This is a genomic window from Mucilaginibacter tolerans (assembly GCF_030519375.1).
Lineage (GTDB): Bacteria > Bacteroidota > Bacteroidia > Sphingobacteriales > Sphingobacteriaceae > Mucilaginibacter.
Genome location: NZ_JAUMKB010000008.1, coordinates 173,015 through 230,685, shown reverse-complemented (window position 1 = coordinate 230,685; position 57,671 = coordinate 173,015). Strand labels below are relative to the sequence as shown.

The window sequence follows — 57,671 nt, the reverse complement described above, 5'->3', positions numbered from 1 at the left end:
TGACGAGAAGGACAACAGCATTATGGCGCTAAGGCACAAACAGTATGATGTTCGTGGCGTTCAATTTCACCCGGAATCGGTGCTGACAGAGTATGGCAGGCAAATGATGCAGAACTGGCTGGCGCCTCAGTTTGCAGAGATTGGATAAACTTATTTTTAATTTAATTAAGGCACAATAGGTGCCGGTACTATATGACTATTCTTGATAAAATTGTTGCACATAAAAAGAAGGAAGTAGAACAAGCAAAGGCAATTACATCCTACAAAACACTGGAGTCGGCGGAGTTTTTTAACAGGCAGCCGCTTTCCTTTAAGGATTTCTTGCTGGATGCCAACCGGACGGGGATTATTGCTGAGTTCAAGCGTAAATCGCCCTCAAAAGGGATCATCAACGATAAAGTTTCTGTGGAAGAAGTGACCACCGCCTACAACGCAGCAGGTGCGTCGGCGCTCTCGGTTCTGACCGATACAGAGTTCTTTATGGGTCAAAAAGCAGACTTGATAAAGGCACGTGGAGTTAATCAGATACCTATCCTTCGGAAAGATTTCATGATCGACGAGTACCAGTTACTGGAAGCAAAAGCCTGGGGAGCAGATATTATCCTGCTGATTGCCGCTATACTCACGCCTGAACAAATTGATCTGCTGGCAAAGAGGGCAAAAAGTTTAGGGCTGAAGGTACTGCTCGAAGTACACAACCTGGAAGAATTACAACGCAGCATCAACCCAAATCTGGACGCTATCGGCGTAAACAACCGCAACCTGGCAGATTTTACCGTGTCGGTGGAAACTTCATATCAACTGGCAGAGCATATCCCGGCGGAGTTTTTGAAGATATCCGAAAGTGCCATCAGCAACCCGGAAACAATAAAGCAATTGAAAAAAGCAGGCTTTAACGGCTTCCTAATCGGCGAAAACTTTATGAAGCAGGCAGACCCGGGAGTAGCGATAAGGGAGTTTGTGAAGGAACTTTGAATAAATTAATTACCTCAATTCAACAATATCAATCTCATGTGATAAGTAGTTTCATTCTTGACAATTAAGTCAGATACCCCAATGTTTGGGGAAAATGGATTTGCGACTCAGCAAATCAAGATGAGTGTAATGCGTTAAAGCAATTTTTTTGTTTGTTGCTTATCTTCTAAAGTTGAAATTGTTTTACTTACTGTCATTTTAACCGCATTGACGCATTATGGTTAACTTGGCATATGGATTGATAAATCATTATTTGAATGAGACAAAAATTTTATGATACTGCTGTGAAGCAGGAGAAAGTAGTGCTGGTGGGTATCATTACACCCAATGAAACCGAAGCACAAGAAAAAGAATACCTGGAGGAACTGGAGTTTTTAGTGGAGACGGCGGGCGGACTTACGGTAAAAACCTTTACCCAAAAAATGCTGCGTCCCGAAAGAGCTACCTTTGTCGGTACAGGTAAGCTGGAAGAGATAAAGGAATACGTACAGGCTGAAGAGATCGACATCGTAGTTTTTGACGATGAGCTTTCGCCTTCGCAATTGCGTAATATTGAGAATGAACTGCAGGTTAAGATACTCGACCGTAGTAACCTGATACTGGACATATTTGCCAATCGCGCACAGACGGCACAGGCCAAAGCCCAGGTTGAATTGGCGCAATTGCAATATTTGCTGCCACGACTGACCCGTTTATGGACGCACTTAGAGCGACAGAAGGGTGGTATCGGTATGCGTGGACCGGGTGAGTCGCAGATCGAGACCGACCGCCGTTTGATCCTGAACAAGATTTCCTTGTTAAAGGAAAAGCTAAAGCTGATCGACCGTCAGAACGAAACACAACGCAAGAACCGTCACCAATTGGTGCGAGTAGCATTGGTGGGATATACCAATGTGGGCAAATCCACTATCATGAACATGATCTCCAAATCGGAGGTGTTTGCTGAGAACAAGTTGTTTGCTACACTGGATACTACAGTCAGAAAAGTGGTGATCGAGAATTTACCGTTCCTGTTATCAGATACAGTTGGGTTTATCCGAAAACTGCCTCACCATTTGGTGGAGTGCTTTAAATCGACCCTGGATGAAGTACGTGAAGCTGATGTATTGGTTCATGTGGTGGATGTTTCGCATCCAAATTTCGAGGACCAGATCAGAACAGTGAATGAAACGCTGAAAGACCTGGGCGCTATTGATAAGCAGATGATCACAGTTTTCAATAAGATTGACGCTTATGAACCGAAGCATCATCATCCCGGTGAAGAAGCGCACCAGATGACCTTAGAGGATTTTAAACAAAGCTGGATGGCTAAGAATAATAGTCCGGCGATATTTATCTCAGCTCTTAAAAAGGAAAACGTCGATGAGTTCAGGGCAATGCTTTACGACCATGTAAAAGCGATACATACGGCAAGGTATCCGTACGATAAATTGTTGTACTGACCTGTTAGTAGTAGAGACGCGACGCATCGTGTCTCTACTCTCCCTCACAAAAAATAAAAGCCGCCTGTTATTACAGGCAGCTTTCACATTATAAATAATAGCAATTATTTCAGACTAAATGTAGTTGTTCCCATTTTACCGCCATCAGCATAAAGCAATACCTGGTAGGTACCTTTTACAAATGGTGGAGCAGGGTTAACCCAATCGATGGTATAGCCGCTTCCGTCATCTTTAAAGTCAATAGACGTTTTATAAGTGTATTGCAGATCCTGTCCTTCAGACTGGAATGTTCCTGCGTCTTTCGGATCGGTGATCAGGTTGCCTGTTGGATCCAATATACGTACATAAATATCGTGCATGCGTTTTTCAGCAATGCTGTTTTCTGCTACAGTAAAGTTGATCTTGATCTTCTTAGCCGGGCTTGCACGGGTTACGTCTACCTCTTTACCGCTGCCCTTTATCTTATAGGCTACCACATTGGCCTGGGCCAGCTTTAAGACGGATGCGACCTTGACCTTGGTGTCCAGATCCTGGTTTTGCTTTTCCAGGTCGGTTGCCTTAGCGCTGGTTGCGGCAAGATTAGTCTTCAGCGTATCCCGCTCACTTGCCAGGCTGGTATTCTGTTTCTTCAGCTCTTCAATGTCGGCGGTATATTTAGTAACAAAATACCTTAGTTGTTTTACATCTTCCTGTGCTTTAGCAAGTTCAGCTTTGGTCAATTTCCCTTTAGCCAGTTGAACGCGTAATACCTTAATCTTGGATTCAAGCGAATCATTTTTGGCTTTCATTGCGGCAGTCATTTTTGCCTTACCGGTATTTACCTGTTCTATTTGTGCTTCCAGACTGTCTAATTCGATCTTCAGGCGGTTTCGCTCATCATCCTGATATATAATTTTTGTATCCGATTTATTTTTCTGCAGATACAAGTATACATCTGTCCCCAGCAAAGCCAAAACCACAACAATCAGAAAATAGATTACGTTAGAATTCTTTTTGGGAGTTTGTCCAGATTGATTTTCCATGGCGGTCTTTAGTGTTTAGTTTTAAATTAATTAGGGCTGTTAAATAACGTGGGTGCTACAGCCAACAAGCATTTAAATTGTGTTTTTTGACATTTAGCGTTAAATATTCTTTGTGGCAACAAACTTGTTACAAGATTGTTTTACTTTAACTTAAAAATTATTGAACGAAAAAATGATAAAATTATGACATTGATTTTCCTGTTGGCTTAGATTCATAGCTAAATCTGCTTTAAATGTAAACACAAAAAAACTAAAAACACAATACTTGAGTACAAATTGGTTTAATAATAAAGCAATAGATTTTTGAGTTTCATATCTTTGTATCTTTTAATAATGCCCTTCTGATGCGTATTTACAAATATTTCATATACTTTATATTGCTTATTCTTTTCTTTCTAAAAGTTCATGCGCAACAGGTTGATTCGCTGCCCAAGATAAAGATCGATACGAATAGCAAGGTAAAAATGGCTCCAAAACGCGAGTTCAGGGGAGTGTGGGTAGCCACGGTAGCAAATATCGACTGGCCTGTACAGGGGCATATATCTGTAGACCAGCAAAAACAGGATCTTATTAATATATTAGACGAAGACCAACGCATTGGCATCAATGCAGTGATCTTCCAGGTGCGGCCAGCAGCTGATGCTTTTTATGCAAAAAGTCTCGAACCATGGTCGAAATGGTTAATGGGCCAACAGGGAGTGGCTCCTGCCCCGGGTTTCGATCCTCTTGAGTTTGCAATAGATGAATGTCATAAACGTGGTATGGAAATGCACGCCTGGTTTAATCCGTACCGGGCAACGTTTGACGGCAATTTCAGAGCGCTTAGTCCGACACATATTACCAATATACAGCCAAGCTGGTTCTTTACCTATGGGGGCATCAAACTGTTCAATCCGGGGATACCACAGGTACGCGATTATATTGTAAAAGTGATCCTGAATGTAGTTGACAATTATGATATCGACGGCGTACACATGGATGATTATTTCTATCCCTACAAAATAGACGGCCAACAGATACACGATGCCCAAACCTTTAAAACTTACGGTGGCGATTTTACTGATATTAACGATTGGCGGCGCAATAATGTCGATCAACTGATAAAAATGTTGGGCGATAGCGTGCACGATCACAAATACTACGTCAAGTTTGGCATTAGTCCGTTTGGGATATGGGCCAATAAAGGCCATAACCCTGCAGGTTCAGATTCTCACGGGCTCGAAACTTATTATGAATTATATGCTGATGCACGTAAGTGGATGAAGGAGGGCTGGATAGATTATGTGGTACCGCAACTTTACCGTCCTACAAATGATCGTTTGATGGATTATAATAAGTTGGTAGAATGGTGGAGCGATAATACTTATGGCCGGCATTTATACATCGGCCACGCTGCTTACCGCGCTTTGGAGCCTAAATCCAGGGCGTTTTTGAACCCGTATGAGTTGCCAAATCAGATCAAATATCTGCGGAATAATAACCGTGTAGAAGGCAGTGTGTTTTTCAGCAATAACTCCCTGATGCATAATGCCTACGGTTTTATCGATACGCTCAAGAATAACTTCTATAAATATCTCGCATTGCCGCCGGTAATGCTTTGGCTGGACTCTGTACCACCAAGTCCGCCTAAAAACCCTACCGCAAAATTTACGGGCAACAGTGTTCGTTTAGCATGGGCAATGCCAGACACAGCCAAAGATGGTGACCCCGCTTATGGCTACGTCGTATACCGGTTTGAAGGTACGGAGAAGGTGAACCTGAATGATCCAAAATACATCCTGCACATCCAATATAACACCGACCAGGTTTATGAGGATAAGACTGCACAGCGGGGTAAAACTTATTTATATGTGATCACGGCTCTCGATCGCATGAAAAATGAAAGTGATCCAACGCCGACAATTGCAGTAACGACCAGCTACCCCACCACCCAATAACGGTTCATGCCGGCATTGTAATGAGTTGCTTATTGGCAAGAGACTGCAGATATATGTCGATCTCAAGGTCGCCCATGCCATATATTTTTTCAGTTTTCCAAAAAAGTTCGTAAATGGCGGATTTGTTTTTTATGCCGCTATTATAGATATCAAGCAGTGTTTGTTCAATATTGTTCAGACCTGCTCCATTTATTCTTACTCGCTTTAAATGTGCTTGCAATGCTGGTTTCAGCAGGTGAAGGCTTCCCCAAAAAGTGGTTTCGTTTATCCATTTTTCAAGGGCAATGTCATCACCGCTTACATACAATTTCCAGGCTTGCGAAGCTAATGTGAAATCCCAATCGTTAAGACGGAAACGATCATCATATAAAAGAGCCAGTTGCTTCCCGTTAAGCTGTCCCATTCCCCGGAAGTCTTCAACACCCGGATATTCATTCGGGCATACTAAATAGACTTTAGGTATCGAGAGATCGGTATGTTTCAGCATCATCTCCATCACACCAAGCATATTGATCTGGCAATGCAAATCAAACTCAAACCAAAGCGTAATCTCATCATAAATATTGCTCAGCTTCCCCAGGGGCTCAATTACCTTCTTTCGGTAATTTTCAGGGGCCTCATTAAAACCCTTAGAAATCCAATCGGAGCGTTTTTCCCAAAATACAGCCGAGGAAATATCTTCCAGCAAGGGCCCTTGCGAAAGTACCTCACGCCAAACCAATATATCGCCGTCAAGCCCGGTATCTTTAAAGCTGTACGCGGTAGAATCGCCATTGAGGATATGTAGGATGCTGCTCATAAGATAAATATCGGATGATCGGTATGGAATATCAAATTTGAAAGTATAATGTGACAATACAACTTTTAATCGTTACTAAATTTGAAATTGGATATTCCATATTCGATATTCTGATTACTTTTGGTCACATGTCGACCCGCAATAAACTCTACTTTGCCTCTGATATTCATTTAGGTGCTATTAGCCATGCCACCAGCCGCGAACGGGAAGACCGTCTGATTCGCTGGCTGGATATGGTTGGAGAAGATGCAACAGAAATATTTTTGATGGGCGATGTGTTTGACTTCTGGTTTGAATATAAGACGGTAGTGCCCAAAGGCTATATTCGTTTTTTGGGCAAGCTTGCTCAATTAGCTGATTCCGGCGTCAAAATCTATATGTTCAAAGGAAACCACGATATGTGGATGTTCGATTATTTCCCAAAAGAATTTGGTGCTGCAATTATCAGCAACGAATTGGAAATTGAACGCAATGGTAAGAAGTTTTATTTGCACCACGGCGATGGCCTCGGACCGGGAGATACTAAGTACAAAATCTTAAAAAAGTTTTTCCGCAGTCCATTTTGCCAATGGTTATTTGCGCGCATTCATCCAAACCTGGGAGTTGGAGTGGCCAATTACTGGTCGAGCCATAGCCGCATTGCGGGCGAGAAGAATGGAGGCCTTAAACCTGGCCAGAATGAATGGCTGATAACTTTCTGTAATGATTTGCTAAGGACCCAATATTTTGACTATCTGATATTCGGCCACCGCCATAAAACCATGGATGTGATACTGAATGAAAAAAGCCGATATGTGAATCTGGGCGAATGGGTTAACACCTTCTCCTACGCTGAATTTGACGGACAAGAGCTTCATCTTAAACATTTTGAAAGGCCGATTGTAGCTAAGTAAAGCTATAATCATATGTTAGGCAATAACAGAACAGACTCTGCGTCTAGGGTAATCAAGGCATCTCCCGAAACTATTTACAAAGCATTTTTAGACCGGGAAGCTGTTGCTATTTGGCGGCCACCTAAGGGAATGCAATGCTATGTTTTTGAATTTGACCCGCAGCAGGGTGGAAAATTCAGGATGTCGTTCAGCTACATTAGTCAACAGCACGAGGTTGAAGGAAAAACAACACCTCATGAGGATATTTTTCATGGTGTTTTTAAAGAGCTTATTCCCAACAGGCTAATTACAGAAGTTGTGTGGTTTGAATCGGATGATCCGGCATATGCGGAAGAAATGACCATCACTACGACTTTGGAACCAGTTGGTGAAGATACCAAAGTAACCTTCACCTGTAGTAATGTACCATACGGTATAAAACCGGAAGATCATCAAAAAGGGATCAATTCAACTTTGGATAACCTGGCGGCATACGCTGAACCCATCGCCCACATAAGCCATTAATATGGCATTTGCGTCGCTGCGCAATAATAAAAATGTCCCTAAAATTTCGTATTTTTGTGCGATTTTTTGCTGAGGTTCAATACCCTCGCAGAGAGGTATAAAACTATGTTAGAAAAGTTAGAAGCGATCCACCAGCGTTGGAAAGATGTAGAAGCCGAGTTGAGCAGTCCCGATGTAATGTCGGACATGAAGCGTTATGCACAGCTGAACAAGGAATATAAGGACCTTACAAAAATTGTGGACGAATATTATATCTACCGCAACATCATCAGCAATATCGAAACGAACAAGGAGATATTAGCTACCGAAAAGGATGAGGAATTCCGCGAAATGGCTAAAGGCGAGCTTGATGAATTACTGGTAAAACAGGATGAAAAGGAAGAAGAGATCCGCCTGATGCTGATCCCTAAGGAGCCGGAAGACGCCAAACATGCTATTGTGGAGATCCGCGGTGGTACAGGAGGCGATGAAGCAGCCCTTTTTGCAGGCGACCTTTATCGCATGTATATGCGTTACTGCGAGAAACGCGGCTGGAAAACCGAGTTGGTTGACTACACAGAAGGTACGGCGGGTGGTTATAAGGAAATTGTCTTTAACGTATTGGCAGAAGATGCTTACGGTACATTGAAATACGAATCAGGCGTTCACCGCGTGCAGCGTGTGCCCGATACCGAAACCCAGGGTCGCGTACACACCTCTGCAGCCAGCGTAGTGGTATTGCCCGAGGCTGATGAATTTGATATAGAACTGAACCCAAGCGATATCCGCAAAGACCTTTTCTGTGCTTCAGGACCGGGTGGCCAATCAGTAAACACCACTTATTCAGCCGTGCGACTAACCCACATACCAACCGGTATAATTGCACAATGCCAGGATCAGAAATCCCAATTAAAAAATTACGATAAAGCCTTACAGGTATTACGTTCCAGGATATATGAAATGGAATTACAAAAGCACCTGGAAGATATCTCCAAAAAGCGTAAGACAATGGTTTCAACAGGCGACCGTTCAGCTAAAGTACGCACCTACAATTATCCGCAGGGACGTGTTACAGAGCACCGTATCAGCCTCACAATGTATAACTTACCCGGCGTAATGAATGGCGACATACAGGAAATTCTGGAAGCGCTTCAGTTTGCCGAAAACGCTGAGAAATTAAAAGAAGGCACAATCGCTTAAATCGTCGTTTTTAAGTCAGATTTTCTTAAAAGTTTAACGTATTATTAAGCATAGCTGCTTTTTCATTTGATTTTCATGTTTAGCTTTTACTTTCGGGCAAAATGCATATTGCATTAATTGTGCTTTTACGGTACAATTTGACTGGAATTTATTAAGCGCCCATGTTAGCTGTTAAAACCTATAATAACGACCAGAACATATTCAGACGTGAAATGCGTTTGATGGGAAACCGTTTCGAAATCAGTGTGGTTGGAAACGACTCAGTTTGGGCAGATAATTGCGTCGATGCTGCGGTCGCCGAAATCAACCGTGTTGAAAAGCTCCTCAGCACTTTTAGCGATGATAGCCGGATCAACGAGATCAATCGTAACGCGGGTGTTAAACCGGTAAAAGTTAACGCAGAGATCTTCAGGCTGGTAGAACGGGCTCTTAAAATTTCCGAGCTTACCTTTGGCACTTTCGATATCACTTATAATGCCATTGACAGGAATGTTGAGCCTTCAAAGATCGAACGGAAGTCGGTAAAATTCACCAATTACAAAAATGTACATATCGACGAGGCAAAAACCACTGTATTCCTGACGGAAAAAGGTATGCGTATTGGTTTTGGCGGTTTAAGCAAGGGTTATGCTGCCGACAGAGCAAAATACATATTACAATTAATGGGTGTCAGCAGCGGTGTTATCAACGCTGGTGGTGACCTGCTTACCTGGGGCTTACAGCCAGACCATACGCCATGGACCATTGCTTCAGCTGATCCTGACCGCGAATCTCAGCCTTTCTCAAATATCAATATCAGCAACATGGCTGTAGCCACATCGGGCAACTTCGAAAAAAATGTGACCATCAGCAACAAAAAATATATGCACAATGTGGACGCCAAAAAAGGTTTCCCAATTAGCGTGCTAAAAAGTGTAAGCATAGTTAGTCCTACTGCCGAACTTTCGGATGCAATGGCTACCCCTGTGATGACGATGGGAGTAAACGCCGGTTTGTATCTCATCAACCAGTTACAGCAGCTTGCCTGTGTGATCATTGACGACCACGACAGGGTTTACACTTCAAAAGAAGTTAATTATCTGTCTTAATTTGGAATATTGTCATACCCCCAAAAAGGGTATGCTTACCTAAGTAGGATTTGCCCGACGCTGATAAAAAATTGCTTAACATATAGAATTATAGACCAGCTCAGTCATCCTTTAACGGGCGACCGTCAGCCAATGAGCAAATTATATCGTTAAAAATTTCCATTTTTGACTTATAAACAATATCGTTACATATATCCTGGCGGGGCAACCAGGGATGCGGTTTAACTTTGAAGGGATTCCGTTTGAAAAAACTTTTAAGCTTTTCTACTCCAAATGATTAAGTGGTTTGTGTATATTGTCCTGCTATTGATACTCATACCATGTTTATCTTCCGCGAAACTTAATGATGGTGTTTATCATCATAAATCTGTCGCCTTTCATACCGAATCGAAACTCCTAAAAGCTCTTTATAGTGATACCACCAATAAAAAGAAGCAACAGGAAGCCGATGATAAGAAAAAAATAAAAGAAGTTGCCAAGGCGAAGCGTTTACCCAAACCGGAAAAGGTTGATGAAAATGGTAGCGCAAATTCACAAAACAACGTAAAACCGAAAAGGCAACGGCGCCCGGCGGGATTGGAGCGACCTCCTGAAATACCGAGGAGGAATGGTAATTAATTGTATCAATGGACATTATATTGCGTATTTATTAAGATGAAATACATCTGTGCCCTGCTTCTTTTGACAATTTATATGGCTGTGAACGCCACGCCGACAAATCGTATTTTAATTGATCGTCCGGCCCGGATAGTTGCTGATTCAGATACGCTCGTAAAGAAAAGATCTGTTTCGGCGGGTGTAAGCTACGGGAGCGACGCCAGCTTCTTCGGTCGTACGGGACCGGTTAAGTATCCATTTCTAAATGCAGATGTTATTTACAATACCAAAAATGGCTGGTTCGTTTATGGATCGGCTTATAAAGTATTAGGGTCTACACCTACAATTGATGAAATTGACCTGGGTGGCGGATATGTTTACCATATCACTCCAAAATTCTCTGGTAATATAAGCTACACCCGGTTTATTTTTGACCGGAACGCATTGATCATCAAGTCGGCCTCTTCCAATGATATCAACTTCAATAATAGCTACGACTGGAAGATATTAAAATCAGGAGTAGTGCTGGATTATTTATTTGGCGAATCGCACGACTTTTTCATCACCATAACTAACTCCAAATACATCGAGACTAACTGGAGTATTTTTGATGACAAAGACTACCTATCATTTAACCCGGGGGTGAACATAATTTTAGGAACACAGAATTTCGTGCAAAAATATAATACAAATCACCCAGGCAGAGTGGGGCTGGGCTACGATGATGACCTGCTAATGCCACCGCTAATTGCTCAAAAATATGCGGGGCATAATAGTGAACTGGACATGCTGAATTATAGTTTCAAAATCCCTATAGCCTATAATAGACCACACTATACCTTTGAGTTTGCTTACAAATATTCTATACCCGTAAATGTCGAGGGTATATTAAGAAACCATAAAGAATCGTTCTTTAACCTGACTTTTTATTATGTTTTTTATTGAGCCCGCATGAATGTTCTGATTGTCGAAGACGAAAAAGCCCTGACCAATGAGCTGGAAATATTTCTATCCAACTCAAATTATATCTGTGATGTTTGTTTTAATGGTGCTTCTGCATCAGAAAAAATAGCAACCAATTTATACGATTTTATTCTGATCGATCTTGGCCTGCCTGATTACGATGGGCTTGATCTGTTAAAAGAGGCAAAAAAATATAACCCGGAGGCCGCTTGCATTATATTAACGGCCCGTGCTGAGGTTAATGACCGCATAAAAGGTTTGGATTTAGGTGCCGATGACTACTTACCAAAGCCATTTTCTCTGCTCGAATTGCAAAGCCGGATGCAGGCGATTATGCGCAGAAAGTTTGGGTTGAAACATTCTGTAGTAATGCTTGGCAACTTTGTTATCGATCTGACCAACCGGACCATATCTTATAATAATACCCCTATCGGAACAATTACTAAAAAGGAATTCGATCTGGTGGCATACATGCTGTTGCACAAAAACAGAACCTTGACACGGTCGCAGTTAAGTGAACATATATGGGGAAGCGTCGTCAATGACGATTATGATTCCAATTATATTGATGCCCATATTAAAAATATTCGAAAAAAATTAAACGTGTATAGCTCACCAGACTGGCTCGAAACTGTGCGGGGGCTGGGTTATCGTATAAACATTAACCATTAAAGTATCTTGAAACTCGGAACCAAACTGACACTTTTTAATACCATTTCGAAAGTGGTAATAGTAGTGTTGTTTGTTTTGTTACTGCCTACACTGATCAGAGATATTAATCAAAGTTATACCGACAACTGGCTCAGACACCAAAAGGATAAAGTATTAAAAATTGTTAGCGGCCCGGGCATAAATAATTATATCCAAAATGGCGAGGGCTATGGCAGCTATAACGCTTTACTTAAAGAAGAATACGTGAGCCTGGATGTTGATTCGCTTAATGAGAATATAGATACTATCATCAATGAGAACCGATTGGTTGAGGGCGACACTATACAATACCGTATTTTGAGCCACAATTTTAAGGTTGGAAAGCAGAATTACATACTGGAAATAGGCAAAAGCATTGATACCATTAACGAGACCACTACCCCTTTACAAAATATAGCACTGGAAATACTATTAGGGATGATCCTTCTGACTATCCTTGCCGACCAGGTTTATTCTACTTATGTGTTACGGCCTTTGGGGCTTATTATTAAAACCAAGCTTATCGGGCATAAATTCCCTAATCATACTCCGTATAAAAAGGTGAAAACTTCAACTACCGATTTTGAATACCTGGACATCAGTATCCATAAAATGATTCAGACGATAGAGAACACTTTTCAGAAAGAGCGTGAATTTATATCAAATGCATCGCATGAGCTGATGACTCCAATATCTATCCTTCAATCGAAGATCGAGAACATGTTTGAAGAGGAAGACATGCCAGACGAAACCAAGGTGAGGCTGATTGAAATGCAGAAGATATTGAACAGGTTGAAAAGTATCACCAAAACCTTACTACTGATATCACAGATAGAAAATGAGCAGTTTTTGAAAGAAGACAGCATATCGTTATCCGAACTGATACACGAGGTATATGAAGAAATCTCTATCCGCCTGCAGGAGAAGGAAATTAATTGTGAAATCGATATCCCCGCAGAATGGCGACTAAATCATGTAAATAAATTCCTGTTATTCAATTTGTTCTTCAACCTGATAAATAATGCTATCAAGTACAACAAGGAACACGGTGAAATAAAAATAACCGGCCATACTGATAATAAATTCTTTCTTGTTGCAATAGCCGATACCGGTATAGGTATAAGTGCTGAACGGGTTCCTCATATTTTTAATCGCTTTAAGAAATTCACCCAATCGCTCCAGCAAGATAGTTTTGGTTTGGGTTTACCGATAGTAAAATCAATTGCTGATTTCCATCACATTAGGATAGAAGTTACTTCAGAACCAGGCTCGGGCACCACATTTAAGCTCATATTTCCTGCTGATCTCATAACAGCTCAATTTTAATATTCTATTAACTAACAACTTACGAGATATTTACTATTTTATACTACTATTTCTATAGATTTAATCGCTTATTTATAAGATATTCCTATATTTGTCCGGTGATGCTTAACACCAGGTTTTGCTCACAAATAATGCAGAGCGCTGGTTTGGCGGCAAACAGATGGTTCGAACCCATCCTCTGCGTCCTCTCTTCTCTCTTAGGTTTTATAATTGGTTGAAAGAGTTCCTGCCCATCAGGAACTCTTCTTTTTGTCTCAAATCGCTGCTGAGATTGTCAATATTTAAATTGTCAAGAAAACACTTATTTCCCAATAATTAATTTTATAACCTTTAATTTAATTTTACGTATATATGTAACATATTTTTTATACCCAAACCAAGCAATGAAAACAAAGCAACATCATTTCCTGAACAATACGTGGAAAGAATACCCATCTGAACTGGATGCAGAGAAATGTCAGCTGGTTTTAGTATTCGGGGCATCCACCTGTATTATAAAACCCGAGGTTTATGAGCATTTAAGACTGATTTATCCTACTGCTGATATTGTATTTTCATCAACATCGGGTGAAATTCTTAATGACTCAGTATTTGACGAAAGTGCGGTTGCCACAGCCATCGAGTTTGAAAAAACCCGGATACGTTGTGTTAAAACAAACATTAACCGCCATAACAACAGTTTTGAAACCGGCAGCTTTTTAATGAAAGAATTATTGGCCGATGATTTAAACTCAGTTTTTGTGATTTCTGACGGAACATTTATCAATGGTAGCGAACTGGTTGATGGTTTCAATAGCAGTAAACACCCAGTACCCGTTTCAGGTGGCCTGGCAGGAGATGCTGCCCGGTTTGAAAAAACTTTTACGGGTATAAATGAAGTGCCCTCACAAGGGAATGTAATAGCTATTGGTTTTTATGGTAACGATATAGTGATTGGTCATGGTTCTTTAGGCGGCTGGGATGAATTCGGGCATGAACGTACAATTACCAGATCAGATAAAAATGTGTTGTTTGAAATTGACCATAAAAATGCGCTTAACCTTTATAAAGAATATTTAGGCGATTATGTGAATGAACTGCCAGGATCGGCATTACTTTTCCCGCTGTCAATAAAATTAAATAATTCAGAAAAAAACCTGGTTCGTACTATTTTAAGTATTAATGAGGAAGACAAATCAATGGTCTTCGCGGGTAATCTTCCCGAAGGTAGCAAGGTGAGGCTGATGAAAGCCAATTTTGATAAACTTATTGAAGCCTCCTCTTCAGCCGCAAGCAATTCATTTAAAGGGATTAACAGTCAGGAGCCCGATTTGGCCATACTCATTAGTTGTGTTGGACGCAAATTGATATTACAGCAAAGAACTGATGAAGAGGTTGAAGCTGCTAAGGAAATTTTAGGCAACAATACCGCCATTACTGGTTTCTACAGCTATGGCGAGATATCTCCTTTTAATTCCAATGTGCAGTGCGAATTGCATAATCAAACTATGACCATTACTACATTTACAGAACTTTAGTAACAGAGGAAGCGAGAACAGTGGGTATGGCGTATCACAATGTACTAAACAAGCAAATCAGAAAACTACTTCCCGAATCTTACTTAAAAGATGAGGCTATGCTCGGTTTTCTTGAGAGTGTAAGTAATTACTATCATTCCATTGAAAAAGCTCAAAAGCTATCAGAACACGCCTTTACAATAAGTGAACGGGAGTACCAGGAGGTAAATAGCAATTTACTTAACGAGAACAATATAAAGCAGAAGTCAATTTCTGAAATAAAGAAGGCCATAACCGCTCTGGCTCCTGATTCAATTACGGAATTTGGAGCGTCAGATGATGACCTGATTACGATCATAAAATTTCTGCAGCAAGAAATCGGGAAAGCTAAAGAACTGGAGCAACAGCTCATACTATCAAAAGATGTGGCAGAAAAGGCGGCGTTGTCTAAATCGCAGTTCTTATCAACAATGAGCCACGAGATCAGGACGCCGATGAATGCGGTGATCGGATTCACACATCTGCTTTTGCAAATGAACCCTCGTGAAGACCAGATGGAATATCTGAAAATGTTGAAGTTTTCGGCAGAAAATCTCCTGGTATTAATCAACGACATATTGGATTTCAGCAAAATAGAGGCCGGTAAGATTGAATTTGAAGAAGCTGATTTTAGCATAAAGCAGTTAATCAGCAATATCAGGCTGGCGTCACTGCAAAAAGCCACTGAAAAAGATATTCAGCTTAAATTATTGATCGATCAGGAATTGCCCGATGTAGTTATGGGCGATCCGGTGCGGCTTGGGCAAATATTGACAAATCTTATCAGTAACGCAGTAAAATTTACTAAGGAGGGCAAGGTTACCCTGGTAGCCTCGCTCAATGAAAAAAATAAAGACTTTACAACAGTTGATTTTGAAGTTACTGATACCGGTATTGGTATTGCTGCGGATAAACTGGAAAATATATTTGAAAGCTTTACTCAGGCGAGTTCTGATACAACACGCAAATTTGGTGGAACCGGTTTGGGCTTAACCATAACCAAGCGTTTATTAGAGTTGATGGGCAGCGAAATTAAGGTGAAGTCTGAATTAGGTAAAGGTTCTGTATTTTACTTCAGCCTTAAATTGAAAAACAGCTCGAAAAAGTTTATACAAGGCATAAAAGAAGAAAGCCATTTTGAAACCAAAAGCTTAAAAGGCGTTAAAATATTAATTGCGGAAGATAACCAGATCAATGTCATACTAGCCAAACAGTATATGAAATTATGGGATGTTGATTGTGATGTTGCCGAAAACGGGGAAATTGCCTATACGTTGGTACAAACCAATGATTACGACATGGTTTTAATGGACCTGCAAATGCCCGAGATGGATGGCTACCAAACAACTGTCGCCATAAGACAACTGCCCAACGAAAAATTCAAGACCCTGCCCATTATTGCATTAACAGCTTCGGCCATGCTTGATATTAAGGATCAGGCTTTTGTTGTAGGAATGAATGATTATATCAGCAAACCCTTTAACCCGGATGAATTACACCGAAAAATAGCCCTGTACGCCAAAGTTGGGGTAAACACTTTACAATAATATCTCTTCTTCTCAAAATTTTAGCGGCTGATTGTATAAATCAGCCGCTTTTTACTAAATCTGCTTTTTTATTTTATAGATAAGATCTGCACCGGGCCAAGCAATCCGGATGGTGATAATGGTGAATTTGCCTGGTAAAAAGGCATAGTAGTATAAGTATATTTCTGGGTTACACCCTGCTGCTGATCGCCAATGAGCCTGTTTACCCATAGGTTGGTAACCTTAATTTCGATTTTGTTTTCACCAACCTTTAAAGCATTCGTCACATCAACCCGGAAAGGGCTTTTCCACACGATACCCAGTGATTTCCCATTCACAACAACTTCCGCCAGGTTTTTCACACTGCCCAGATCGAGGCAAAGCATATCGCCCTTTTTAAACCAATCGGCTGTAGCTTTAACCGTTTTCGTGTAACGCGCTGTTCCAGAGAAATATTTTATGCCTGTATCTTGATTATCTGTCCAAGATTTTAACTCGCTGACCTTTGCCGAAGCAGGTGCACCCAAATTTTTAGCGAAACCGATAGTCCAGTCGCCGCTAAGTGTAGTCAAAGACTTCTCAATTTTGGCGGGAACAGAAACAGTTGCATTCATTGCATTGCCCTCGAACACGACAAAAATGGCATCCTGCGGCTGTAGGTTAAGGCCGACTTTGGTAACACCGTTCGCAATTGTATAGGATACAGCTTCGGTTTTACCAGTCTCAGCATGCCAGATCTTCGGTATTTTTCCGGTGACCCTGAAAGTAGCAGTGACATTTTCCAAAGCATTCTGACGATTATTCACCCAATAAATATCACCATTGCTTGTTTTGCGGTGTACATACAAAAGCTTGGCGTTAGCATCCGGCTTGGTGTAAGTAAAATCAGGAGCTATACTCATTTTATTTAACACATCGTTCAATGATTTTCCTTCGCTAACATTGACATTTGATGAAGACCATATCTCATTAACCAATCTGTCAAACTCGCTCTTATCATCGCTTAAGCTTGGTGTACCTATTGGCTTTATACCGGCTACCGTTGCGCCCGCTTTCACCAGTTCACCTATTTTGCGCAACACAGGCAACGACATTTTAACTGCATTGCTATCCAACACCAAAACTCTATAAACCATGCCGCTTGGTGTAACCAGTTTCCCATCTTTTACTGATAGCAAGTTAATAAGAGCATCGGCATTGATGAAATCGTAATTATACCCTTCCGGAATATTCGGCAGTTTTTTGTGGAACAGCGAAGTAATGTTATTGTCCTCACCATAATAATAAACTATATCGGCAACAAATTTCCCCTGTTGTAGCAAATAACTGCTTCTTGACAGGTAAGAGGTCCATGCGGTTGCCTGCTCAGCCCAGGTATCATGACGGTTAAACCATTGTCCGAATGGGCCCAGGCCTAATCCCGGTATCTTATCGTCTGTGGGCTGATGCACTGAGCAATGAATTACAAACCTGTTTAATCCACTAGCAAGTTCCAGGTCAGCAGTTGGCTTTAATGCTTCCGGCGAATAAGACCAGGCTGCGGCAGGAATGCCTAAGGCCGTCAATGATTCCGCTGCCACAAAATTTTGGCCGTAGATATGCGCCACGGAAGCTGATTCTCGGATATCAGCCTGGTAATTGGTTTGATCATTACCGTTTATAAACGGATTAGGTGTCCACATTGCCGACATCGGAATAGCGGCTTTGCGTTTTACATCCATCCCATCAGCAATCAAGGCGCGATCACTTTCATGCGATTCGGAATAACGTTTCATCCCGTATTGTGCAAGAATACCGGTCAATGCGTCATAATGATATTCAGCCAGCATCTCGCTCAGCGTTTTTCTAAAATCAAACAGGAACTGTTCACTTGCTTCTGAGCTCTTTACAATCTCACCTGTTAAGACCGGCAGCCATGCTATCAAGCTGTAGCCTCGACGTTTTTGAAATTCAGCCGGAAGATTAGCCGTCCAGTTTTGTGCGCCGGCTTCCCAACTGTCAGTCACCATAAATTGCAGGCCACCTTTAGTACCCATCAGACCGCCTGTAGCATCTTTATATTGATCAAGGTAATTAGTAAAGTATGTCTTTACTGCAACGGGATCAAGTTTATCTACTTCGGGGCCAGTTGCTTCAGGTGATGCTGGGTGGTTTGTTATACCTAATAAGGAATACCCAAAGCGAACGATCTTCCAGTTACCATCAGGAACGGTCCAGCTCAATGTCCCGTCAGCACTCATCTTGCCAGTCAAATCAATAATATCGTTGGTTGCTATCACATCGTTCGTAGATGCGGTCATCTTTTTGCTCAAATCATTTACCGGGGCGAATGCCGCTTTTTCTTCAAAACGACTGATCACATCAGCCGGATGTAAATATATTTCAGCTATCTCAGTACCTGGGGGTGTAACCGGCTTGGTGATAATACCCACCATTGCCGCCATCGAATTTATTTGCGGGGGTGGATTTTTAACTGTCACTCTAAAATATTTTGCTGTAGTGACGGGGACAGGAATAGTTTGTTGCAAAATCGCTCCGGGGGGTATATTGCAAATGAATTTGAAATTTACGCCGTCATCACTGGCTTCCAGTTTACGACTATCAACGGGCGCGGCACCCATACCGAACATACCCGGTTCTCCGCCACCCACCATCGTGATCGCTTTAATGCTTTGTGCCTGCGGGAATGCAAATTGTATCCATGCAAAACCGGCGACAGAATCACGCGGCAACAGGTTAGAAGATCCTAAATCACCGTCTGTTAATTGCTGCAAGGTAAAATTTCCTCCACTGGATGTTACAACGGCGCCAAGGTCGCTTAATGATCTATCGGCAGCCGGTAGTTTAAATGCTACAACGGCAACATCTTTATAAAACTTTGACTGTTTAGAAGGATCCACCGTTTCTCCGAATCCGGGTTGAAGCGAAATATTTTGAAAAGGGCCGGTAACACCGGATGGCTGTTCAATTTTCAGGTTGCTTGCTCCGCCTTTCACGCGCATTTCTGACCAAACAACTTTTTTCATCCCATCTGCAGGTTTTACCCAGGGACCGCCGCTTTCGCTCCAGCCCGGAGAACCGGCAATTGCCATTTCTAGATGCAAAGAGTCAGCTAGTTTGGTCGTAAATCGAAATGCATCCTTCCACTCTGGTGTCATGAAAGTCAACCGTTTTTGAACTATTTGCGGGGTGAGCAGCGAGGCGTCAAAGTTCTGGAAGCCTCCAACGCCCGCCCGTTTCATCCATAAAAGATCCAGCTTTATTCCTTCCTTGGTAATATTGCCGTTCATCCAGTGCCACCACACACGTGGCTTAGCCGAATTGGGCGGCGATACGAATTTCTCATACAAGGTATCACCCTTCCTGGCTTGCGCCTGGATACCATCTGCACTGCACAACAGCAATCCAACTGCTGTTATCGAACCTAAATATCTCTTCATGTTTGGTTGGTTAATTGGTTAGGTATGATCTGGAAATCATACTGTAACAAATTTATTGTTTTGCGTATTTTAACTGTCCTTAACTGTCTTGATTAGAATTTATATGTAAGGGTAAGGAAATAAGCTCTTGGCGGTATAGCGATAGTTGAATAGGGCTTATTTGCGGCTACATCTGCCTGATACATTGCCTTGGTATAGCCCTCGCGATCTAATGCCGCTAAGAATGTTCCCGGTCTCGACCAGCTCATCACTCCATACTTGTCTAATATATTGTTGATGTTTACACTAACCTGCAATTTTTTAGTGAAGTCATACCCCGCTCCCAGGTTAAACTGGCTGAATGCAGGCAGCAAAAAAGCGTTGGCCACATTGGCTTCCCTTGAGCCCATATATTGCCAGGTAATGAAAGAGAAAAACTTTCCAACATTATAAGAAGGCGTTACATTCAGAATCATGTTTGCGCTGTTATCGGCACGGTTTCCTGAATAATCTGCAAGTATATCATCCGACGGACCATTGGCGTTGGCGATCCAAACCTTATAGGTTAGCGCTTTTGAATTCTGGAGCGTAGCAACTGCTTTTACACTAAAGTTTCTGCTAAAATCCACGTGGCTCTCCAGCTCTATACCGTATGTTCTGATCTTCTCATACTCAAGTGGTGGAGAGTAGAAGGTTACATTGTCTGCACTGGTAAAGGTTTGTACGTTGGGTACGTTACTTAAAACGCTATAGAAAGGTGTTGCGAACAGGGCAAAATTGCGATCGGTAATTTTTATACCTGCCTCAGCCTGGCTGACGTGCTGTGCCGGAGCAACCAGATTAGCCGAAGTAAATGCAGTATTAGCCGCAAAATAGGTGCTCAGATCGGGCGCTTTGTTACCCAACGAGTAGCGGCCATAGAAGGCGATATTACTTGATAGCTTGTAATTCAATCCTGCGGAATAAGAAAATGTATTAACTCTTTTGTCAAAGCTATAATGTGTGCCTAGTGTGCCGCCTGCATTATCGTAAATAGTAAGCGGGTTACCATCAGCACCGCCATAGGAAGGGTCGCTCGCCTGAGGGTTAGCAACGCTTGGCGCTGCAAAACCTTTTACATGCATAGATTCGAATCTTACGCCATAATCAAGGTTTAAGTCCGGTATAATCTGCCAGTTATGTCCAAAATAAAAGGCCATTTGGCTTTGGTCTGCATGATTATCTGCTACACCACCGCCACCTAACCCCGTAATGCCATTAGGGTTGGTGATCTGGTAGGTTTGCCCCTGGTTAGTGATCGTTAAATTCACCAGGTCCGGATGATTTTGGATAGTTCCCAGTCCTAAACCCATAATACCATTCTGGTTATCAACCTGGCTGTACCCATAAAACCCGCCCAACGTAAAGCTCATATTTTTGAGCGTCTTGCTAAAAGCGAATTGATCTAACAACTCATTCGATTTGTTTTTGACATAAAATAAAGGCTCAAAAAATAATGAATTGGGAGAAACAGCTGAGCCTGGGAAATTGCTGTTGGTTACCGTAAAGTCATAACCTGAAACAGAATTGACCGTACCCAAAGTGGCACCTGTCCGTGCATTGGTAAAATTATAGGTGCCCGGCCGGCCCAATGTACCTAATATGGCATAAGTAACCAGATCATTAAGCGCTACCGGGTAAACAACAGCAGTTGTATTCCAGTTGGCGTTTTTAGACGAATACCTTATGGCATTATTAAAAGTGAGACTACTATCCAGATGCTGTGTCCAGTTAGCCCCTACAGATTTGTCGACAGAGTGTATTAGATTAGTTGAATTATAAGTATCAGTTCCTGTATTGTTAATTGGAACTTGTACTGAAACGGCAGGGATTAACACTGAAGATGTTTCAGTGAAACCTGGTGCCGGTTTAGGATTAGTGAAGCTAAGCGTTGGTGTAAACTCAAACCAGCCATTATGATCATTCAAATATTTACCATAAATTTTCAATGAACCTGTTTTATATTTTTTATAAATATTGCCTTTAATCTGGCCACCTTTGTTAAGCGGATAGCCGGGATCCTTTGCTCCCGTGCTGTAACGGTAAAAACCGCCTACATCATAAGTCCAGGTTTTGTCGGCGCTTAAAGGGCCTCCCAAATTAAGGTCGCCTCTGTAAAAAGGGTTTTGACCGTCTCCTTCGAGACCAACTTTGGCTCTAAATTCTCCTTGAAAAGTCTGGCCTCCGGTTTTAGAAATATAGTTGAATATACCACCTGGTGCGTTGTTACCCAAGATAGATGCAGTACCACCACGCACTGCCTCTAATTTACCTAAGGTTGCATCAGGGCGATAAAAGTAATCGGGACCGTAGTTGCCAAAAGTGGCGTTAGTTACCGGCAAACCGTCTTCCTGCAATGAAACATAGTAATAACCTGAGGCGCCATCATTTGACCCTACAGACACGCCGCGTGAATAAACCGTGTTCCTGATCTCACCTAATGAGGAGTTAACATAAACGCCGGGAATATTCTTCAGCAGGTCAGCACCACTCACAGGCGCTTGCTTCTCTATCTGTGCCGCTGTTATTGATGAAATAGCAATGGATGAGTTTTGCGCTGTCCGCTTATCGAACACCCCTGTTACGATCAATTCATTTAAATTGCTTGATTCAGGTACAAGCGACACATCGATAACAGAGCGGCTCTTTACTGCGACTTCTTTTATCGTATATCCGACAAATTTGAAAATCAAAGTCCCGTTTTCAGCCACCGAAATACTGTATTTACCATTATTATCGGTACTTATACCCTGCTGTGTACCTTTTACTGATACAGTAACTCCGGGCATCGAAATGCCTTTCTCGTCTTTCACCGTACCAGTTACGCTTAATTTTTGAGCCGAGGCTTTGAGGGAAATTAATTGAAGCATAAGCAGGGCCAAAATCGGTGCCCACTTTCTACCGGGATGATTGTAGATCTTTCTCATAGTTGTTAATTGAGGGAGCGGTGCTCCTGGTTTAATTAGTTTAGTTGGTTTAATTGGCTATGTATCGAGTGCGTCAGATTGACACAATAATCAAATGTATTTTAAACCAATTGCTTAACTATCCTCAGCTCTCCCCAACTGTCCTGAACTGTCCTGAACTATCCTGAACTGTCTGACCCTGAGAATGATTTCTGAAATAAAAAACTATGTTTGTATCTGTAAGCCAATTATGAAGAATTATCTGAAGATTGTTGAGATAGATGAGTATTCCATCACCCCTAAATATTTGCAGCTAATCAACTCTATTTTGAGGGGTATCGAATCAGGGAAGATTGAGAAGGATGATATTCTTCCGTCCATCAACGATTTCTGTGTGGCCTTGGATACTTCCCGGAATACTATCGAAAGAGCTTATACCGAATTAAAGAAAGCGGGTGTAATAAAGTCGGTTGCAGGTAAAGGTTATTTTATAGCGAACACCAATTTCAGCCAGCCGGTAAAAGTGCTTTTGTTGTTCAATAAGCTTAGCAGCCATAAAAAGATTATGTATGATGCTTTTGCCGCGACATTAGGGCATAATGCGGCAATCGACTTTTATATCTATAATAACGATTTCAGCGTCTTTAAAAAGCTGATTGTGGACAAGATCAACAACTACTCCAAATTTGTGATCATCCCGCACTTTATGGAGAATACCGAGCGGGCCAACGAAGTGATTAACACCATCCCGAAGGATAAACTGATTTTGATGGATAAGCTGGAGTCTGGTGTTACGGGTCAGTTTGGTGCTGTATACGAAAGCTTTGAGAAGGATATTTACGAAGCTCTTGAAAAACTGCTCGGCAAACTGGGTAAATACCATACGTTGAAGATCATATTTCCGGAGAGCTCCTATTATCCAAAAGAAATACTCTCTGGCTTTTTAAATTTCTGCCGGCAATACGCCTTTGATTACGAGGTGATTTATTCTTTAGAAGAAGAAAAAGTTTCAAAAGGAATAGCTTATATCAATGTAATGGAGGACCATCTTGTGGAGTTGATTGAAAAGATCATTGCGGCCAAATTAAAAGTAGGCAAGGATGTGGGGGTGATCTCTTACAATGAAACCCCGTTAAAAAAGATCATCCTGGATGGGATAACTACGATTTCAACGGACTTTGAATTGATGGGTCAGAAAACTGCAGAGCTGGTTTTAACCAATTCGACTGCGCATATTGCTATTCCTTTTAAAGTTACCGGCAGGAATTCGCTTTAATCTTCGCTGAGTAGAAAAAGGCTCATACTCCGCGGACCATGCGCCCCTATCACTAATGACTGCTCTATATCAGCTGTTTTTGAAGGCCCTGCTATAAAAGCCCCAAACCCTTGCGTGGTAATACCGATAGAACCGTAGGCATCGTGCATAGTTGCAACTATGTTTTTTGTTTTAACTACTATAGCCAGATGCTGGGTTATGAAAGGTAAAACCCTTTGTCCCATTTGATCTTCAGTGATCCAAATTGCGCCATTTTCTGCCACGGCCAGACCGGACTGCAATATTGCAAGTTCGACATCGGCTAACTGCACCGGCAAATCACTTAAATATTCATTTGTATCGGCAATATCACCTAGTTCAGATAAAGTGGAAACTAATCTTTTACCTGATCCGAAATTATTTTGGATGACCGTTTTTACTTCGTCCAAGTTTTTAATTTCATATACTTTGGCACCAATATTTGTGGCAACGGTCGTTAATTGGCCTAACAGATTCTCCTGGCTACTGTAGGCTTTAAGCGGTTCGACATCCGGCAATGCTCTCAATTCAGGTTGATTTGCCCGAACGGCTGATAATATCTTCCCTCTGCTGCTCATTTCTTCCCCCTGTTCTTTTTATACCATTCATCAAAAGATTCTGCTGGCGGTTTTGGCATATCCCGCTGTTTATACCATGGGTTCAAAGCATTGTTGACTGCAAAAGGCGCATATTTCATCACCATTCTTCCGGCTTTGCCTGCCACATGGTAGATTCCCGGCGAAGAAAGCGTCCATTGCATCATCTTCATGCTTGCGGTTTTGGCCTTAGTTGTGTACCCGGCCTTAACAATTACCTGGCGCCATTTATATAACTGGTCGTGAATATCAATTTTCACAGGACAAACATTGGAGCATGATCCGCACAGCGTAGAAGCAAAAGGCAGATCGGCATATTTTTCCATATCCAGATTGGGTGCCAGTATAGAACCAATCGGTCCGCTGATGGCGTTGTGATAACTGTGTCCCCCGCTACGCCGATAAACCGGACAAGTATTCATACAAGCACCGCAACGTATGCATTTAAGCGAATTGCGGAAATCCTTTCTACCTAATTGGACGCTCCGGCCATTATCTACAATCACGATATGCATTTGCTGACCGGATCGTGGCCTTTTATAATGGCTTGAGTAGGTCGTGATGGGTTGACCTGTTGCACTGCGGGTAAGCAATCTTAAAAATACGCCCAAATGTTCGCGTTTAGGTATGATCTTCTCGATGCCCATGCTGGCAATATGAACTTCGGATAAATGCGCGCCCATATCGGCATTGCCTTCGTTGGTGCAAACTACAAACTCACCTGTTTCGGCAACGGCGAAGTTTACTCCCGTAAGCGCTATTTTCCGCGTAAGAAATACTTCACGAAGGTGCTGGCGCGCGGTTTCGGTCAAAATCTGGGGGTCAGAAACCCCGGCGGGTGTGCCAAGGTGCTCATGGAACAGGTCGCCTATTTCTTCTTTCTTTTTATGAATACAAGGCAATACGATATGGCTTGGCGGTTCTTTTGCCAGTTGCACAATGCGCTCACCTAAATCTGAATCAATTACTTCAATACCATTTTCAGCCAGGTATTCATTTAGATGGCATTCTTCCGTCAGCATGGATTTACTTTTCACCATGCGGTTAACGCCATGATTCTTAATAATCTGGTGTACTATTTCGTTATGCTCCTTTGCGTCTGCGGCCCAATGAACGGTGACGCCGTTTGCCAAAGCATTAGCCTCAAATGCTTCCAGGTAATTTCCAAGATTTGAAAGTACATGCTCTTTTATTTTAGAAGCCGTTTCTCTAAGCAGTTCCCATTCAGGCAATTGATTTACTGCCTTATCGCGCTTTTGGCGGATCCACCATAAAGTTTCATCATGCCAGTCGACGCGGTTTTCATCGGCATTGAATTGCCCGGCTAGTTCGGCGTGATCTTTTGTCGGCATCGTACTCATTGGACTGATGAATTTAATATTTCCGCAATATGCAGCACTTTCACCTTACTGCCCTGTCTTCTTAAAATTCCTTCCATATGCATCAGGCAGGACATATCAGCGCCGGTAATATATTCGGCACCATGCTCCAGATGATCCGAAACCCGATCAACCCCCATTTTTACTGAAACCGCTTCTTCTGCCACGCAAAACGTCCCGCCAAATCCACAGCATTCATCCTGGCGGCTCAGGGGGATCAATTCAATTCCTTTCACCATATTGAGCAACTGGACGGGCTTGGAAAAAGGTTCAGCAACAAGTTCAGTCATTTGCGATATTTTAAGTCCACGCTGACCGTGACAGCTCTGATGCAAGCCGACTTTATACGGGAACACCGCATCTAGGTGATCAACCTTTAAAACATCTGTCAGAAACTCGGTCAACTCGTAAACTTTACGTCTTACTTGTGCCGCCTCGTTTTCCCTGCCTTCAGAATGCAAATGATCTTTTATATGCAGGATGCAACTACCTGAGGGTGATACGATATAATCAAACTCAGAAAAATTATCTATAAAAAGCTCATTGCAACCGGTTGTCAGATGCTCATAACCTGAGTTTGCCATCGGCTGTCCGCAACAGGTTTGTTTAGGCGGATAAACCACCTTCACACCAAGCTTCTCAAGTAATTGTAAAGTAGCTATTGCAGCGCCGGGATAAAACTGGTCTATGTAACAGGGGATAAAAAGGCCGACAGTCATTTGGTTACAGGCTTGCTTTGCGCATAATATTTCAGTTCGATGATGTCGCCCGGTATAGGTTTATAGTTCCACGATTTATGAATGGCCAGTGCCGCGCCCAATGCCGTTGCCTGGGCCATGGAGGCCGCAAACACTTCGATATCAGGAAAGGCGTTCGCCAGTAAGTTCATATACACTGCATTTTTACTAAAACCGCCGTCAACAAAAATCCGCTTCACAAATGTACCTTTCAGCACCAGCCTCGTTGAATATACCTGTTGATGTATCAGGTCGAGGACCAGCTGGTGATAGGCTTCAATTTCGTCGCTAAAAATAGTTAAATCCCTGTCCTTAAAAACGGATTCTTTCGAAAATGTATCCGAATGCTTGTTTTGCTGAATAGATTGCTGCAATAGGTTAATCACTTCAGGGTCAAATGTCATCGTTCGGAACCTGATCGGGTCCTGGTTAAAATGCTCGGCAATGCGCTTGACCTGTTGTTCATGTTCATTCCCCGCAAATAACCTCGACGCCTTGACTGGCTTACCCTGGTATTGCAGATAGCACAAGCAATCGTTCTGCAATTCGTTTTGGGTTAATGGCGTGTGATTGAACGGATTCATGCTAATACACCATGTGCCTGTGGAGATCAGGATAAACGGTTCATTAAAGCTTACCAGGTATGGAATAAGTGCTGCCGAGCTATCGTGCAAACCAATACCTACGCAATAATTGGTACCCGGAAAAACAGCCTTTAAGCACTCATCAGGCTTTTTGATAGGCGCTAGTTTTAAGGACAACCCCTCTTTTTCGACCCACTCATGATAACGTTTGCTGTTAAAATCCCACAAAGCAGTATGACAGCCGATACTGGTGATATCTGAATAATATTGACCTGATATTAGCGAACTCAGATATTGAGGCAGGTGCAGCGCGTATTTTAACTTCTTGAATATATTCGGTTGCTCCATTTTCAACCTGTAGAGCTGAAGGCCCGAATTTAAGCTGCCTAAAATAGGTGATGCCGTCTCAGAAGCAAACTGATCTCCGCCGCCATATTTAGCGTAAAGTTGTTTGCTTAGCTCAGCCGGGAATGGTTTCAGATAATTATACAGTGGCGTTAGCGGTTTGCCTTCTTCATCCACATAAACCAGGCTCGCACCGTAAGCGCTAAAGTTGACAGCCTTAACCACAAACTCCTTTAGCCGGAATATTGTGCTTAGTGAATCAAATACGGACAGCCGTAAACTTTCCAGGTTTTCGCAAGAAAATCCGTCCTCGTCCACCGTCTCGATAAAACGGGCCGATCTTTCATAAACTATCTGGTAATGCTCATCGAACAGGAATATTTTCTTGTTCGTCTTGCCTACATCAAATACAGCTATGACGGGTACAGCCTTCATTACAATCCGGTTGCGATAGTTTTCAGCCCTCTTTCTTTGATCAGGTTGTCGCGAACAGCCAGCTTTCTGAAAAGTGATAAAGGCTGCAAAGCCCCGCCTGCCAATAAACGCGCTTGTGCCACTAATGGGCGCACATCGGTACGATAAGCGTGCTGTAAAATTTCCTGCGCCTGCACCACGTCGTTTTTTTGTTGTGCTTGCTTTAGAGCAACCTGGTCAACCAATAGTGCTTGTGTATAGGCAATTTTTATGGCTTCCACGGATTGTAGCAGGTCTTCTATCGGGTCTTTTATATTGTGTGATGCATCGATCATCCAGCCAATACCTGTTGCGTGATTCATGCCTCTGGCATCCATACCTTCCACCAGTTCATTAAAGATAAGGAACAGCTGATAAGGATTGATGCTGCCAACCGTCAGGTCGTCATCACCGTATTTTGAATCGTTGAAATGGAAGCCTGCCAGTTTCCCCTCCATTAAAAGCAGGGCGACTATCTGCTCAATATTAGCGCCCTGTAAATGATGCCCGAGGTCGACCAGTGTTTGGGCCTTGTTACCCAATTTGGATGACAAAAGATAAGATTGCCCCCAGTCGCCAATGGTAGTTGAGTAAAAGTTAGGTTCGTAAGGTTTATACTCCACCCACATTTTCCAGTCACCAGGCAAAGCAGCATAAATCTGTTGCAGACTATCATAGGTCCGCTCAAAGGCACCCCGCATATTCAACTGACCGGGAAAATTCGAACCATCTGATAACCAAACAGACAAAGCTTTTGAATCAAGCTCAACACCATATTTAATCACCTGGATATTATGTTCAATGGCCTGCTGGCGTACGGCCTTATCCACATGGTTCAACGAGCCATATTTATAGCTGAGTTCCTGGTCCGGTTGATCCTGGAAAGTATTGGAATTTACGGCATCAAAATGCAATCCATAATGTGAAGCCAATGCTTTAATGGTTGATGCATTTTCTGGAATATCCCATGGAATATGCAAAGAGATAGAATTGCTCGACCGGTTTAGGGCATGAATTAAACCTACGTCACTGATCTTCTCTTCTAAGCTACGCGGTTCGCCACCGCCGGAAAAACGTCCAAAACGGGTACCGCCTGTGCCCAATGCCCAGCTAGGGATCGCAATGCTGAAAGCAATCAACTTTTGCAATACGGCGTCTACATTTTTCAGCCCGTCAGCAACAAATTCAAATTTGCGTTTGTGATCCGCCGTAAGCTGATGATTATGTTCGTCAATATGGTCCTTCTCCAGTTTCATAATTGGTTCGATTGTTATCTTACAAATGCCATTGCCACGCCGCCGTCAACATTCAATACATTTCCGGTTGATTTATCGAGCAAGCCACCGACAAAAGCAAAACATGCATTGGCTATATCCTGAGGAAGAATTACCTGGTTAAGCAAAGTGCGTTTAGCATAATAAGCCGGTAATTCTTCAACCGTAACCCCATAAGCTTTAGCACGACCTTCGGCCCAGCCACCTGCCCAGATATTGCTATCACTAATCACCGCATCTGGGTTTACTACATTTACGCGGATACCATCAGCGCCTAATTCAGCCGCATTTAACCTGCTTAGGTGTAGCTGCGCTGCTTTTGCACTTCCGTACCCGGCATTATTCGGCCCGCTTACCAAAGCGTTTTTGCTGACGATATTGATCACATCGCCTCCAATGGCTTGCTTCTGCATTACTTTAACAGCTGCCTGGGTGACAAAGAATTGGCCTTTCACCAGTACATCATAAAGCAGGTTCCAATCTTTTTCCGTATGGTCGCCGATTGATTTGGAGATAGACAAGCCCGCATTATTTACCACAATATCCACTCCGCCAAAAGCCAAAGCAGCTATGTTTAACGCTTCGTCAATTTCATCCTGTTTGGTCACATCCAATATTGCTGTAGCGTAAGAATCTTTACCAAATTGTTTTTTAAACTCTTCTCCTGCGCCTTCCAGACGCTCAGCATTCATGTCATTCAGGATCACTACTGCCCCTTCTTCCACAAATTTTTTGGCTATCGCTTTACCTATACCGCCTGCGCTGCCGGTTATCAGGGCGATCCTTCCTGATAACGCTTTTGGCTTTGGCATACGCTGCAGTTTTGCTTCCTCCAGCAGCCAGTATTCAATATCAAATGCTTCCTGCCGAGGTAGCGAGGTATATTCGGAGACCGCTTCGGCGCCTTTCATCACATTGATCGCGTTGATATAAAACTCAGAAGCAACACGTGTGGTTTGCTTGTCTTTTGAGAACGAAAACATACCCACACCCGGATAAAGAATGATTACCGGATTAGCATCGCGTACAGGCGGACTGTTTGGATGCTTACAGTTTTCGTAATATGCTGTGTACATCTTCCGGTAGGCTTCAAATGCGGGTTGCAATTTTTCTTTTATTGCTTTTACATCTGATAAGTCCTCATCCGGTTCCAGCTCCAGCACCAGCGGACTGATCTTCGTTCTCAAGAAGTGATCCGGGCAACTGGTTCCCATCGGTGCCAGTCGATTTAGATCATTTGAGTTGATAAACTCCAGCACACGCGGATCATCGGTAAAATGACCAACCATGTGGCGCTCGCTTGAACAAAAACCGCGCAGAATTGGCGCTATGGCAGCGGCTTGCTTTTTACGACCGGCTTCGCTCAGGCTTTCTATTTTTTTGCCACCAAATACGGGAGCTTTTTTACCATAGTTATCTTCCAGGTAAGCGGCGCAACGCTCAATTACTTCCAAAGTATTGATATAGCTTTCATAAGCCGTATCGCCCCAGGTAAATAAACCATGTGAACCCAGCATGATGCCCCGGATACCGGGATTATTGTCGAGGCACTCTCTCAGTTTCAAGCCCAGGTCAAAGCCCGGCCTCTGCCAGTCTACCCAGCCAATACTGCCGCTGAATAATTCCTGCGTAATGCGCTTCCCATCCTTTGCCGCCGCGATAGCAATAGCTGCATCGGGGTGCAGGTGATCGATATGTTTGAATGGCAAAAATCCATGTAAAGGTGTGTCGATTGACGGGGCCTTTGAGTTCAAATCATAAATACAATGGTTGAATAGCTCTACCATCTCATCTTCAAACTCCAGTCCGCGGTATACATTTTTAAGGCTGCGTAATCTGTCGACATATAGTGCTGCCAGGCCGCTTTTTTTGAGTGTTCCTATGTCCCCGCCTGAGCCTTTGATCCACATCACCTCGGTTTCCTCACCAGTCAACGGATCGCTGGCCATAGTTTTACAAGAGGTATTGCCTCCGCCATAATTGGTCAGGCGCAGATCGGCCCCCAGCAGGTTTGACCTGTAGATCAGTAAGTCCACCTCATTGCCATTTAATTTTTCGGCTGCTGCGTCATCCCACAGATAACTCACATATTTAAAATCAGCAGTTGTTTTCATATCAGATATTTATTTTAAGCTTTTAATGAGTTGCCGTACCCCACCAGGAGTACCGAGATAATAATGATTAATATACCTGCAATTACCGTTGCAAAAGCTTTTCTGCTTACGCCTTTCCATTCTCTGAGCAGCAATCCCCATGCATTAGCGACCAGGATGATAAATGCCATGTGCAAGATCCAGGAGCTTGCGCCATTACCCAGTTTGCTTTCGCCCATGCCGTAGAAGAAAAACTGCAAAAACCAGGTCGTTCCGGCCAACGCCGAGAATAAATAGTTCTTCAGTAACGGTGTGTTCTTATCAGCATAATTATCAAACGTCTTATTGCGCGCGTTCAGGATCATACACCAGATAAAGTTGGTGGTCAATCCTCCCCATAATAAGGGCACATAGGTAACATTGTTTTGATACAGGAAATTTCCCTGCCCCGGATGTGCAGCTTGCCATAAATGGTTAGCTGTGTCGGCCATGTCCTTACCGGCCTCGATACCGAAATTGAAGCATGCGCTCAGTACCCCGGAAACAATAGCTACAAATATTCCTATGCCAAAATGGTATTCCTTATTATCGGCAGCTGCAGCTTGGTTATTCCGTAGGTCCTGTTCTTTTATTGTTCCTGCTTTGCCGCAGACTATTATCCCGATAACACATACGATGATCCCTATCAGCACCATTTGCCCCCAGTGGGTGTGCAGCAGCGTCCCGAAGTTGTCTTTACCTGTTTTTGGATTAAAGCTGTAATAAACCGAAGGCACCAGAGAACCAAATACCGAACAAAGTCCTAATATGATTGTGCTGCCTAACGAAACGCCGAGGTAACGTACGCCAAGGCCATAAGTCAATCCACCAATGCCCCACAGCAGGCCGAAGAAATAGGTTAGCCCCAGCACGCTTCCATTTGTTTGACGGATGATATCCACAAAACCTGGAATGGTAAGCCATGCGGCTATTGGTGGGACAATTAGCCATGAGAATAATCCGCCCACTATCCAGAAGCTTTCCCAGGCCCAACCTTTTACTTTCTTGTAAGGGATATAAAAACTGCCCGACGCGAAACCACCGATAAAATGGAAGATTACTCCGAATATTACCTGCATTTAATTTAAGTTAATTGGTTGATTAATAATTTTTGCTAAGGTAATTTACAACTTTTTCCCAACTGTCCTTATCTGTCCTTAACTGTCACGAACTATCCTTTTTATAAGCTGGAAAAGTATTATTTGGGCGAAATGCACCGTTGAAACTAAAAACAAAAAAAGCTTCCCGAATAATTCGGGAAGCTTAAAGATCAGTTAATTATTTAATGAGTTTTTCTTATTTGCTTTTCGCCTCATCGATGCTCACTAGTGGAGCCAAAGCCTTGTGCACTTTTTCAACTGTTATTGATGTAGCAAGACTAAATGGTTTTTCCAGCTTAATATTCTCACTTGAAGCGCCTACTTTGACCTTGTATTCACCCGCATCCGCTATCCAGGCTGACTGAGCCGTATCAAAAGAGGCCAAAGATTTTGCATCAAGAGTAAACGTCAAAGTTTGTGATTCACCAGGTTTCAGTACTTTGGTTTTTGCAAAACCTTTTAACTCTTCCGATGGTTTATCCAGGCTTTTATGGGGAGCGCTTAGGTATAATTCAGCTACTTCCTTACCTGCAACCGATCCCTTATTGGTAATGATTACCGTAGCAGTTAACTTGCCACTAAAAGCCGTGCTGCTCAAGGTCAGGTTACTGTAGGAGAAATTGGTGTAAGAAAGTCCATAGCCAAACTCGTATGCTGGTTTTACTTTAAAGGTATTAAAGTAACGGTAACCAACATAAATTCCTTCCTGGTAAGTCACCTCGGCAGGCACTGATCTGCCCACAACGGTCATGGTTGCTTTTTCAGGGAACTCCTTACCCGGGAAGGTTTTGGCAGAAGGCACATCACTATAAGATGCAGGGAAAGTAGTTGCTAGTTTGCCTGAAGGGTTTACTTTGCCGCTCAAGACATCTGCAATAGCGTTACCACCTTCTTCGCCCGGTTGCCAAGCCAGCAATATAGCGTCAACCTTGTCACGGAAGGCTGTTACATCCATCACACCGCCAATGTTCAGCACAGCAATAACCGGCTTATGTTTTGCATGGAATGCATCAGAAACACTTGTGATCATTTCTTTTTCCAAACTTGTCAAATCATAATCATTTGCTACTTTACGGTCATTGCCTTCACCTGCATTTCTACCTATATAGATAATCGCGACATCTGAAGCATCAGCCTTCTGGCCCACGCTACCTGAATCAAATTTATATTCAGGCGCAAATGGTGTCGGATTCATGAGCTCCTGCAGCAAAGGTTTCTTCGGATGTTTTGATGAATAATCAGCCAGGTAATTTTTGTAGTTCTGTGCAAGGTCGTTATCCAGCTTATATCCGGCATTGGTCAATCCTTCTGCCAATGAAACAGCGTACAGTTTATTCACGTCACCGCTTCCTGTTCCACCAGCTATCAGATCGTAGCCATGATTGCCAAATAAGGCAATGGTTGCATCACTCTTTTTGACAGGCAGGGCATTTTCGTTATTTTTCAGCAATACCATACTTTCAGCAGCAGCTTCCCTTGATATTTGTGCATGACCTTTCAGGTCGGCTTTGTTCGGATAAGCATAGCCCTTAGCAGTTATCGTGTGCACCAACACATTCAAAACACCCTCCACATTCTTATCAATTTCAGCTTCCGATAGCTTTCCGCTTTTTACAGCTTCTAATATTGCTTTTACCTGTGCAGGTGTTCCCGGCATCAGCAGGTTATTCCCGGCATTGATCTGAGCCGCAGCATCTTTGCCACCAAACCAGTCGCTCATTACAAAACCCTTGTAACCCCAATCCTCCCTCAACACCTTGGTCAGTAAGTCTCGGCTTTCCGATGTATAAGTTCCATTGACCAGATTATAGGAGCTCATCACCGCCCAGGGGTGTGATCTTTTTATGGCGATCTCAAAGTTTCGCAGATAAATCTCACGCAATGCACGTTCGCTGATGATTTCATTCACCGAGTTACGATTGGTCTCCTGGTTATTGGCTGCAAAGTGTTTGATAGTAGCACCAACGCCTTGTGACTGGATACCGTTGATAATAGCAGCAGCTGTTGTGCCCGAAACCAGCGGGTCTTCAGAATAATACTCAAAGTTTCTTCCCCCCAGCGGATTGCGGTGAATATTAACTCCGGGACCCAATATAAAGTCGATGCCATAAGCTTTTATCTCTTCACCAAAAGCAACACCTACCTTTTTTACCATGGCGGTATCCCAACTGGATGCCAGGAGCGTACCCACTGGCCATGCCGTTGAGAATAAATTATCAACCGAATCCTGTTTGCTCATTGCAAACCTATGAATACCCGCAGGTCCGTCGGCCATCCCTATGGATGGTATCCCGAATTTGGGGTTAGCAATGGTATGGCCTGATATCGCTGCCAGTTTATCAGGCGTATTGTCAACGGCCCCCATACTTAAGCCCGGAACAGAAAAGCCCTTTCCCACTACTACCCTCACTTTTTCTTCCAGCGTCATCTTTTTTACGATCTCTTTGATCGGGTCTTTGCCAAACTGGGGCTCTTTCTCCTGCCCGAAAGCAGATTGCCCGGCAACCAATGTTGCTGCCACGACAATCTGCATAAAAAATAATTTCTTCATTCCTGTTTTGATGAATTAACTGCTTAATGATTCTCTTTAACACGTATACCTTTCGCATCAAACATGCCCATCAGGCTGCCTTTTGCATGATCATCATCAACCGGTTCTAATGTTAATGAAACATCGTAGCTCTGAATAGTAAACGCGGCGGTAATGGTTTTGTCTTTTTCGTCGATCTGGGTGATCTTTGTCATTTCCTTGCCCGTAGTATCTTGTACCACACCGCCCAGTTTGCCATCTTTTCTTTCCAGTACGAAGGTCATCTTAGCATCGCCGTTAGGTGTGCCCATAACAACAACGTTCCATTTGCCGGGGAAATAATCGGCAGTTTGTGCTTTTGCATTCAGGCCAAAAAACAGGGCCATTGCCACTGTAAGAATAAAAGTCAGTTTTCTCATAATGTGTTATTGATTAAAAAGTTAAATACAATCCGTAATTTGAACGGAATAAAGATATATTGTGTTTTTTACAAAAGCAAATTTTATTACGTATTTTTTACGTAATAAGAAATGATTAACTTTGGGATCAGTAAAAAACCCATGACGGAAGAACTATTCGACAACTTTTTTAACCCTGCCAACGATTACTTGCGCAATGTGTCGGTTGACAATGTAATATTCGGGTATCATGAAAAGGAACTAAAGGTTTTGCTGCAACAACCTTTTGCAGATGAGAAATGGACAGTGACCGGCGGTTATATTAACAGAACAGAGTCTATTGAAGAAGCAGCTCAGCGAATAGCCTTCGCGCGAACGGGATTAAAGGGATTGTTTTTACAAAAATTCAGCGCCTTCGGAAATCCACAGCGTGTGGCCGACAATGGCTTTACTGCTGAAAAAATATCAAAACTAACCGGGTTTGAAGTGCCGGCGGACTCATGGGTCTTTGACTATTTCGTATCAATAGCTTTTTATACGCTGACTGAGTTTTCAAAAGTGACCGTAAAAAAGGCTGAACCGGAAACGGACTGTGCGTGGTGGCCGGTAAATGAATTGCCGCCATTAATGTTCGACCATGAACTGATCATCAAGGAAGCATTAAAAGCCATGCGGCTTCATATTGCCCATTACCCGATAGGCTACGAATTGCTCGAAGAAAAATTTACTTTACCCGAGATTCACAGCCTGTACGAGACCATTCTTGGCAAACAACTGGATGACCGGAATTTCGCCAAACGCCTAATGGCTACGGGCATCATTATAAAACTCGATGAAACCAGGAAGATCGGGCCTCACCGCTCACCATATCTTTACAAATTTGATAAGGAAAAATATGAGGCCGGATTAAAAAGCGGGGCAGACCTCGCTTTCTGATGCCCATGCGAGCTCAATATAATAATATCGCATAAAATATTTTTTCAATCCATTAATTTAGGGAGATCAAACGCAACCAAATTATCATGACTGCAGAAGAAATACTTGCAAGGCTTGAGTCGCTCGGGAATGAGACGATGCGCCGGCATAATACAAAGTATGGAGCCCACGACAATCAGTTCGGCGTGAGAATGGGGGACATCCGGACATTGAGCCAAAAAATAAAAACCGATCATGAGCTGGCTCTCGCTTTATGGGAGACCGGCAACATCGAAGCGAGATTCCTGGCTACGCTCATCATAGTGCCCAAACGATTGTCGGCTGCCGATTTAGAGAGAATGGTTTGTTCCGAACGCTTTGCTCAGGTGATAGACTGGCTGTACAACTATGTGATTAAGGAACGCCCCGACAAAGAACAATTGCGTCAGCAATGGCTTGAATCAGATGATGTAATGTGCGCCCGCTTAGGCTGGAGCCTCACCAGCGGGCGGATAGCAAGAAGTCCTGAAGGTTTGGATATGCCTGCCCTGCTTGACCGCATCGAATCTGAAATGCCGGGCTCTCCTCCCGAGATACAATGGACGATGAACTCCGCACTCGCGCAAATAGGGATAAACTTTCCCGTCTACCGCGATCGGGCCATAGCCATAGGCGAGCGGTTGGGGATATACCGCGATTATCCAGTATCAAAAGGCTGTACATCGCCATTTGCGCCGATATGGATCAGTGAAATGGTGAAAAGGAAGTCGGAAGTCTGAAATTACGCTTTTATTCCGCCATTTTAAGTGTCACACTTAAGTTCAAATAAGAACATGGTCTAACAGGAATATAGTCTCCTGACAACACCAACAATGACCGCGTTAAAATTTGACCGGTAATTTTTCAGAAATAAGCTTACCATCCTTATAGTATTCGAAAAACCAATTTTCGCCCTTTTTTATGACTATTCCGTTAGTAGTAGCACTACTCGCCATAAAAAAATTCTCTTCCGAGGTTTTCAAAAGGGTTAAAACTATTTTCGGTGTAGTGTCAATTAATTGATACCCGTTAGCGATCACCTGGGCATATAAAGTTCCTGCTGATTGATTGGTTTCGACAGCCGTTGATTTTACAGATGTTTCTGAAACAGGTGTTGCAGTCATTGGCTGGGCCGGCTGACTAGTTACTGCTCCTGTTGATTTTGCAGGCGACTCCGAAGCAGGTGTGGGTATTGGCTGGGCTGGCTCCTTGGTTGATTCTGTATTGGCAGCATACGAAACTTTATTCAAAGAAGTAAAAGCATCCCTTAAAGCACTATTGTAAGCAACTCTATAATCTTTCTCACGGCTTTTGCCTTCTTTACTTTTGAAAACAATATTTCCCCGGCAATCTTTTAATAACAGTGTCAGGCCGGTGGTAAACATTCCACTTTTTTCCAATACGTCTGCACTCAATGCCTGGCACTTATTATTAGCCACTTCAGTGGGCAATTCATTATCATCAAAGTATACCGTAAAACCTTTGTCCTCTAAAAGCGCCTTAGTCAGGCTATTTAATGAATACTGATCATTTTCCTTAAGGAAACTAAACCGCTCGGGCACCACAACATATTTGTAATGATCAATGGCGTTTTGCGAATAAGCTGAAAAAGAGAGTAATAAGAAGAGAGCTAAAATATATCGTTTCATATAGGAACCCAATTTAGATTATTAACTTGTTGATAGCAGACTGTATGCTTAATGATAGCACTAAAATTAATGCTATTTTTTTTATAAGTCTTATTCCGGGGATATAATCGCTCGATAATCCTTAAATGTAACAGCTACTCAATCATCCAACCCCTTCCCACTCAAAATTAGCGGTATGGCTTTTTCAACTCTTTCCTCGCGGGTTTTAATTAATTTGGGTTTTGAGAAATGGAACAGGTAGTTTCTTTGTCTTCCAGGAGTTAAAGCTTCAAAGGCAGCCCTCAGGGCCGGGCTTCCGTCCAACTTGTTTTTAAATTCTTCAGGAACGGCAAAGTCGGCCGTCTTTTTCAACTCCACCTTCAACCCAGCCTTTTCTACATCAATAGCTTCGTAAATATAATCTTTCAGGATAGGCTCCAGTTTCACTATCTCTGTTGCCGAACTAAATCGTATCTGCCGCGGTGATTGCACATTCTCCGTTTGTTGAATCAAAATACCGCTGGGATCCTTTAGTAATGCGCCCTTAAAAAGCAGCAGTGCACAGTATTCTTTAAAGCCATGTATCAGCACGATGTTGGCATTATTCAAAGTATAACAGGGCTGGCCCCACTTTAACTCTTCGGTCAGTCCGCAATCAAGGCAGATTATTCTCAGTTTTTCATACTCTTCCTGCCACTGTGTGGCTTTGTCAAAAAACCAATCAACTTTAGGATTCATACTACAGGTTTTTGTTGAATGTAAAATTAAAATTATTGTGCAATTATTTCGTCACACCCGCAAACAGCCACGAAAGCCCCTTGCAGCATAATAAGATTCGGCCCCGTTATGATAAACAAAAACGGTATCATACCGGCGGTCACAAAAAAGCCCCCCGCCAAGTTTCCTGATCTTATCAGGCGTTTTTACCCAGCTTGATGTTTTCAGGTCGAAATTACCTAATTGCTGCAGCTCCCGGTATTGCGCTTCTGTCAGAATTTCAATGCCCATTTCCGAAGCCAAGTTAATGGCGCTGTTCGCCGGTTTGTATTCCTTTCTCGATTTCAAAGCTTCGTGGTCGTAACAAACACTCCTACGTCCTTTAGGGCTTTCCGCAGAACAATCATAAAAGATGTACTCGCCCGTATTTTTATCATAGCCGACAACATCCGGTTCGCCTCCTGTTATTTCCATATCATCAAGTGACCACATTTTTTCAGGATTAGCGTCCAGTCTTGCTTGTACCTTGGCCCATTCAAGGCCTTTATGGCGGTGCATGTTTTTTTCAAACCGCATGTGCAGTACATGGAGTAGTTCCTGACGTTGTTCTAATGATCGTTCCTTTTTATTACTCATAATACTCTCTTAATTAACTGCGCTGATTTTTCTATCGGCTGGTCTCAAATACCAGGACAACACCGTAAAAATAGCCAATACAATCGGGGCAATTATTTGTGCATGAATATCATTGCTAGCAATATGCGAAATCACGGCACCCGTCATAGTAAAAAATATGCCTGCATAGGCCCACTCCTTAAGTAGTTTAAATCCCGGAATAAGTATTGCAATTATGCCTAATACCTTCCAGACGCCGATGACCGAAATAAAATAAGTTGGGTATCCCAAGGGTTTAAAACCTTGCACTACTCCTTGCACTTGTAAAGCCTGGGCCAGTCCGCCCGAAAAAATACAAAAGGATAATAGAATTGTGATTATCCAATACCATATTAATTTTCTCTTTTCCATCATGTGTTGGTTTTAAATTGGTTTTATGTTGTCGCTAACAGGAATAGTTCTCCACTTGCCGGCATCAGGCCGTCGGTTCTGTCATTAAAATAATATTGCTCCATATCTTTGGTTGATATGATTTTCGCATCCTTAAAGCCTGCGTCTTTAGCCATGGTTAATACCTCATCCGGAGCAAAAAAACTGACGAACGGTGTTCCAGATGTGCGTGCACCCTTCTCGGCCATTTCTTGCATGGCTTGGTCTTGTTTGTCAAGCAGCTCTATTGGCAAATAAAATGTCATCGCTAGTGTCGAACCCGCTACAAGCGCTGCGATTTGCTTTAGGGTAGTAACAATAGCTTCTTTAGTGAGGTATAGACTAACCCCGGTGCAGGCAACAACAGCAGGTGTATTAGCATCGAATCCTGTCTTTAATAATTCTTCCCACCAGAAAGAAATCTCAAAATCAACAGGTACAAAATGCAGGTGATCCGGCATACCAAAACCAAGTTCTGCTAATCGCTGCTGTTTCCAGGCCAGGGTGTCGGGCTGGTCGATCTCATAAATTTGGAGTTTGGATGCAATATCAGTCCTGCGCTGGGCAAAGGTATCTAGCCCTGCACCAAGAATAATATATTGACCAATGCTTTGCCTGCTTTGCTCAATAATCAGATCCTCAATAAACCGAGCACGCGCCACAATAGACGCACGGAGGCGGGCAGTATATTTCATGTCAGGGCGCTCCTGCCAGCCATCCTCAGGAGCCACTAGTTTTAGCCCGACTTCGTCCTCAATTATATATGGCTTTGCGTCCACTTGCGTGTGCAATCCCCGCCATAAAGCTGTTCGTACTGCTGTATTATCCGGTTTGTTCACGTTACATTATTTTAATTTGCTCATAATTTCTTCTAAGCGGCTATGCGCCCAGTTGATGCCTTGTGCAAAAGGCAGTTTCAGCACCTCGTCACGTTGGGTAACAGATTCGTAGATCACATGCATATTCAATTTGCAGGTATCGTCATCAATTGGCTCAAATTTGCATATCTCCAGTTGCACGCCAAAGGGCGTATTGGCCATCTCAAATGTACGGGTGATCTTTTCGTTCTGTTTAAACTCATGAAATGTCCCATCAGCCTTAAATGCCACATTCCCCTTTGGATCTCTTGTTTCTATCTGGTAACTGCCGTGCTTTTTCCCCTCAAACCTAAGCACTTTAGTCCCCATCCATTGCTCTATCAGTTCAGGCTCCGAAAAAGCTTTGAAAAGTAAATCCACCGGTAAATTAAACTCTCTCGTTATTACCATTTCCTGTTTGCCGTCTTCGGCATTAATCTTGGTCTTCAGTTCCATGATTTCTTATTTTTTTGGTTTATAATTTTTCATGATATCTTCCAGTTTGTTGAATCGGTCATCCCACATCCTGCGGAACGGCTCGATAAAGTCGGCTACTTCTTTCATTTTTTTTGCGTTAATATGATAGTGAATTTCCCTGCCGGTTTGTTGCTGCTCGAGCAATTCGCACTCGGTGAGTATTTGAAGGTGTTTAGAAACTGTAGGCCGGGCAGTGTCAAAATTTGCTGCTATAGCGCCTGCCGTAAGTGATTGCGAAGCAACCAATAGCAATATGGCCCGCCTTGTAGGGTCGGCTATGGCTTGAAATACATCTCTTCTTAAATTCATTATGTAGCTATTTGACTACAAATATAAATGTAGTCATTTAACTACGCAAATTTTTTTAAGAAAATTTTATGCCTGGCATTTACGGTATGCAGCAAATTAAAAAAACCGGCATCCAGTTAAGGATGCCGGAGTATAATGATTGATATATTGCTTTTCTAAGGAGAGCTAAACCTTCGGCATTTTATTGAACAATAAATATAAAGTGAGCTGTCCGCAATATGATTTTAATACCTTTTAAACTATTACATGGCTTGACCCATTTCTCATCCTATCCAGCTTATTCATAAACATTGCAGCCATTAAGCCGGCCTTCTGCTTTGCCTGCTCAGCGATTGAGCCGATAAAATGTTCATCAATCGTTTCGGCAAATAGTTCCAGCCATCTGCCAAAATGCTCTCCAGCGATGGGTAAAGGTGCGTGTTTTGCAAATGGATTACCTTTAAATCCGGGTTCCCCAAATAGTACAGCATTCCAAAAAGCATACATTTTCTCTAAATGTGGCTGCCAATCTGCAATTACATCTGCGAAAACAGGACCGATCAAATCATCCTCTCGCACTTTGCCATAAAACTCATCTACGAAGAGCTGTATATCTTCCAAACCTGTTATATCTTTTATCATTAAATTATTATGTAAACACCTTGTTTCCGTTATTGAGGTAAATTTTTTTGCTTCTTCAACACTGCTATTCCCATGTTCAATTCTTTATTAAACCCACCTATTTTTGTCGTCTTCAGCAGATCCTGAATCTGGTTACGGATAGCCTTAAATTCATGATGTATGGGGCAGGGATTTTCTTCAGAGCAATATTCCAGGCCTAAACCACATCCGGTAAATATATCACTGCCATCCACCGCCTCTACTATTGATGCCAGCGGCATATTCAATATCACTTCATCCACATAAAAACCGCCATTGGGCCCTTTGGCTGACTGAATCACGCCACGTCTGCTCAAATCCTGTAATATTTTGGCCAAAAAGTGTTCGGGTGAATCTATCCCAAGGGCAACCTCCTTTATGCCAACTCGGCCGCCTCCGGCTGTTTTGTGGGCAATGAAAAAAACTGCCCGCATAGCATATTCACAAGTTTTTGAAAAAATTCCCATACGCTGATGGAACAAATATAAAACAATTTCTTTAAATAAAAGAGCTTTTCATCTTTTATTAGAGTGCTGCTGCAATTGAGTAGTCAATAGCCAAATTTTCATAGTTGGATTTTCAAGAAAAAATGTAAGTTTGACAGTATTTAAAACCAATAACATCCTGATTATGCGGAAAACCTTACCCGGAAAAAGAATTCGATGCATTTTCCTATTGACATTTCTAAGTTTTAACTGTCTGACTGTATTGGCGCAGCAGGTTTCCGAAAACCACCTGTTCTCCAAACAAGATACCGCTTTCGTACCAAAGGAAATTGAAGACCCTGAATGCATAGGCATAAATAAAGAACCCAATCACGCTACTTTAATGCCATACGCTTCATTGCAAGAGGCGCTGGCGGCTAATCGGCATGCTTCATCCTATAGCAGGAGCCTAAATGGCCAATGGAAATTCAATTGGGTTGATTGGCCGCAGAAACGCCCGGTAAATTTCTATAAGACTGATTACGACGTATCAACCTGGAAAGAAATTAAAGTACCTTCCTGTTGGCAATTGCAGGGATATGGTACGCCATACTATAGTAATTATACTTATATCTTTCAGAAAGACTTTCCGCGGGTGATGAGCACACCATCGGTGACTTATACAGCGTACCAGGAGCGAAACCCTGTAGGTAGCTACCGTCGCAATTTCGAAGTTCCATCGAATTGGGAGGGAAGGCGCATATTGGTAACATTTGATGGAGTTGATGCAGGCTTTTTTCTTTGGGTAAATGGTAAAAAAGTTGGTTACAGTGTAAACAGCCGGAACGCAGCAGAGTTCGATATAACCAATTATGTAAAACCAGGCAATAACTTAATTGCAGTTGAGGTGTACCGCTTTACAACCGGCAGTTACCTGGAAGACCAGGACATGTGGCGTTTAAGCGGAATTATCAGGAATGTTACTTTATGGAGCTCCCCGCAGGAACATATCAGGGATTACTTTATAAAAACAACTTTTGACAAAGATTTTCATGATGCCCATCTCCTGGTTGCGGCAAAAGTAAAAAACTACAGCAATGTGGCGGTCAAGTCCAAGGAGATAGAAATATCCCTGTTTAATGGCGAAGTTATGGTGCCGGGGATCTCGGTGAAAAATCAAATACCCGCCTTACAGCCAAATGAAGAAGTGACTATTAATGTGGATATTCCAGTAAAAAATCCTCAGAAATGGACCGCAGAAACGCCTAAACTTTATACTACCGTTTTGACGATAAATGACGGGAGCAACAAGGTGGAAACCTTATCGTCGAGAACGGGCTTTCGACAAATTGAAATAAAGGGACGTGTATTTTTAGTTAATGGCGTCCCGGTTAAATTGAAAGGGGTTAACAGGCACGAGAACTGGCCGGATGACGGGCATGCGATCACCGAAGAGCAGATGATCCGGGATATCATACTCATTAAACAGGCAAATTGCAATCATGTAAGAACCTGTCATTACTCTGACGATCCGCGGTGGTATGAATTATGTGATGAATATGGAATATACCTGGTTGCCGAAGCCAACCTGGAAAGTCATGGCGCCTGGGACGAATTCAACGAAGAGCCGAGAATAAAGGCTGCTCTGATTGAGAGAAACGTAGCGAATGTCGAAAATTTCAAGAACCATCCATCGGTACTTATTTGGTCGTTGGGGAATGAATGCGGAAGCGGTGGTTCAAACTTCAGGGCGATTTTAAAAGTCATCAAAGGCATTGACAATACCCGCCCTACGCATTACCAGGGCTTTGGTATAGGTACCGGTAACCCGGCAGACCTGGATAGCGAAATGTACACCTCAGTGGATGACGTTGAAAAGAAAGCTAACGATAATGAGCTGACAAAACCCTTCTATTTATGCGAGTATGCCCACGCTATGTTTAACTCGATGGGCTCTGTTGATATTTACAATGAACTTTTTGACAAATATCCAACATTGCTTGGCGGCGCTATATGGGAATGGCAGGACCAGGGGGTTTATAACGACCGCGACCCCAACCATCATATAACGGCCTATGGCGGTGGATTCGGTGAGTATCCTAATGATCGTTATTTTATTCACAAAGGCGTGGTATTTTCTGACAGATCACCTAAGCCACATTACCCTGAGCTCAAACATGCTTATCAATGGATCACCATCAAGGCAAAAGATATTCCAAATAAAATATTTAGTATCAAAAACAGGTACCAGTTTATCAGCCTGGATGGCCTTAGTGCAAAATGGACCTTGAGCGAAAACGGCACCGATATTGCCTCCGGTAATTTTAATCCGGGCAATATCAATCCCGGCGAAGAAAAGGATGTAAAAATCCCTTATTCGCTAAAGCCTAAAGCAGGTGCAGAATATTTTCTGCGCATATCCTTCAGCCTGGCTTCTGATCAACTATGGGCGCCGAAAGGTTATGAAGTGGCTGCACAGCAAATTGAAATTCCGGTGGCAAAAGCTGATGCTAATAACAAAATCCCGGGCGGTCGTCTGACGCTGATTGACTCAACGGGGTTGATCAAAGTAAAAGGTGAAGAGTTTAGCCTGGAGTTTGATAAAGCAAAAGGGAGCTTTTACAGAATAGAAGAAAATGGCGAAAACCTGCTCAGAGAGAATGGAGGTCCGGCGCTGCACCTTTGGAGGGCTCCTCACCAGAAGGATGACATGTGGGCTTACGAGGATTGGGACCGTAAGGGTTTAAAAGAATTAAGCTGGACCGCAAGCGGCCTAAAGTATGCCCAGGTTTCTCCCGGTGTTGTTGAGATCGAGGTGAACTTAACAGGCTCAGGCAGACAAGGTTTTAGTGTTTATCATCATGTTGTATATACCATCTATGCAAACGGGACGATCAATGCGAAAAATGAAGTGAACTTCAATGATCCAAAATTGGTACTGGCGCGCATCGGTGTCCGTATGCTCCTGAATAAAGGGCTTGATAAGTTCGATTATCTGGGTAGAGGGCCGATGGAGAATTATGCTGACAGGAAACAAGGCTCAGATATTGCCCATTATTTCAGCCGTGTTGACCAACAGATGACCGGCTACGAAAAACCGATGGAATGCGGTAACCACGAAGATGTTCGGTGGGCCAATCTTGCCTCTGAAAAAGGACAAACATTTACTGTTAAAGCAGATTCATCGTTTATGCAGGTATCTGCACTTCCCTATACCGATGAAGAAATGGAACCGGTTGAATACAAGATAGATTTACCGAAGAGCAAGGGTACCGTGCTTGTTGTTAGCCATCAAACATTGGGTGTAGGCTCATGGGGTTGTGGCCCGAGGCCGTTGAAGCAATATCAGGTTTATGCCAAACCAACTACATTTAGTTATCAAATCCAGTTGTCTAGCAAAAACAAAATCAATGAAAGATAATACCTGGAAAACTAACATCAAGTGGGGAAGATGATGTTGTAAGAGATTTTACAGAAGCGTGTTAAGCTTCAGGCATAATGCAAAACAAGGGGCCCTTCAAATGACGCGATTTGAAAGGCTCCTTGTTTTTTATACTGATCTGGTGGAATAGCCTACAAAAAAAATGGCCGCCAGGCGGGCGCCTGGCAGACCATAATATACCAATTTATGAGGAGGGACTTGCTTATTGTATTCAGGATATGATTTCGCCTGTAGCCTGAGTAATATCCTCAGGTTTTAAGACTGATCTTTTTCTATCTATTACTTTCAATGCGGCAGCTACGATATGCCCACTATCCAGGCCATACTTTTTCATTAATTCTTCAGGTGTGCCGCTTTCCCCAAACGAGTCGTTTACTGCCACGTATTCCTGCGGTATTGGCATGTTGGTTGCCAGCAATTGTGCTATGCTATCGCCAAGACCACCCAACCTGTTGTGTTCTTCTGCAGTTACTACACAACCAGTTTTAGCTGCTGAGGACAATACTGCATCGCTATCTAAAGGCTTGATGGTATGGATATTGATGATCTCGGCATTTACTCCCATTTCGGCTAGCTTTTCACCGGCTATAATAGCTTCCCATACGAGATGGCCGGTTGCAAAAATGCTTACGTCTGTACCTTCATTTACCATCCAGGCTTTGCCAATCTCAAATTCCTGGTCAGCAGGAGTGAAAATGGGCACTACAGGGCGACCAAAACGCAGGTAAACCGGGCCATCATATTCGGCGATAGCCATAGTGGCTGCTTTGGTCTGATTATAATCACATGGATTGATCACCGTCATGCCTGGCAGCATTTTCATTAAACCAATATCTTCCAATATTTGATGCGTTGCACCATCTTCGCCGAGCGTTAAACCGGCATGCGAGGCACATATCTTTACATTTTTACCAGAATAGGCGATGGATTGCCTGATCTGATCATAAACCCTTCCGGTTGAAAAGTTTGCAAAAGTTCCTGTGAACGGAATTTTTCCTCCTATGGTAAGCCCTGCTGCAATACCCATCATATTAGCTTCAGCTATGCCGATCTGGAAAAATCTTTCCGGAAACTCCTTGATAAAATCGTTCATTTTAAGTGAGCCGATCAAATCCGCACATAGCGCTACTACCTGGTCATTTCTTTTGGCTGCTTCCAGCAAACCGGCACCAAAACCCGACCGGGTATCTTTTTTATCTGTGTAAGTGTATTTTTTCATTTTTACAAGCCGTTTTTTAATAGTCACCAAGCGTTTCTTCCATTTGAGTAAGGGCCAATTCTAATTGCGCATCATTTGGAGCTACGCCATGCCATTTATGACTTCCCATCATAAAATCAACGCCGTAACCCATCTCTGTATGCATTAATATTACGATCGGTCTACCTCTGCCGCTACGGTTTTTAGCTTCTTCGAGTGTAGCCACAACGTTGGTCATATCATTGCCCTTCATTTCCATTACATCCCAACCGAATGCTTCCCATTTAGCGTGGAGGTCTCCCAAGGAAAGAACTGTTTTGGTAGGGCCGTCAATCTGCTGTCCGTTAACATCAACGGTTGCAATTAAATTATCAACGCTGTTATGTGGTGCAAACATCGCAGCTTCCCATATCTGGCCTTCCTGCAACTCGCCGTCACCATGCAAAGTAAAAACCAGGCTATCGTCGTTGTTTAGTTTTTTTGCCAATGCCGCACCAATGGCAACTGACAAGCCTTGTCCTAGTGAGCCCGAAGCAATACGAACTCCAGGCAAATGTTCGTGCGTGGTTGGATGGCCCTGCAGGCGCGATCCCAACTTCCGGAACGTAGCCATCTCAGACTTATCAAAATAACCGGCATGCGCCAATACGCTATAAAAAACGGGAGAAATGTGCCCGTTTGATAAAAAAAATAAATCTTCACCTATACCGTCCATTTTAAAATCAGGATTGTGTTTCATAATGGAGAAATACAAGGCGACCAAAAAGTCAGTGCAACCCAATGAACCTCCGGGATGTCCTGACTGGCAACCGTGTACCATCCGCACAATATCCCTGCGTACCTGCGAGGCTATTTTTTCTAATTGTTGTATATCTGTTTTCATTGATCTAGTTAAGTTTTAAACAACGGCGGCTTTTGCATGATCCGCAAGGAATTGCGCTAGGCCGTTATCAGTAAGCGGGTGTTTCATTAAGGCTGCCATTGCACTTAAAGGCCCGGTTATTACATCGGCGCCTATCTTGGCACAGTTGATAATATGCATTGGATGCCGCACAGAAGCTGCAAGTATTTGTGTCTGGAATCCATAATTATCATAAATGAGATTAATATCTTCTATCAAACGCAGCCCATCGGTAGACACATCATCCAAACGACCAATAAAGGGAGAAACGTAAGTTGCACCAACTTTAGCAGCAAGTAAAGCCTGGCCCGCAGAAAACACGAGGGTGCAATTAGTTTTAATTCCCTTTTGAGAAAAATATCTAATGGCTTTTATACCATCTTTTATCATTGGTACTTTAACTACAATTCGTTCGTGCAAACTGGCTAATGCTTCGCCTTCAACTATCATTTCGTCAAATGTTGTTGCTATTACTTCGGCGCTTACATCACCATCTGTAATTTCGCAAATGGCTTTATAATGATTGATAATGTTTTCGTGTCCGGTGATACCTTCTTTGGCCATTAGCGATGGATTGGTGGTAACGCCATCTAAAATTCCCATTTCGTGGGCTTCTTTAATTTGTGCCAGATTGGCTGTGTCAATAAAAAACTTCATTTCTTAATTTTAATTATTACCAAAACTTTACATAAAGCATGGCGAGCAGTAAAAGTGTTGTTACTATTAAAGCAAGGGTTGAGGGCGCAACTTTAAACATCGCCTTGTCAATTGCAAATGATTTGGGGTTGATTTTAGGTCCGCCCAAACTGATCCCTATCATGATGAGCATAGTGAAAAAGAATGACCATCCCATACATATAAGGAACGGTATCTGATATACACCATCACTATCGGGATAAGCTGTATATAAAATAGTTTCGTGCCCGAATAATGCCGGAGCGAAATTGTTAAACAAAACAGATAAGGCAAAACCCGACAGTACACCAACAATTGCAGAAGCGCCGGTAGTCCTTTTCCAAAACATCCCGAGAATGAACATGGCAAAAACGCCGGGGCTGAAATAACCGGTACCCTTTTGTATGAAATTAAAGCCTCCTGAGCCACCAATACCTAAAAGGTCTTTCCAGGTAAGCAAAATAGAAATCAGCATTGCCGCAGCAATAATTATTTTACCCATTTTTACCATGCCCTTTTCATCGGCATCCTTTTTAATGTATTTTTTGTAAATGTCCATAGTAAATATGGTGGAGATGCTGTTTGCCTTACCGGCAAGTGAGGCTACAATGGCGGCGGTTAACGCAGCTATTGAAAGCCCCTTTAAACCTTTTGGCAAAAAGCCCAGAACAGCCGAATAAGCATTATCAGCGTTTAAATGGCCACCGGCATTCATTTCCTGCTGCAGGCCACCATTTTTATATAATACGTAAGCAGCAATACCGGGAAGGATTACAATAACAGGCATGGCCAGCTTCATCAGGCCGGCAAATAATATACCTGTACGGGCAGTGTTAATATCTGAACCCAGGGCTCTTTGGGTAATATACTGGTTACATCCCCAATAATTAAGGTTTACTATCCATTGCCCGGCAAAATACATGGCAATGCCGGGCAGCAGCAGGTATTTATTAATATCGGCCTGCGATGCATGCGGCCCCGGTTTAGCTAATATCATCTTAAAGTGCTCCGGGGAATCCTTCAGCATCGCGGTAAAACCAGCAAGTGCGTCTTTACCCAGTCCTAAGCGCTCGCTAACCAATGTTAGTGCAATATAGGTTGTGGCCAAACCGCCAATTACTAATACTAGTACCTGTATTACATCGGTAAATCCAATTACTTTCATACCACCAAGGGCAATAACCAGTGCAAACACAGCAAGTGCGATGATTACCCAGTGAAACACAATAGGATCACCGCCTAACAAACTGTTTATGGCCAAAGCCCCCAGGAAAAGAATAGAGGTTAAATTAACGAATACGTACAGGAACAGCCAGAATAAAGCCATTATTAAACTAACAGCCGGGTTGTAACGTGTTTCGAGGAACTGCGGCATTGTATAAATCTTATTTTTAAGATATACCGGGATAAACCAAACGGCTACAATAATCAGCGCGATGGCAGCTATCCATTCATATGCCGCTACTGCAATCCCTACAGTAAAGCCTTGTCCGCTTGCTCCAATAAATTGTTCTGCAGAAATATTAGAGGCGATCAACGATGCGCCAATGGCCCACCAGGTAAGAGAGCCTTCAGCCAAAAAGAAGTCGTGACTGCCGGAGATGCCCTTCTTTTTTTTGCGACTGTAAACCCAATAGCCATAACTGGATACTATAATAAAGTATATGACGAAAATGACATAATCGGGGGTTGAAAATTTGTTCATAATCAGGTTAAATTGGTCTTAAGTGTTAAAACAGATCAGGCAATCGTAATCCCATCCGGACTGCCTGATCTGCATATCTATAATGCTTATTTATAAGCTACCTCATTCCAGCGTATCTCATTGCGGAATTGATCAAGCTTTGTGTCTTTACCTATTCGTAAAAACTCTAATCCTGCCATATCTGCAAAATCCTGTAAATGTTCAGCAGTAAGATTTTGGCTATAAGCCGTATGGTGTGCGCCACCCGCATATATCCACGCTGCGCAGCCGGTTTTCATATCAGGGTATGGCTTCCAAAGCACCCGTGCAACAGGTAGATTAGGCAGGTCATTCTGCGGCTCAACAGCCTCGACCTCATTAATTAGTAACCTGAAACGATTGCCCATATCGATGATGGAAGCATTTATTGCTGGCCCGCCCGCTACATTAAATACCAAGCGTGCAGGATCAGCTTTGCCGCCAATTCCCAATGGATGAACCTCGAGTGAAGCTTTGCCATTTGATAACGATGCATCCACTTCAAGCATATGAGAGCCTAAAACAAGGCTATTATTGGGATCAAAATGATAGGTATAATCTTCCATAAAGGCATTGCCACCCTTAAGCCCGCTTCCCATTACTTTAAAAGCGCGTACCAGGGCAGCCGTCTTCCAGTCACCCTCGCCTGCAAATCCATATCCATCGGCCATTAAGCGCTGTGCTGCGATGCCTGGTAATTGTACCATACCATGCAGATCTTCAAATGTATCCGAGAAGCCTTTAAAACCTCCTTTTTCTAAAAACTTACGCAACCCGATCTCTATTTTAGCAGCTTCATATACAGAGGAATATTTTTCGCCACCTTTGCGCAAAGGTGCATCCATGTTATAAGACGCTTCATACTCAGCTGTCAGTGCATCGACCTCCGCTTCAGTTACATCATTGATCACAGCAACAAGGTCGCCTACGCCATGGGTATTTACTGAGAAACCAAATTTTAATTCAGCCTCTACCTTATCGCCATCAGTAACGGCCACAAAACGCATATTATCTCCAAAACGAACAAATTTCGCACCCTGCCAGTCGTGCCATCCGGCAGCGGCCCTTGCCCAGGCATCTATTTGCGCAACAACTTCACTGTCATGCCAGTGCCCTACAACAACCTTACGGTTTTTGCGCATACGCGAAACAATGAAGCCAAATTCACGATCGCCATGAGCGCTCTGGTTTAAATTCATAAAGTCCATATCAATTGAACTCCATGGAATATCCCTGTTAAACTGCGTGTGCAGGTGAAGCATTGGTTTTTGCAGGATGCTCAATCCTCGTATCCACATTTTAGCAGGCGAAAATGTATGCATCCAGGTAATTATTCCGATGCAATTTTCAGCTGCATTAGCCTGTTGAATAGTTGCATAAATTTCTTCTGTGCTTTTTACCACTGGCTTATATACTACCTGTACAGCTATTTTGCCCGAGCTATCGAGGCCTTTTGCTATCTGTTGTGAATGCTCAGCAACCAGTTTTAATGTTTCTTCACCATACAGGTGCTGACTGCCTGTAACAAACCACACTTCAAATTTTTTTAGATCGATCATTATTTTAAGGTTTATTTAAAATTTTAATTCTGTTTAATATGCTGATATTGGCTCATAGCAAAATAGGGTCGGCTTGTGGTAAACTATTGGTTGATTGCAGGCCAATTTGCCAGGCCACAAATTTTCCAAGGTCATTGTACTGACGATAGCGTTTACTATAAATTTCGCGCAATTGGCTATCGGGATAATACTCCACGTCAAAACCGCGCCCCATTGCTGTCATAGCCTCTTCAACAGTTGAATATATGCCTGCGACAACTGCTGCAAACATGGCTGCGCCTAAAGCGCAGGTATGTTTAAATTGATGGATCCGGATAGGCATCCCCAGCACATCAGCCATCATTTGCATCACAAACGGTGATTTTTTGGCAACGCCACCAATACCTATAATTCCTTTAACAGGTATTCCTTCTTGTATAAACCGGTCAACAATGCTTTTGGCTCCAAAACAGGTTGCCTCTGCCAATGACCTAAATACTTTTGGCGCATCACTTCCCAAATTCAAACCAGTGATAGCGCCTTTAAGGGTTTGATCGGCATCTGGGGTACGGCGGCCATTGAACCAGTCGATTGCTAATTCATTTTCTACATCTAACGGTAGTAATTGTGCCTGCTTGCTCAATTCCGGTATAATTCGTTCACTCATTTCGGTCTTCAGCGCTTCGGCTGTTTTACCATCGATCACGGATGAATCTTGAAGGAGATTGTCTAATGGCCACGAGATCATATTTTTAAACCAGGCATAGGTATCGCCAAATGCAGATTGACCCGCTTCGAGTCCTGTCATGCCGGGTATAACGGAACCATTTACCTGGCCGCATATTCCTCTTACCAATTTGCCCTGCATTTCACTAGTGGGTGCCACTAAAATATCACAGGTGGAAGTTCCCATTACTTTACTCAAATGATAAGGTTCTATTTGCCCCCCTACTGCCCCCATATGTGCATCAAATGCACCTACGCCAACAGCTACATTGGTAGATAGACCGAGCTTTTGAGCCCACTCTTTACTTAAATATCCTGCTCTTTGATCTGATGTATAGGTTTCTGTGAATAGCCTGGATGTAAAACCATTGAGGAGCGGATCAAGTGATGAGAAGAATTCATTGGGCGGCAACCCACCAAATTCTTCGGCCCATAGCGCTTTATGCCCAGCTGCGCATCGGCTCCGTTTTATATTATCTGCCCTAGTACCACCGGTTAACAAGAAAGGTATCCAGTCACAATGTTCTACCCACGAGTGGCAGGCATTCCGAACCTGGTCGTCTATTCTTAAAATGTGTAGCAATTTTGCCCAAAACCATTCAGACGAATAAATACCTCCAACATATTTAAGGTAGTTAATATCAAATTTTGCTGCGTGTTCGTTAATCTGGGCAGCTTCAGCAACTGAAGTATGATCCTTCCATAAAATGAACATCGCATTCGGGTTCTGCTCAAAACCTGGCGTTAACGCCAAGGGCATGCCAAATTTATTCACCGCAACCGGAGTTGAACCTGTTGTGTCTACCGATAGGCCTTTAACCAGATCGGCCACATTATTACCGGCTTTTTGCAGACAATCCTTAATTGTGACTTCGAGCCCTTCCAAATAATCAAGAGGATGCTGCCTGAATCGATTTTCAGCAGAATTGCAATATAATCCATCTCTCCACCTTGGATAGTTGAATACAGATGAGGCGATTTCTTCGCCATTAGATGCATCAATCAATACGGAGCGGACAGAGTCGGAACCGTAGTCCACCCCAATTACAAATTGGGTTTTATTCATTATGGGTTTATAATTAGTGTCGAATTAACACTTATTTTTTTAAATAACAAAATATTTTTTTAAACACTTAATAAAAATCAGAAGGCATAGCTTTAAATTTTACGAATGTGCTGGCCGAAAAGAGGCATTAGGCTTATAATTCGCTGAAATTTAGCCAAGTATATTCCCCTCGTTGTGCTATTGAAGCATGCTCCAGGTTTTTGGTCCCCTTTCCTCGCTATCGTCGCTTAGGCTATTCAGTTTATACCAGGAACTCTTTTTCCAACATTTCTTTGGTTTGCGTGTCACTTAAATCCTACTAATGTGGACTTTAGGGCGATAGGTTGATTTAGGCCTTTTTGTTTTTCAATTGTTTGCCACACACTAATAGAGCCAAAATTATTTAAGTGTTTATTTCACAATTAAAAAAATATTTATACATTAGGCTCCAAATTAAGCCCATCAGTGCTGAACCAAGTATAAACCAAATAACCGAACTGTATTTTTTTAAAGGTAAGTAAAAGCAATCGCTGCAGGTACCTGCGAAAAAGAGCGTAAAGAATTATGAAAACAAATTCAGCAATTTTAATTTGTGCATCAATATTTGGTGCAACCATTTGCCAATCGTGTGAATCTTCATCGAAAAAGGCAACGCCTGCTGGCGATACCAGCATAGCAAGGACTGTATGTTTGCCGGACGCAAAAAACTTTAAGCAAAGTATTAATGGTAAACAGGCTGATTTGTATATACTAAAGAATAGTCAAGTACAGGTAGCTATCACCAACTATGGCGGCAGAGTTGTAAGTATTATCGTTCCTGACAAAAATGGGTCTCCCGTTGATGTGGTTTTGGGATACCAAGACCTGAAATATTATCAAAAGCCAAAAGAGCCTTATTTTGGTGCACTTATAGGCAGGTATGGCAATCGTATAGCCAAGGGAAAGTTCACACTTGACGGCAAAATGTACCAGCTTGACATAAATGATGGAGTAAATACCTTGCACGGTGGTTTTAGCGGGTTCTTCTCAAAAGTTTGGGATGCCAGGCAGGTGTCGCCACAAATTCTGGAACTTTCTTACAAATCAAAAGACGGCGAGGGTGGTTATCCTGGTAATCTGGATGTAAAAGTAACGTATACATTAACAGATGACAATGGCCTCAAAATAGATTATAGTGCGGTTACCGATAAGGCAACATTAGTCAACCTTACCAACCATGCTTATTTTAATTTGAGTGGCGCGGGCAATACTACTATTACCGATCACCTTTTGCAGATCAATGCCGATGCAATTACTCCGATTGATTCGACATTGATTCCGACTGGGAAATTAATGCCTGTTAAAGGCTCTCCTTTTGACTTTATCAAGGCCAAAACGATTGGTGCGGACATTGATAAACAGGATGAACAGCTCAAAAACGGGAAAGGGTACGACCACAACTTCGTGTTAAATAAAACTGATGGCCCCGTGGCCACTGTATATAGCCCGAAAACAGGCATCAGTATGCAGATTTATACAACCGAACCTGGTTTGCAATTTTATAGCGGCAATTTTTTAAACGGAAAAGATCATGATGGTAAATGTGATGATGCTTACGGCTATCGGTCGGCGTTTTGCCTGGAAACACAGCATTTCCCGGATTCTCCGAATGAAACCTCATTTCCTTCAACCGTTTTGAGACCCGGTACTACTTATCGTACGTCAACAACATATAAGTTTCTTAATAAATAGGTGCTGAGGCAATCTATCACCTGACTATTTTCTGTTTATTTCATATGACTGGGCGCCACCTAAATATAACGTAAGAGTGGGCAGAGCAAATGATCTGCAAGACACAGCTATGATTTTAATGATGATTATGAAAAGATCTTTTTTAACGTTTTGCATCACCGCGCTATGCGTGTCAGCCTATTGCCAGTCCACTAACACGGAAAACGTGTACACAATCAATGCCGGCAAAATAAAGGCACACGTCCAACCCACCATGTACGGGATATTTTTTGAAGATATCAATATGGGTGCTGATGGCGGAGTATATGCTGAATTGGTGAAAAATCGTTCGTTTGAGTTCAAGGAGCCTTTAATGGCTTGGGACGAAATAAAACAGGATGGCGCCAACGGCAGTATCCTGATATTAAACAGGGGTGCTGCGAACCCTGATAACCCGAGATTCATACATATTACATCAAATTCAACCAAAGGCTATGGCTTAAGTAACGAAGGCTTTTTCGGTATGGGTATTAAAAAAAATAACCAGTATAATTTTTCGGTTTTAGCAAAACAGGCCGGAGGAGTTAAAATTACCCTGCAAATAGAATTAATCAATTCAAAGAAAGAAGTTATTGGCAGCACTTCGGTTACACCAGCTTCAAAAGAATGGAGAAAATATACGGCGAGTTTCATAGCAACAGAAACTGAGCCCAAAGCCAGTCTCAGAGTATTATTGAAAGGCACCGGTTCGGTTGATCTCGATATGATCTCGCTTTTTCCGCAGGATACCTGGAAGCAGCGCCCCGGCGGTTTGCGCGCTGACCTTGTGCAAAAGCTTGCTGATATGAAACCTGGATTCCTTCGTTTTCCAGGTGGCTGTATCGTTGAAGGACGTGAATTAGATACCCGCTATCAATGGAAAAGAACCATCGGCGACATAGCAAACCGCAGGATGATTATGAATCGATGGAATACCGAATTCGCTCACCGTCCAGCTCCTGATTATTATCAGACTTTCGGCCTGGGCTTCCTGGAGTATTTTGAAATTGCCGAAGACATAGGTGCATCACCACTGCCGATTATCAATTGCGGAATGGCCTGCCAGTTTAACACCTGCGAGCTGGTTCCGGTAAGTCAGCTTGGACCCTACGTTCAAGACGCGTTGGACCTGATTGAATTTGCAAACGGCTCAGTTAATACCAAATGGGGCAAAAAACGGGCTGAGCTTGGCCATCCGGCGCCGTTTAATTTAAACATGCTTGGAGTAGGTAATGAACAATGGGGCGAGCAATACATTGAGAGGTATAAGATTTTTGAAAAGGCCATCCACGCCAAATATCCGCAGATCAAATTGGTCAGCAGTTTGGGTCCATTCCCCGGAGGTGATATATTTAATAGTGCAAATCAAACCTTCCGGAAGTTGGGGGCATCCATCTTAGATGAACACTATTATGCCTCGCCTAAATGGTTCTTGCAAAATGTTAAACGCTATGACAACTACGACCGTAATGGCCCTAAAATTTTTGCAGGTGAATATGCTGCTCAAAGCAAGGTAACAGGCAGCCCTGATAATAAGAACAACTGGGAATGTGCCATGGCTGAAGCGGCTTTTATGACTGGCTTGGAGCGCAATGCCGACGTAGTTAGCATGGCTTCTTACGCGCCGCTTTTTGCTAATGTTGAAGGCTGGCAATGGACGCCCGACCTGATCTGGTTTGATAACCTGCGATCTTATGGCACACCAAATTATTATGTGCAGCAATTATATTCTTTAAATAAAGGAACGGATGTAGTTCCTCTAACGCTGAACAATGAAGCGGTAACCGGGCAGAACGGATGCTTTGCCACTGCAGCTTTAGATGCTAATACACGGGAATTGATTATTAAAATAGTTAACACCGGGAAAGATGAGCAAAAATCAGATTTTGCAGTGAGCGGTGCTAAAACAGGTTCTGTGTGCAACTGGACTGTATTACAAAGTGACGATTTGAATGGGGTTAA

The 57,671-nt window shown here is 42.7% G+C and carries 48 protein-coding genes (2 of these 48 running past the window's edge); 20 read left to right on the top strand and 28 right to left on the bottom strand.

From position 1 onward, the window contains the following. The 3 genes from Q3A68_RS13450 to hflX all read left to right on the top strand — a co-directional run. Positions 1-148: the 3' end of an anthranilate synthase component II gene (locus tag Q3A68_RS13450; protein WP_302901616.1), read on the top strand. 443 nt of this gene lie to the left of the window's left edge; only the last 148 of its 591 coding nucleotides appear in the window; the start codon falls outside the window, past its left edge; the stop codon is at positions 146-148. A gap of 44 nt (positions 149-192) precedes the next feature. Continuing rightward, positions 193-975 (top strand): indole-3-glycerol phosphate synthase TrpC, encoded by a 783-nt coding sequence (gene trpC / locus Q3A68_RS13445; RefSeq protein ID WP_302901615.1) that lies wholly within the window; start codon positions 193-195, stop codon positions 973-975. 257 nt (positions 976-1,232) lie between these two features. Then, complete coding sequence (gene hflX, locus Q3A68_RS13440) at positions 1,233-2,417, top strand: GTPase HflX (protein WP_302901614.1); 1,185 nt, start codon at positions 1,233-1,235, stop codon at positions 2,415-2,417. A 104-nt stretch (positions 2,418-2,521) separates the two neighbouring features. On the opposite strand, the gene Q3A68_RS13435 is transcribed toward hflX, so the two are convergent. Then, a complete protein-coding gene (locus tag Q3A68_RS13435; protein WP_302901613.1) occupies positions 2,522-3,439 on the bottom strand; it encodes a hypothetical protein in 918 nt (305 codons plus the stop codon). Positions 3,440-3,783: 344 nt separating this feature from the next. Between Q3A68_RS13435 and Q3A68_RS13430 the strand changes: the two genes are divergently transcribed. Then, the gene (locus tag Q3A68_RS13430; protein ID WP_302901612.1) at positions 3,784-5,376 is read left to right on the top strand and encodes a glycoside hydrolase family 10-like protein; all 1,593 of its coding nucleotides are present in this window, start codon (positions 3,784-3,786) and stop codon (positions 5,374-5,376) included. A 4-nt stretch (positions 5,377-5,380) separates the two neighbouring features. On the opposite strand, the gene Q3A68_RS13425 is transcribed toward Q3A68_RS13430, so the two are convergent. Then, positions 5,381-6,175, bottom strand: coding sequence for a DUF1835 domain-containing protein (locus Q3A68_RS13425; RefSeq protein WP_302901611.1), 795 nt, complete (start codon positions 6,173-6,175; stop codon positions 5,381-5,383). A 128-nt stretch (positions 6,176-6,303) separates the two neighbouring features. On the opposite strand from Q3A68_RS13425, the gene Q3A68_RS13420 reads away from it, so the two are divergent. The 10 genes from Q3A68_RS13420 (at position 6,304) to Q3A68_RS13375 (ending at position 16,497) form a co-directional block, all read left to right on the top strand. Then, entirely contained in the window at positions 6,304-7,068 is a 765-nt protein-coding gene (locus Q3A68_RS13420) for a UDP-2,3-diacylglucosamine diphosphatase (protein WP_302901627.1), read from the top strand. A 12-nt stretch (positions 7,069-7,080) separates the two neighbouring features. After that, positions 7,081-7,572 carry an SRPBCC family protein gene (locus tag Q3A68_RS13415; protein WP_302901610.1) on the top strand — a complete coding sequence of 164 codons (492 nt, stop codon included), beginning with the start codon at positions 7,081-7,083 and terminating at the stop codon, positions 7,570-7,572. Positions 7,573-7,677: 105 nt separating this feature from the next. Beyond that, positions 7,678-8,751 carry a peptide chain release factor 1 gene (gene prfA / locus Q3A68_RS13410; protein WP_302901609.1) on the top strand — a complete coding sequence of 358 codons (1,074 nt, stop codon included), beginning with the start codon at positions 7,678-7,680 and terminating at the stop codon, positions 8,749-8,751. Positions 8,752-8,912: 161 nt separating this feature from the next. Beyond that, positions 8,913-9,839, top strand: coding sequence for an FAD:protein FMN transferase (locus Q3A68_RS13405; RefSeq protein ID WP_302901608.1), 927 nt, complete (start codon positions 8,913-8,915; stop codon positions 9,837-9,839). Positions 9,840-10,112: 273 nt separating this feature from the next. After that, the gene (locus Q3A68_RS13400; protein ID WP_302901607.1) at positions 10,113-10,457 is read left to right on the top strand and encodes a hypothetical protein; all 345 of its coding nucleotides are present in this window, start codon (positions 10,113-10,115) and stop codon (positions 10,455-10,457) included. A 36-nt stretch (positions 10,458-10,493) separates the two neighbouring features. Then, complete coding sequence (locus Q3A68_RS13395; RefSeq protein WP_302901606.1) at positions 10,494-11,381, top strand: hypothetical protein; 888 nt, start codon at positions 10,494-10,496, stop codon at positions 11,379-11,381. 6 nt (positions 11,382-11,387) lie between these two features. Beyond that, the gene (locus Q3A68_RS13390; protein WP_302901605.1) at positions 11,388-12,071 is read left to right on the top strand and encodes a response regulator transcription factor; all 684 of its coding nucleotides are present in this window, start codon (positions 11,388-11,390) and stop codon (positions 12,069-12,071) included. Between the two features lie 6 nt (positions 12,072-12,077). Further along, positions 12,078-13,415 carry a sensor histidine kinase gene (locus tag Q3A68_RS13385; RefSeq protein ID WP_302901604.1) on the top strand — a complete coding sequence of 446 codons (1,338 nt, stop codon included), beginning with the start codon at positions 12,078-12,080 and terminating at the stop codon, positions 13,413-13,415. A gap of 383 nt (positions 13,416-13,798) precedes the next feature. Next, positions 13,799-14,932 carry an FIST signal transduction protein gene (locus Q3A68_RS13380; RefSeq protein ID WP_302901603.1) on the top strand — a complete coding sequence of 378 codons (1,134 nt, stop codon included), beginning with the start codon at positions 13,799-13,801 and terminating at the stop codon, positions 14,930-14,932. A gap of 98 nt (positions 14,933-15,030) precedes the next feature. After that, complete coding sequence (locus tag Q3A68_RS13375) at positions 15,031-16,497, top strand: ATP-binding protein (RefSeq protein ID WP_302901602.1); 1,467 nt, start codon at positions 15,031-15,033, stop codon at positions 16,495-16,497. A gap of 68 nt (positions 16,498-16,565) precedes the next feature. Here the strand turns inward: Q3A68_RS13375 and Q3A68_RS13370 are convergent, their stop codons facing one another. Both Q3A68_RS13370 and Q3A68_RS13365 read right to left on the bottom strand, forming a co-directional pair. Continuing rightward, positions 16,566-19,916, bottom strand: coding sequence for a glycosyl hydrolase (locus tag Q3A68_RS13370; RefSeq protein ID WP_302901601.1), 3,351 nt, complete (start codon positions 19,914-19,916; stop codon positions 16,566-16,568). A gap of 92 nt (positions 19,917-20,008) precedes the next feature. Continuing rightward, the gene (locus Q3A68_RS13365) at positions 20,009-22,861 is read right to left on the bottom strand and encodes a TonB-dependent receptor (protein WP_302901600.1); all 2,853 of its coding nucleotides are present in this window, start codon (positions 22,859-22,861) and stop codon (positions 20,009-20,011) included. A gap of 229 nt (positions 22,862-23,090) precedes the next feature. Here Q3A68_RS13365 and Q3A68_RS13360 point away from each other — a divergent pair, with 229 nt between their 5' ends. Further along, positions 23,091-24,116, top strand: a complete 1,026-nt coding sequence (locus tag Q3A68_RS13360) for a GntR family transcriptional regulator (RefSeq protein WP_302901599.1) — start codon at positions 23,091-23,093, stop codon at positions 24,114-24,116. On the opposite strand, the gene Q3A68_RS13355 is transcribed toward Q3A68_RS13360, so the two are convergent. The 9 genes from Q3A68_RS13355 to Q3A68_RS13315 all read right to left on the bottom strand — a co-directional run bounded on the left by Q3A68_RS13355 (position 24,113) and on the right by Q3A68_RS13315 (position 35,683). Further along, positions 24,113-24,712 carry a LutC/YkgG family protein gene (locus Q3A68_RS13355; RefSeq protein ID WP_302901598.1) on the bottom strand — a complete coding sequence of 200 codons (600 nt, stop codon included), beginning with the start codon at positions 24,710-24,712 and terminating at the stop codon, positions 24,113-24,115. The two genes, Q3A68_RS13360 and Q3A68_RS13355, sit on opposite strands and share 4 nt — an antisense overlap. Continuing rightward, positions 24,709-26,082 (bottom strand): lactate utilization protein B, encoded by a 1,374-nt coding sequence (locus Q3A68_RS13350; protein ID WP_302901626.1) that lies wholly within the window; start codon positions 26,080-26,082, stop codon positions 24,709-24,711. Before Q3A68_RS13350 ends, Q3A68_RS13355 begins: the two co-directional genes overlap by 4 nt. Before the next feature lie 5 nt (positions 26,083-26,087). Then, on the bottom strand, positions 26,088-26,828 hold the full coding sequence (locus tag Q3A68_RS13345; protein WP_302901597.1) for a (Fe-S)-binding protein: 741 nt from the start codon (positions 26,826-26,828) through the stop codon (positions 26,088-26,090). Beyond that, positions 26,825-28,210: an FGGY-family carbohydrate kinase gene (locus tag Q3A68_RS13340; protein WP_302901596.1), complete on the bottom strand. Its 1,386-nt coding sequence runs from the start codon at positions 28,208-28,210 to the stop codon at positions 26,825-26,827. The genes Q3A68_RS13345 and Q3A68_RS13340 overlap by 4 nt, the downstream gene beginning before the upstream one ends. Then, positions 28,210-29,484 (bottom strand): sugar isomerase, encoded by a 1,275-nt coding sequence (locus Q3A68_RS13335; RefSeq protein WP_302901595.1) that lies wholly within the window; start codon positions 29,482-29,484, stop codon positions 28,210-28,212. Before Q3A68_RS13335 ends, Q3A68_RS13340 begins: the two co-directional genes overlap by 1 nt. A gap of 14 nt (positions 29,485-29,498) precedes the next feature. Continuing rightward, the gene (locus Q3A68_RS13330) at positions 29,499-31,616 is read right to left on the bottom strand and encodes a bifunctional aldolase/short-chain dehydrogenase (protein ID WP_302901594.1); all 2,118 of its coding nucleotides are present in this window, start codon (positions 31,614-31,616) and stop codon (positions 29,499-29,501) included. A gap of 14 nt (positions 31,617-31,630) precedes the next feature. Then, complete coding sequence (gene rhaT / locus Q3A68_RS13325; protein WP_302901593.1) at positions 31,631-32,713, bottom strand: L-rhamnose/proton symporter RhaT; 1,083 nt, start codon at positions 32,711-32,713, stop codon at positions 31,631-31,633. A gap of 217 nt (positions 32,714-32,930) precedes the next feature. After that, positions 32,931-35,285 (bottom strand): beta-glucosidase family protein, encoded by a 2,355-nt coding sequence (locus Q3A68_RS13320; RefSeq protein WP_302901592.1) that lies wholly within the window; start codon positions 35,283-35,285, stop codon positions 32,931-32,933. A 23-nt stretch (positions 35,286-35,308) separates the two neighbouring features. Next, positions 35,309-35,683: a hypothetical protein gene (locus Q3A68_RS13315; protein WP_302901591.1), complete on the bottom strand. Its 375-nt coding sequence runs from the start codon at positions 35,681-35,683 to the stop codon at positions 35,309-35,311. A gap of 141 nt (positions 35,684-35,824) precedes the next feature. Between Q3A68_RS13315 and Q3A68_RS13310 the strand changes: the two genes are divergently transcribed. Both Q3A68_RS13310 and Q3A68_RS13305 read left to right on the top strand, forming a co-directional pair. Then, positions 35,825-36,598, top strand: coding sequence for an NUDIX hydrolase (locus tag Q3A68_RS13310; protein ID WP_302901590.1), 774 nt, complete (start codon positions 35,825-35,827; stop codon positions 36,596-36,598). An 86-nt stretch (positions 36,599-36,684) separates the two neighbouring features. Next, a complete protein-coding gene (locus tag Q3A68_RS13305) occupies positions 36,685-37,356 on the top strand; it encodes a DNA alkylation repair protein (RefSeq protein ID WP_302901589.1) in 672 nt (223 codons plus the stop codon). 102 nt (positions 37,357-37,458) lie between these two features. On the opposite strand, the gene Q3A68_RS13300 is transcribed toward Q3A68_RS13305, so the two are convergent. The 9 genes from Q3A68_RS13300 to Q3A68_RS13260 all read right to left on the bottom strand — a co-directional run bounded on the left by Q3A68_RS13300 (position 37,459) and on the right by Q3A68_RS13260 (position 42,754). Then, positions 37,459-38,265 carry a hypothetical protein gene (locus tag Q3A68_RS13300; protein WP_302901588.1) on the bottom strand — a complete coding sequence of 269 codons (807 nt, stop codon included), beginning with the start codon at positions 38,263-38,265 and terminating at the stop codon, positions 37,459-37,461. Positions 38,266-38,403: 138 nt separating this feature from the next. Next, positions 38,404-38,982: a YdeI/OmpD-associated family protein gene (locus tag Q3A68_RS13295; RefSeq protein ID WP_302901587.1), complete on the bottom strand. Its 579-nt coding sequence runs from the start codon at positions 38,980-38,982 to the stop codon at positions 38,404-38,406. 51 nt (positions 38,983-39,033) lie between these two features. Beyond that, complete coding sequence (locus Q3A68_RS13290) at positions 39,034-39,597, bottom strand: DUF4256 domain-containing protein (protein ID WP_302901586.1); 564 nt, start codon at positions 39,595-39,597, stop codon at positions 39,034-39,036. 9 nt (positions 39,598-39,606) lie between these two features. Further along, positions 39,607-39,990 (bottom strand): DoxX family protein, encoded by a 384-nt coding sequence (locus tag Q3A68_RS13285; protein WP_302901585.1) that lies wholly within the window; start codon positions 39,988-39,990, stop codon positions 39,607-39,609. Between the two features lie 20 nt (positions 39,991-40,010). Further along, the gene (locus tag Q3A68_RS13280) at positions 40,011-40,844 is read right to left on the bottom strand and encodes a class I SAM-dependent methyltransferase (protein WP_302901584.1); all 834 of its coding nucleotides are present in this window, start codon (positions 40,842-40,844) and stop codon (positions 40,011-40,013) included. Positions 40,845-40,850: 6 nt separating this feature from the next. After that, complete coding sequence (locus Q3A68_RS13275; RefSeq protein WP_302901583.1) at positions 40,851-41,318, bottom strand: SRPBCC domain-containing protein; 468 nt, start codon at positions 41,316-41,318, stop codon at positions 40,851-40,853. Positions 41,319-41,324: 6 nt separating this feature from the next. Beyond that, positions 41,325-41,648 (bottom strand): ArsR/SmtB family transcription factor, encoded by a 324-nt coding sequence (locus tag Q3A68_RS13270; protein ID WP_302901582.1) that lies wholly within the window; start codon positions 41,646-41,648, stop codon positions 41,325-41,327. A gap of 234 nt (positions 41,649-41,882) precedes the next feature. Further along, the gene (locus Q3A68_RS13265) at positions 41,883-42,269 is read right to left on the bottom strand and encodes a group III truncated hemoglobin (protein ID WP_302901581.1); all 387 of its coding nucleotides are present in this window, start codon (positions 42,267-42,269) and stop codon (positions 41,883-41,885) included. A 29-nt stretch (positions 42,270-42,298) separates the two neighbouring features. Further along, positions 42,299-42,754, bottom strand: a complete 456-nt coding sequence (locus tag Q3A68_RS13260; RefSeq protein ID WP_302901580.1) for an RrF2 family transcriptional regulator — start codon at positions 42,752-42,754, stop codon at positions 42,299-42,301. 163 nt (positions 42,755-42,917) lie between these two features. Between Q3A68_RS13260 and Q3A68_RS13255 the strand changes: the two genes are divergently transcribed. Then, positions 42,918-46,133 (top strand): glycoside hydrolase family 2 TIM barrel-domain containing protein, encoded by a 3,216-nt coding sequence (locus Q3A68_RS13255; protein WP_302901579.1) that lies wholly within the window; start codon positions 42,918-42,920, stop codon positions 46,131-46,133. 232 nt (positions 46,134-46,365) lie between these two features. Here Q3A68_RS13255 and Q3A68_RS13250 read toward each other — a convergent pair whose 3' ends face one another. The 6 genes from Q3A68_RS13250 to Q3A68_RS13225 form a co-directional block, all read right to left on the bottom strand. Further along, a complete protein-coding gene (locus Q3A68_RS13250; RefSeq protein WP_302901578.1) occupies positions 46,366-47,373 on the bottom strand; it encodes a transketolase family protein in 1,008 nt (335 codons plus the stop codon). Positions 47,374-47,389: 16 nt separating this feature from the next. After that, positions 47,390-48,235, bottom strand: coding sequence for a transketolase (locus Q3A68_RS13245; protein ID WP_302901577.1), 846 nt, complete (start codon positions 48,233-48,235; stop codon positions 47,390-47,392). Between the two features lie 15 nt (positions 48,236-48,250). After that, positions 48,251-48,910: a fructose-6-phosphate aldolase gene (gene fsa / locus Q3A68_RS13240; protein ID WP_302901576.1), complete on the bottom strand. Its 660-nt coding sequence runs from the start codon at positions 48,908-48,910 to the stop codon at positions 48,251-48,253. A 16-nt stretch (positions 48,911-48,926) separates the two neighbouring features. Next, complete coding sequence (locus Q3A68_RS13235) at positions 48,927-50,633, bottom strand: sodium:solute symporter family transporter (RefSeq protein WP_302901575.1); 1,707 nt, start codon at positions 50,631-50,633, stop codon at positions 48,927-48,929. 86 nt (positions 50,634-50,719) lie between these two features. Beyond that, positions 50,720-52,210 (bottom strand): L-arabinose isomerase, encoded by a 1,491-nt coding sequence (gene araA / locus Q3A68_RS13230; RefSeq protein ID WP_302901574.1) that lies wholly within the window; start codon positions 52,208-52,210, stop codon positions 50,720-50,722. A 52-nt stretch (positions 52,211-52,262) separates the two neighbouring features. Next, positions 52,263-53,981 carry a ribulokinase gene (locus tag Q3A68_RS13225; protein ID WP_302901573.1) on the bottom strand — a complete coding sequence of 573 codons (1,719 nt, stop codon included), beginning with the start codon at positions 53,979-53,981 and terminating at the stop codon, positions 52,263-52,265. A gap of 543 nt (positions 53,982-54,524) precedes the next feature. Between Q3A68_RS13225 and Q3A68_RS13220 the strand changes: the two genes are divergently transcribed. Both Q3A68_RS13220 and Q3A68_RS13215 read left to right on the top strand, forming a co-directional pair. Further along, entirely contained in the window at positions 54,525-55,691 is a 1,167-nt protein-coding gene (locus Q3A68_RS13220; RefSeq protein WP_302901572.1) for an aldose epimerase family protein, read from the top strand. 127 nt (positions 55,692-55,818) lie between these two features. Continuing rightward, positions 55,819-57,671: the 5' portion of an alpha-L-arabinofuranosidase C-terminal domain-containing protein gene (locus tag Q3A68_RS13215; RefSeq protein WP_302901571.1), read on the top strand. It continues 124 nt past the right edge of the window; only the first 1,853 of its 1,977 coding nucleotides appear in the window; the start codon lies at positions 55,819-55,821; its stop codon lies off the right edge, out of view.

Bases quoted from the DNA above. Each gene is read 5' to 3' on its own strand.
- trpC (WP_302901615.1), top strand. From the start codon at position 193: ATGACTATTCTTGATAAAATTGTTGCACATAAAAAGAAGGAAGTAGAA.
- hflX (WP_302901614.1), top strand. From the start codon at position 1,233: ATGAGACAAAAATTTTATGATACTGCTGTGAAGCAGGAGAAAGTAGTG.
- Q3A68_RS13435 (WP_302901613.1), bottom strand. From the start codon at position 3,439: ATGGAAAATCAATCTGGACAAACTCCCAAAAAGAATTCTAACGTAATC.
- Q3A68_RS13430 (WP_302901612.1), top strand. From the start codon at position 3,784: ATGCGTATTTACAAATATTTCATATACTTTATATTGCTTATTCTTTTC.
- Q3A68_RS13425 (WP_302901611.1), bottom strand. From the start codon at position 6,175: ATGAGCAGCATCCTACATATCCTCAATGGCGATTCTACCGCGTACAGC.
- Q3A68_RS13420 (WP_302901627.1), top strand. From the start codon at position 6,304: ATGTCGACCCGCAATAAACTCTACTTTGCCTCTGATATTCATTTAGGT.
- Q3A68_RS13415 (WP_302901610.1), top strand. From the start codon at position 7,081: ATGTTAGGCAATAACAGAACAGACTCTGCGTCTAGGGTAATCAAGGCA.
- prfA (WP_302901609.1), top strand. From the start codon at position 7,678: ATGTTAGAAAAGTTAGAAGCGATCCACCAGCGTTGGAAAGATGTAGAA.
- Q3A68_RS13405 (WP_302901608.1), top strand. From the start codon at position 8,913: ATGTTAGCTGTTAAAACCTATAATAACGACCAGAACATATTCAGACGT.
- Q3A68_RS13400 (WP_302901607.1), top strand. From the start codon at position 10,113: ATGATTAAGTGGTTTGTGTATATTGTCCTGCTATTGATACTCATACCA.
- Q3A68_RS13395 (WP_302901606.1), top strand. From the start codon at position 10,494: ATGAAATACATCTGTGCCCTGCTTCTTTTGACAATTTATATGGCTGTG.
- Q3A68_RS13390 (WP_302901605.1), top strand. From the start codon at position 11,388: ATGAATGTTCTGATTGTCGAAGACGAAAAAGCCCTGACCAATGAGCTG.
- Q3A68_RS13380 (WP_302901603.1), top strand. From the start codon at position 13,799: ATGAAAACAAAGCAACATCATTTCCTGAACAATACGTGGAAAGAATAC.
- Q3A68_RS13375 (WP_302901602.1), top strand. From the start codon at position 15,031: ATGCTCGGTTTTCTTGAGAGTGTAAGTAATTACTATCATTCCATTGAA.
- Q3A68_RS13370 (WP_302901601.1), bottom strand. From the start codon at position 19,916: ATGAAGAGATATTTAGGTTCGATAACAGCAGTTGGATTGCTGTTGTGC.
- Q3A68_RS13365 (WP_302901600.1), bottom strand. From the start codon at position 22,861: ATGAGAAAGATCTACAATCATCCCGGTAGAAAGTGGGCACCGATTTTG.
- Q3A68_RS13360 (WP_302901599.1), top strand. From the start codon at position 23,091: ATGAAGAATTATCTGAAGATTGTTGAGATAGATGAGTATTCCATCACC.
- Q3A68_RS13355 (WP_302901598.1), bottom strand. From the start codon at position 24,712: ATGAGCAGCAGAGGGAAGATATTATCAGCCGTTCGGGCAAATCAACCT.
- Q3A68_RS13350 (WP_302901626.1), bottom strand. From the start codon at position 26,082: ATGCCGACAAAAGATCACGCCGAACTAGCCGGGCAATTCAATGCCGAT.
- Q3A68_RS13345 (WP_302901597.1), bottom strand. From the start codon at position 26,828: ATGACTGTCGGCCTTTTTATCCCCTGTTACATAGACCAGTTTTATCCC.
- Q3A68_RS13340 (WP_302901596.1), bottom strand. From the start codon at position 28,210: ATGAAGGCTGTACCCGTCATAGCTGTATTTGATGTAGGCAAGACGAAC.
- Q3A68_RS13335 (WP_302901595.1), bottom strand. From the start codon at position 29,484: ATGAAACTGGAGAAGGACCATATTGACGAACATAATCATCAGCTTACG.
- Q3A68_RS13330 (WP_302901594.1), bottom strand. From the start codon at position 31,616: ATGAAAACAACTGCTGATTTTAAATATGTGAGTTATCTGTGGGATGAC.
- rhaT (WP_302901593.1), bottom strand. From the start codon at position 32,713: ATGCAGGTAATATTCGGAGTAATCTTCCATTTTATCGGTGGTTTCGCG.
- Q3A68_RS13320 (WP_302901592.1), bottom strand. From the start codon at position 35,285: ATGAAGAAATTATTTTTTATGCAGATTGTCGTGGCAGCAACATTGGTT.
- Q3A68_RS13315 (WP_302901591.1), bottom strand. From the start codon at position 35,683: ATGAGAAAACTGACTTTTATTCTTACAGTGGCAATGGCCCTGTTTTTT.
- Q3A68_RS13310 (WP_302901590.1), top strand. From the start codon at position 35,825: ATGACGGAAGAACTATTCGACAACTTTTTTAACCCTGCCAACGATTAC.
- Q3A68_RS13305 (WP_302901589.1), top strand. From the start codon at position 36,685: ATGACTGCAGAAGAAATACTTGCAAGGCTTGAGTCGCTCGGGAATGAG.
- Q3A68_RS13300 (WP_302901588.1), bottom strand. From the start codon at position 38,265: ATGAAACGATATATTTTAGCTCTCTTCTTATTACTCTCTTTTTCAGCT.
- Q3A68_RS13295 (WP_302901587.1), bottom strand. From the start codon at position 38,982: ATGAATCCTAAAGTTGATTGGTTTTTTGACAAAGCCACACAGTGGCAG.
- Q3A68_RS13290 (WP_302901586.1), bottom strand. From the start codon at position 39,597: ATGAGTAATAAAAAGGAACGATCATTAGAACAACGTCAGGAACTACTC.
- Q3A68_RS13285 (WP_302901585.1), bottom strand. From the start codon at position 39,990: ATGATGGAAAAGAGAAAATTAATATGGTATTGGATAATCACAATTCTA.
- Q3A68_RS13275 (WP_302901583.1), bottom strand. From the start codon at position 41,318: ATGGAACTGAAGACCAAGATTAATGCCGAAGACGGCAAACAGGAAATG.
- Q3A68_RS13270 (WP_302901582.1), bottom strand. From the start codon at position 41,648: ATGAATTTAAGAAGAGATGTATTTCAAGCCATAGCCGACCCTACAAGG.
- Q3A68_RS13265 (WP_302901581.1), bottom strand. From the start codon at position 42,269: ATGATAAAAGATATAACAGGTTTGGAAGATATACAGCTCTTCGTAGAT.
- Q3A68_RS13260 (WP_302901580.1), bottom strand. From the start codon at position 42,754: ATGGGAATTTTTTCAAAAACTTGTGAATATGCTATGCGGGCAGTTTTT.
- Q3A68_RS13255 (WP_302901579.1), top strand. From the start codon at position 42,918: ATGCGGAAAACCTTACCCGGAAAAAGAATTCGATGCATTTTCCTATTG.
- Q3A68_RS13250 (WP_302901578.1), bottom strand. From the start codon at position 47,373: ATGAAAAAATACACTTACACAGATAAAAAAGATACCCGGTCGGGTTTT.
- Q3A68_RS13245 (WP_302901577.1), bottom strand. From the start codon at position 48,235: ATGAAAACAGATATACAACAATTAGAAAAAATAGCCTCGCAGGTACGC.
- fsa (WP_302901576.1), bottom strand. From the start codon at position 48,910: ATGAAGTTTTTTATTGACACAGCCAATCTGGCACAAATTAAAGAAGCC.
- Q3A68_RS13235 (WP_302901575.1), bottom strand. From the start codon at position 50,633: ATGAACAAATTTTCAACCCCCGATTATGTCATTTTCGTCATATACTTT.
- araA (WP_302901574.1), bottom strand. From the start codon at position 52,210: ATGATCGATCTAAAAAAATTTGAAGTGTGGTTTGTTACAGGCAGTCAG.
- Q3A68_RS13225 (WP_302901573.1), bottom strand. From the start codon at position 53,981: ATGAATAAAACCCAATTTGTAATTGGGGTGGACTACGGTTCCGACTCT.
- Q3A68_RS13220 (WP_302901572.1), top strand. From the start codon at position 54,525: ATGAAAACAAATTCAGCAATTTTAATTTGTGCATCAATATTTGGTGCA.